The organism is Psychrobacter proteolyticus (assembly GCF_039762275.1).
GTDB lineage: Bacteria > Pseudomonadota > Gammaproteobacteria > Pseudomonadales > Moraxellaceae > Psychrobacter > Psychrobacter proteolyticus_C.
In genome coordinates, this window is sequence record NZ_JBDLOB010000003.1 from 288358 (window position 1) to 346028 (window position 57671).

Annotated in this window: 50 protein-coding genes (2 of these 50 only partly in view); 27 read left to right on the forward strand and 23 right to left on the reverse strand. The window is 42.9% G+C overall.

Annotated elements, in window-relative coordinates; all coding sequences use genetic code 11:
• The 4 genes from gspD to ABFV72_RS07075 all read left to right on the forward strand — a co-directional run.
• Positions 1–712, forward strand: partial view of a type II secretion system secretin GspD gene (gspD, locus tag ABFV72_RS07060; protein ID WP_347162957.1) — the 3' portion only. Its footprint begins 1532 nt before the window's first position; 712 of the gene's 2244 nt are visible here — the last part of the coding sequence; its start codon lies off the left edge, out of view; its stop codon occupies positions 710–712.
• A gap of 542 nt (positions 713–1254) precedes the next feature.
• Positions 1255–2187: a TatD family hydrolase gene (locus ABFV72_RS07065; RefSeq protein ID WP_347163063.1), complete on the forward strand. Its 933-nt coding sequence runs from the start codon at positions 1255–1257 to the stop codon at positions 2185–2187.
• Between the two features lie 100 nt (positions 2188–2287).
• Entirely contained in the window at positions 2288–3148 is an 861-nt protein-coding gene (locus tag ABFV72_RS07070) for a tRNA threonylcarbamoyladenosine dehydratase (RefSeq protein WP_347162958.1), read from the forward strand.
• 30 nt (positions 3149–3178) lie between these two features.
• On the forward strand, positions 3179–4981 hold the full coding sequence (locus ABFV72_RS07075) for a GAF domain-containing hybrid sensor histidine kinase/response regulator (protein ID WP_347162959.1): 1803 nt from the start codon (positions 3179–3181) through the stop codon (positions 4979–4981).
• A 158-nt stretch (positions 4982–5139) separates the two neighbouring features.
• On the opposite strand, the gene efp is transcribed toward ABFV72_RS07075, so the two are convergent.
• A complete protein-coding gene (efp, locus tag ABFV72_RS07080) occupies positions 5140–5712 on the reverse strand; it encodes an elongation factor P (RefSeq protein WP_057761310.1) in 573 nt (190 codons plus the stop codon).
• A gap of 160 nt (positions 5713–5872) precedes the next feature.
• Here efp and epmB point away from each other — a divergent pair, with 160 nt between their 5' ends.
• From epmB to ABFV72_RS07120, 8 genes are all read left to right on the forward strand, one after another.
• Positions 5873–6880, forward strand: a complete 1008-nt coding sequence (epmB, locus tag ABFV72_RS07085; RefSeq protein ID WP_347162960.1) for an EF-P beta-lysylation protein EpmB — start codon at positions 5873–5875, stop codon at positions 6878–6880.
• 375 nt (positions 6881–7255) lie between these two features.
• Positions 7256–9013: a hypothetical protein gene (locus tag ABFV72_RS07090; protein ID WP_347162961.1), complete on the forward strand. Its 1758-nt coding sequence runs from the start codon at positions 7256–7258 to the stop codon at positions 9011–9013.
• 322 nt (positions 9014–9335) lie between these two features.
• Positions 9336–11423 carry an EAL domain-containing protein gene (locus tag ABFV72_RS07095; protein WP_347162962.1) on the forward strand — a complete coding sequence of 696 codons (2088 nt, stop codon included), beginning with the start codon at positions 9336–9338 and terminating at the stop codon, positions 11421–11423.
• A gap of 99 nt (positions 11424–11522) precedes the next feature.
• Positions 11523–11945, forward strand: a complete 423-nt coding sequence (locus tag ABFV72_RS07100) for a c-type cytochrome (RefSeq protein WP_347162963.1) — start codon at positions 11523–11525, stop codon at positions 11943–11945.
• A gap of 42 nt (positions 11946–11987) precedes the next feature.
• Positions 11988–13013 (forward strand): AAA family ATPase, encoded by a 1026-nt coding sequence (locus tag ABFV72_RS07105; protein WP_347162964.1) that lies wholly within the window; start codon positions 11988–11990, stop codon positions 13011–13013.
• Positions 13014–13266: 253 nt separating this feature from the next.
• On the forward strand, positions 13267–14283 hold the full coding sequence (locus ABFV72_RS07110; RefSeq protein WP_347162965.1) for a DUF58 domain-containing protein: 1017 nt from the start codon (positions 13267–13269) through the stop codon (positions 14281–14283).
• Positions 14280–16544, forward strand: a complete 2265-nt coding sequence (locus tag ABFV72_RS07115) for a DUF3488 and transglutaminase-like domain-containing protein (RefSeq protein WP_347162966.1) — start codon at positions 14280–14282, stop codon at positions 16542–16544. Before ABFV72_RS07110 ends, ABFV72_RS07115 begins: the two co-directional genes overlap by 4 nt.
• A 95-nt stretch (positions 16545–16639) precedes the next feature.
• Entirely contained in the window at positions 16640–16927 is a 288-nt protein-coding gene (locus tag ABFV72_RS07120) for a DUF4031 domain-containing protein (RefSeq protein WP_347162967.1), read from the forward strand.
• 74 nt (positions 16928–17001) lie between these two features.
• Here ABFV72_RS07120 and ABFV72_RS07125 read toward each other — a convergent pair whose 3' ends face one another.
• Together ABFV72_RS07125 and ABFV72_RS07130 are read right to left on the reverse strand one after the other, a co-directional pair.
• Positions 17002–17520, reverse strand: a complete 519-nt coding sequence (locus ABFV72_RS07125) for a DUF302 domain-containing protein (protein WP_347162968.1) — start codon at positions 17518–17520, stop codon at positions 17002–17004.
• Between the two features lie 111 nt (positions 17521–17631).
• Entirely contained in the window at positions 17632–18552 is a 921-nt protein-coding gene (locus ABFV72_RS07130; RefSeq protein WP_347162969.1) for a LysR family transcriptional regulator, read from the reverse strand.
• 292 nt (positions 18553–18844) lie between these two features.
• On the opposite strand from ABFV72_RS07130, the gene ABFV72_RS07135 reads away from it, so the two are divergent.
• Positions 18845–19975: an S-(hydroxymethyl)glutathione dehydrogenase/class III alcohol dehydrogenase gene (locus ABFV72_RS07135; RefSeq protein ID WP_347162970.1), complete on the forward strand. Its 1131-nt coding sequence runs from the start codon at positions 18845–18847 to the stop codon at positions 19973–19975.
• Between the two features lie 123 nt (positions 19976–20098).
• Here the strand turns inward: ABFV72_RS07135 and ABFV72_RS07140 are convergent, their stop codons facing one another.
• A complete protein-coding gene (locus ABFV72_RS07140; RefSeq protein WP_160022018.1) occupies positions 20099–20794 on the reverse strand; it encodes a haloacid dehalogenase type II in 696 nt (231 codons plus the stop codon).
• Positions 20795–22281: 1487 nt separating this feature from the next.
• Between ABFV72_RS07140 and ABFV72_RS07145 the strand changes: the two genes are divergently transcribed.
• A complete protein-coding gene (locus tag ABFV72_RS07145; protein ID WP_347162971.1) occupies positions 22282–23208 on the forward strand; it encodes a hypothetical protein in 927 nt (308 codons plus the stop codon).
• A gap of 225 nt (positions 23209–23433) precedes the next feature.
• On the opposite strand, the gene ABFV72_RS07150 is transcribed toward ABFV72_RS07145, so the two are convergent.
• The gene (locus tag ABFV72_RS07150; RefSeq protein ID WP_347162972.1) at positions 23434–24087 is read right to left on the reverse strand and encodes a DsbA family oxidoreductase; all 654 of its coding nucleotides are present in this window, start codon (positions 24085–24087) and stop codon (positions 23434–23436) included.
• A gap of 392 nt (positions 24088–24479) precedes the next feature.
• Between ABFV72_RS07150 and nfsB the strand changes: the two genes are divergently transcribed.
• The 7 genes from nfsB to ABFV72_RS07185 all read left to right on the forward strand — a co-directional run bounded on the left by nfsB (position 24480) and on the right by ABFV72_RS07185 (position 32377).
• A complete protein-coding gene (gene nfsB, locus ABFV72_RS07155; protein ID WP_347162973.1) occupies positions 24480–25136 on the forward strand; it encodes an oxygen-insensitive NAD(P)H nitroreductase in 657 nt (218 codons plus the stop codon).
• Positions 25137–25471: 335 nt separating this feature from the next.
• Positions 25472–26143, forward strand: coding sequence for a 2Fe-2S iron-sulfur cluster-binding protein (locus ABFV72_RS07160; RefSeq protein WP_347162974.1), 672 nt, complete (start codon positions 25472–25474; stop codon positions 26141–26143).
• Positions 26140–27132, forward strand: a complete 993-nt coding sequence (locus tag ABFV72_RS07165) for an FAD binding domain-containing protein (RefSeq protein ID WP_347162975.1) — start codon at positions 26140–26142, stop codon at positions 27130–27132. The genes ABFV72_RS07160 and ABFV72_RS07165 overlap by 4 nt, the downstream gene beginning before the upstream one ends.
• Positions 27133–27134: 2 nt before the next feature.
• On the forward strand, positions 27135–29573 hold the full coding sequence (locus ABFV72_RS07170; RefSeq protein ID WP_347162976.1) for a xanthine dehydrogenase family protein molybdopterin-binding subunit: 2439 nt from the start codon (positions 27135–27137) through the stop codon (positions 29571–29573).
• Positions 29574–29684: 111 nt separating this feature from the next.
• Complete coding sequence (locus ABFV72_RS07175; protein ID WP_347162977.1) at positions 29685–31034, forward strand: XdhC family protein; 1350 nt, start codon at positions 29685–29687, stop codon at positions 31032–31034.
• Positions 31031–31753: a nucleotidyltransferase family protein gene (locus tag ABFV72_RS07180; protein WP_347162978.1), complete on the forward strand. Its 723-nt coding sequence runs from the start codon at positions 31031–31033 to the stop codon at positions 31751–31753. Before ABFV72_RS07175 ends, ABFV72_RS07180 begins: the two co-directional genes overlap by 4 nt.
• A 48-nt stretch (positions 31754–31801) precedes the next feature.
• The gene (locus ABFV72_RS07185) at positions 31802–32377 is read left to right on the forward strand and encodes a GNAT family N-acetyltransferase (RefSeq protein ID WP_347162979.1); all 576 of its coding nucleotides are present in this window, start codon (positions 31802–31804) and stop codon (positions 32375–32377) included.
• 19 nt (positions 32378–32396) lie between these two features.
• Here ABFV72_RS07185 and ABFV72_RS07190 read toward each other — a convergent pair whose 3' ends face one another.
• From ABFV72_RS07190 to hutU, 10 genes are all read right to left on the reverse strand, one after another.
• Entirely contained in the window at positions 32397–33077 is a 681-nt protein-coding gene (locus tag ABFV72_RS07190) for a class I SAM-dependent methyltransferase (RefSeq protein ID WP_347162980.1), read from the reverse strand.
• Positions 33078–33476: 399 nt separating this feature from the next.
• On the reverse strand, positions 33477–34091 hold the full coding sequence (locus ABFV72_RS07195) for a hypothetical protein (RefSeq protein WP_347162981.1): 615 nt from the start codon (positions 34089–34091) through the stop codon (positions 33477–33479).
• A gap of 140 nt (positions 34092–34231) precedes the next feature.
• A complete protein-coding gene (locus tag ABFV72_RS07200; RefSeq protein ID WP_347162982.1) occupies positions 34232–34855 on the reverse strand; it encodes a hypothetical protein in 624 nt (207 codons plus the stop codon).
• A 124-nt stretch (positions 34856–34979) separates the two neighbouring features.
• The gene (locus ABFV72_RS07205) at positions 34980–35729 is read right to left on the reverse strand and encodes a PhnD/SsuA/transferrin family substrate-binding protein (RefSeq protein WP_347162983.1); all 750 of its coding nucleotides are present in this window, start codon (positions 35727–35729) and stop codon (positions 34980–34982) included.
• Positions 35730–35732: 3 nt separating this feature from the next.
• Positions 35733–36227: a PAS domain-containing protein gene (locus ABFV72_RS07210; RefSeq protein ID WP_347162984.1), complete on the reverse strand. Its 495-nt coding sequence runs from the start codon at positions 36225–36227 to the stop codon at positions 35733–35735.
• A gap of 176 nt (positions 36228–36403) precedes the next feature.
• Complete coding sequence (locus ABFV72_RS07215; RefSeq protein ID WP_010201036.1) at positions 36404–36766, reverse strand: roadblock/LC7 domain-containing protein; 363 nt, start codon at positions 36764–36766, stop codon at positions 36404–36406.
• 244 nt (positions 36767–37010) lie between these two features.
• Entirely contained in the window at positions 37011–38306 is a 1296-nt protein-coding gene (gene hutI / locus ABFV72_RS07220) for an imidazolonepropionase (protein WP_347163064.1), read from the reverse strand.
• Positions 38307–38385: 79 nt separating this feature from the next.
• Positions 38386–39444, reverse strand: a complete 1059-nt coding sequence (gene hutG / locus ABFV72_RS07225; protein ID WP_347162985.1) for a formimidoylglutamase — start codon at positions 39442–39444, stop codon at positions 38386–38388.
• Between the two features lie 27 nt (positions 39445–39471).
• A complete protein-coding gene (gene hutH, locus ABFV72_RS07230) occupies positions 39472–41034 on the reverse strand; it encodes a histidine ammonia-lyase (protein WP_347162986.1) in 1563 nt (520 codons plus the stop codon).
• A gap of 62 nt (positions 41035–41096) precedes the next feature.
• A complete protein-coding gene (gene hutU / locus ABFV72_RS07235) occupies positions 41097–42806 on the reverse strand; it encodes a urocanate hydratase (protein ID WP_347162987.1) in 1710 nt (569 codons plus the stop codon).
• Positions 42807–43173: 367 nt separating this feature from the next.
• Here hutU and ABFV72_RS07240 point away from each other — a divergent pair, with 367 nt between their 5' ends.
• The 4 genes from ABFV72_RS07240 to ABFV72_RS07255 all read left to right on the forward strand — a co-directional run bounded on the left by ABFV72_RS07240 (position 43174) and on the right by ABFV72_RS07255 (position 46774).
• On the forward strand, positions 43174–43947 hold the full coding sequence (locus ABFV72_RS07240; protein WP_057762592.1) for a UTRA domain-containing protein: 774 nt from the start codon (positions 43174–43176) through the stop codon (positions 43945–43947).
• Between the two features lie 429 nt (positions 43948–44376).
• Entirely contained in the window at positions 44377–45213 is an 837-nt protein-coding gene (locus ABFV72_RS07245) for an amino acid ABC transporter substrate-binding protein (RefSeq protein WP_057761253.1), read from the forward strand.
• Positions 45214–45227: 14 nt separating this feature from the next.
• Positions 45228–45971, forward strand: coding sequence for an amino acid ABC transporter permease (locus ABFV72_RS07250; protein WP_057762590.1), 744 nt, complete (start codon positions 45228–45230; stop codon positions 45969–45971).
• 59 nt (positions 45972–46030) lie between these two features.
• The gene (locus ABFV72_RS07255) at positions 46031–46774 is read left to right on the forward strand and encodes an amino acid ABC transporter ATP-binding protein (protein ID WP_057761251.1); all 744 of its coding nucleotides are present in this window, start codon (positions 46031–46033) and stop codon (positions 46772–46774) included.
• A gap of 112 nt (positions 46775–46886) precedes the next feature.
• On the opposite strand, the gene ABFV72_RS07260 is transcribed toward ABFV72_RS07255, so the two are convergent.
• The 5 genes from ABFV72_RS07260 to ABFV72_RS07280 form a co-directional block, all read right to left on the reverse strand.
• Positions 46887–47840, reverse strand: a complete 954-nt coding sequence (locus tag ABFV72_RS07260) for a DMT family transporter (RefSeq protein WP_102090494.1) — start codon at positions 47838–47840, stop codon at positions 46887–46889.
• Positions 47841–48139: 299 nt separating this feature from the next.
• Positions 48140–48886, reverse strand: coding sequence for a lysozyme inhibitor LprI family protein (locus tag ABFV72_RS07265; RefSeq protein ID WP_347162988.1), 747 nt, complete (start codon positions 48884–48886; stop codon positions 48140–48142).
• A 6-nt stretch (positions 48887–48892) separates the two neighbouring features.
• Positions 48893–49540, reverse strand: coding sequence for an anthranilate synthase component II (locus ABFV72_RS07270; RefSeq protein ID WP_347162989.1), 648 nt, complete (start codon positions 49538–49540; stop codon positions 48893–48895).
• A gap of 72 nt (positions 49541–49612) precedes the next feature.
• Positions 49613–51031 carry an anthranilate synthase component I family protein gene (locus ABFV72_RS07275; protein WP_347162990.1) on the reverse strand — a complete coding sequence of 473 codons (1419 nt, stop codon included), beginning with the start codon at positions 51029–51031 and terminating at the stop codon, positions 49613–49615.
• Positions 51032–51117: 86 nt separating this feature from the next.
• Complete coding sequence (locus ABFV72_RS07280; RefSeq protein WP_057761242.1) at positions 51118–51393, reverse strand: Trp family transcriptional regulator; 276 nt, start codon at positions 51391–51393, stop codon at positions 51118–51120.
• 502 nt (positions 51394–51895) lie between these two features.
• Between ABFV72_RS07280 and ABFV72_RS07285 the strand changes: the two genes are divergently transcribed.
• Together ABFV72_RS07285 and ABFV72_RS07290 are read left to right on the forward strand one after the other, a co-directional pair.
• Positions 51896–53983 (forward strand): TonB-dependent receptor domain-containing protein, encoded by a 2088-nt coding sequence (locus tag ABFV72_RS07285; protein ID WP_347162991.1) that lies wholly within the window; start codon positions 51896–51898, stop codon positions 53981–53983.
• Positions 53984–54145: 162 nt separating this feature from the next.
• Entirely contained in the window at positions 54146–55480 is a 1335-nt protein-coding gene (locus tag ABFV72_RS07290) for a PepSY-associated TM helix domain-containing protein (RefSeq protein ID WP_347162992.1), read from the forward strand.
• Positions 55481–55589: 109 nt separating this feature from the next.
• Here ABFV72_RS07290 and ABFV72_RS07295 read toward each other — a convergent pair whose 3' ends face one another.
• The 3 genes from ABFV72_RS07295 to ABFV72_RS07305 form a co-directional block, all read right to left on the reverse strand.
• Positions 55590–56360 (reverse strand): iron ABC transporter ATP-binding protein, encoded by a 771-nt coding sequence (locus ABFV72_RS07295; RefSeq protein ID WP_347162993.1) that lies wholly within the window; start codon positions 56358–56360, stop codon positions 55590–55592.
• A gap of 76 nt (positions 56361–56436) precedes the next feature.
• Entirely contained in the window at positions 56437–57522 is a 1086-nt protein-coding gene (locus ABFV72_RS07300; protein WP_347162994.1) for an iron chelate uptake ABC transporter family permease subunit, read from the reverse strand.
• 96 nt (positions 57523–57618) lie between these two features.
• Positions 57619–57671, reverse strand: the end of a protein-coding gene (locus ABFV72_RS07305; protein WP_431192084.1) for an ABC transporter permease. The gene runs 1033 nt beyond the window's last position; the window shows 53 of its 1086 coding nt (coding positions 1034–1086); its start codon lies beyond the right edge, outside the window; it ends in the stop codon at positions 57619–57621.

Genomic DNA, 57671 nt, shown 5'->3' on the forward strand with positions numbered 1-57671 from the left:
GGATAATGAAAAAGCTAGTATCTTGGTTGGTCAAAACGTACCTTTCGTCACAGGCTCTTTTACCACCAGTGGCAATAATTCAAACAACCCATTTCAGACAATTGATCGTCAAGACATTGGTATTAATCTGAATGTCATTCCTCACATTGGCGACAATGGCACAGTACGTTTAGAGGTATCGCAAGAAGTCTCGTCAGTCGTACCAGGCAGTACAGGTAATGCCAGTGGACTAATTACCAATAAAAGCCTTATTAATACGACCATTCTAGCGGATGATCAGCAGACGATTGCCTTGGGTGGACTGATGCGTGATAACACCACTACACGTCAACAGAAAGTTCCTGGGCTGGGTAATGTTCCTGTTATCGGTAGACTCTTTCGTTCTGATAACGATAGCACCCAAAAGAGCAATTTGATTATTTTTTTACAGCCGACTATCTTACGTGATGGCGGCGCGGTAGCGAGTGTGACTGAACGAAAATTTAATCAAATGCGAGTGTTGCAGCTGGTCATTGATAAAAATGGTACGATCAAGCAATTACCACTGAGCGGCACTGAAGGTTGGAATGGTAACGTCAGTGCAGATTACGAGCTCATGCCGCTAAATCCCCTTATCCCTAAACGTGATCAAGCGCCAAAATCTACTTCGCAAGGTTTTACGAGAGTAGATAGTCCTAATAGCGGTATCACGACCTATCCTCTTAATCGTTAAAATATTAGCTCTATATATAACGGTTAATATGATTTAACTAACATAAATTAATTTACGATGTGATAGATAATAGTTGCATCGTACATTAGCTTGCGTATTCATAACACAGATAAACATAGCCGCTTTTATATTTGGGTATATTGGTTACTAATAAAATAATGAGTTACGTATCATGTTTTTCACTATAGTAAATCAGAAACTAAGATGACAGATTATAAGAATACAAAAAAATGGCTTTTACTAAGTGTGGCTGCAACTGCGCTATTGCTCATCCCTAGACGCAGTAGTCGAAAGGACAATACGAAGACAGTAAATAACCATGATACCGTATCTGAGTGTAGTGATCTTGACGATGCTCATGAAAATGTAGCTAGTAAATAGAAGCTAGTAATTAAAAAATAGAAGCTCAATAATGCGTCTATATAAGTATTTTTATATAAAATTGCTTATATAGTAAAAATTGCTTAGTGTTTATTACTCAATTCTATGTTCTGAAAAGTCAGTTTTGGAGTTTATTGATGTGTGGCAACAAATCAGCGACCATGGCTGAGAGAACAAACGCTAGAGAAGTTTTAAAAAATGTCTATCCTCTTATAGATACGCATACACATTTTGATGCTCCAGTGTTCGACAATGATCGCAGACAACAGGTAGAGCAGGCTTATAGTCAAGGTATTCGTCACTTAGTGCTAGTAGGTTATCTATATCAGTATTTTGATCGAATGTATGATACTCAAGATTTCATTAATAAAATGTCGCAGTCGTCTGTGACAAAGGCAAACAACCAAGATAAATGCAATGTTACAGCCCATATCGCACTTGGCTTACACCCATTTTATATTAAGCAGCATACTGACGATCATGTAATACAACTTGAACAAATGGTGATAGAGCAACGTCCATTAGCCATTGGTGAGATTGGATTAGATACCTTTACCGATGCAATGAAGCAGCCTGATGTATTTGCTAAACAAAAAAGGTTCTTTGCGGCGCAGTTGGATATAGCAGTGGCTCACAATCTGCCAGTGATGCTACATATTCGTAAAGCGCATGCTGAAGCACTCGCAATATTAAAAGCGCATAAATACGATGCGCATAAATTAGGCGGTATTGCCCACAGCTTTAGCGGTGGCGAACAAGAGGCGAAGGCTTTTGTAAAATTGGGGTTTAAGCTTGGTGTTACGGGTCAGATAACCAATCCGAATGCCAAAAAACTGCGCCGTGCTATTCAAGTAGCAGTTGAGAGTCATGGTATCAAATGCTTGGTCATTGAAACGGATTGTCCAGATATGACACCTACTATGTGTCAGACATCGGATGACACCCATTCACATGATAGAAATATACCAGCCAATCTGCCATGGGTATTAGCAAGCTTGAGTGAGCTATTAGAAATACCACATGATAAACTTGCTAAGCAGTTATGGCAAAATAGCTGTGATGCTCTGAAAGTAGACTGGGCTTATCCAACTTAACTGTGCTACTTATAAAAAAAGCATAGCGGTAATTAGAAGCTAAAAAGTACTAGCCAAATAAATGACAACCAAAATATTTGAAAAGAGAATTTGATCTGTTATGAGTAACACGCGACAATTTGAACAACCAGAATCCGTCGAAGACAGTCTTGCACAAGACGAATCGCGCCAACAAGATGAGCAGTACGATCGTCGTTTTCAAGGTACACGGACACTATATGGTACCTCTGCGGTTGATACTTTTTCGGCAGCTCATGTCTACATTATTGGTGTAGGAGGGGTGGGCTCTTGGGCAGCCGAGGCACTGGCTCGGACAGCGGTGGGAACGATTACGCTGATTGATTTGGATGTATTGGTTGCGTCTAATGTCAATCGCCAACTGCCTGCACTAGACAGTACGTTTGGACAAAGTAAAATTGAAGCAATGGCAACTCGTATTAGAGAAATTAATCCTACAGTAACGTTAAATTTAGTCGATGACTTTTTGACGGTAGATAATGTCGCCACACTTCTACCAAGTCGTGAAGCAGTCAAGTCCGCTACTGCTCAGGGTAGACCGATTGTTATTTTAGATTGTGTAGACGATATGAATGCGAAACTAGCAATCGCTTTACACTGTCGTTTTAATAAACTAAAGTTGGTCTGTGCGGGCGGTGCAGGTGGTAAGATAGATCCAAGTCAGATTAGAGTAAGTGATTTGCGTGACTGTTATCAAGACCCACTACTAGCAAAGCTACGCAACAAGTTACGCCACGAGAAAGGCATTAACAGTGCTTTAAAAGAGAAATTTGGTATCAAATGTGTCTATTCGACAGAGCCGCCAATTGTAGATAAAAGCTGTCAAATAGGCGGCCTACAGTGCGGTGGTTATGGCTCAGCAGTGGTCGTTACGTCAGTGGTGGCGATGATTATGGTGAGTGAAGCATTACAATTATTAATAAGACAGACGAGTCGTAACTAATGTGTCTGATATTATTTAACGGAGTTTACCTTGTCTATATCTAACTCACCTCAGCAGAGCTACCCTGTCGCGGTAGATGAAATAGAGCGTATCAATAAGCTAAGAAAGTATCAGGTACTCAATGAAGATGAGGAGCCTGCGTTTGATCGGCTCGTTGAACTCGTAAAGCTGTTTTTTGATGTGCCTGTGGTTACCATTACTTTCATGGATGAGGAAACCCAATATTTAAAGCCAGCCTGTCAATTCGATAGTGAAGATGAGGCTGTAAGCAAAGGGCCACGTAACACGGCTTTTTGTAATTATACAATATTGTCTGATGATGTATTAATCGTGTTAGACACCTTTAAGGATAGTCGTTTTAGCCAAAGTCCAATGGTCACAGGTTCTCCATATTTACGATTTTATGTTGGTGCACCTATTATCCTGAATGAAGACAACAAAAGGTATCGTCTAGGCACCTTATGTCTCATGGATACTGAGCCACATCAGAGTTTTAGTAGTCAACAAGAAAAGATATTGGCGCAGTTTGCAATGATGGCTGCAGATGCGTTGAAACTACAAGATAAACAACGTGATGCTAAGCGTGCTAATGAGATGAAATCAAGCTTTTTGGCTAATATGAGTCATGAGATTCGTACACCGATGAATGGCATTATCGGTATGGTAGAGATGTTAGGCGATACCGAACTCAGTAGCGAACAACGTGACTATGTTGATAATATCAAAGTCTCTAATGAGCATTTGATGGTTATCATTAATGGTATTTTGGACTTATCGAAGGTTGAGTCTGGAAAAATGACGATTGATTCTATTCCATTGAATTTATCTAGCTTATGTAATGAGGTCGTCAGTTTGTTTGCGATTAAGGCACGTCAAAGAGGCGTAACCTTAGATTATCATTATACTGAAACGCTATCACCTTATGTAAACGGCGACCCTGTGCGTCTAAAGCAGATTATTGCAAACTTGGTCAATAACGCGATCAAGTTTACACGTGAAGGTGGTCAAGTAAGTATCGATGTTAAACATATGGACAATTGCTACTGTCCAAATAACATTGACGAAAAATTCGTGAGTACGAGTCAAGAAAAAGAAGCAAACAAAATAGAATGCGATAAAACTGGTCAAAATATGACTTTGTGTATAGAAGTGAAAGATACGGGTGTTGGTATTAAAGAAGAGTCGTTAGAGGCGATATTTGATGCTTATGACCAAGCAAATAAGTTTACTCATCGTATTTACGGTGGTACTGGACTTGGACTGTCTGTTTGTAAGTCCTTAGTCGATTTGATGGGTGGTCATATACATGTAAATAGTGAAGTAGGGGTTGGTACGACATTTAGTGTTTTATTACCGCTGACTACTATTGATGAAAACAAGTATGAAACATGGCAAGACTCTCACGATACGACTATGATTGAACCTACGCATGAGCGGTCTGGCCATATCTTGTTAGTCGAGGATGATGCTGTCAATGCGATTATAGCCAAGAAATCACTAACCAGCAGTGGTCATACCGTCACCCATGTTACGGATGGCCAGCAAGCAATTGAGGCTTTTGCTTTATTCCCTGATCGTTATGATGTGATATTGATGGATCATCATATGCCGATTATGGATGGAGTACAGGCAACTATTAAATTGCATGAACTATATGATCCTCAAGCGTTGCCGCCTATTATTGCCCTGACTGCCAATGCAATGGACGGCGAGCGGGAGAAATATCTAAAAGTTGGCATGCAGGATTATTGCACCAAACCTTTTAAGCAAGAGCAGTTGAATGCCTTAGTGCAGTATTGGCTGATACAAAAGCAATCATTGGAAGAAGAGTGATTTGCTAAATATTAGTATTAGTGCCTTTGATTAGCATCTTAATGTAACTATGATCGATAAATATAAAAAAAGCTTAACCGCCTATATGGTGGTTAAGCTTTTTTATTGATGATAGAGATATCAGTAGATATCAACTACCAATCATGTTCGGAGCGATATTAGTTCACGCGAGTTTGGTAGTCGCCAGTACGCGTATCAACACGTACCACTTCACCTTGTTGCACAAATAATGGTACACGTACAACGGCACCTGTCTCTAATTTAGCAGGTTTGCCACCACCGCCTGAAGTATCGCCGCGTACGCCAGGATCTGTTTCTGTGATTTCTAACTCAACGAAGTTAGGCGGCGTGACTGACAGAGGAGCGCCATTAAATAACGTAATGGTACATAGAGCATTGCTGTTTTCTTTTAACCACTTGATTGAGTCACTCATTGCGTTTTTGTCCGCTTGAATCTGCTCAAAGCTCTCAGGATGCATAAAGTGCCAAAACTCGCCATCGTTGTATAGATAGTTCATTTCAGTATCCATCACATCAGCAGCTTCTAAGCTGTCACCTGATTTGAAAGTTTGTTCCAGTACTTTACCACTACGAAGATTGCGCAACTTAACACGGTTAAAGGCTTGACCTTTACCAGGTTTGACAAACTCGTTTTCAAGAATGGCACAAGGGTTGCCATCAAGCATCACTTTTAGACCAGCTTTAAATTCATTAGTAGAAAAACTTGCCACAAGAAACTCCTAGGGGTTGTAAATATAATAGTAAGACATAGGGCTGACTGTACCAAAATTTTCTGTTATGCCAAGTATTTACGGATTAACGAGGATACTTTGATAGGCTAGACACTAAGGGCGTATAATATCGGATTTTGGGCACAGGTAATAGGCTGTCATGATAAACCATTTAATCACACAAAAAAACTGGCAAACGCAATTATCGGAAGCTATTACATCTGTTGATGATCTATTGAGTATCCTAAAGCTTGAATCAATGCGTGCAGAAGTTTACGTACCTAAGCATTTTGAACTGCGTGTGCCGCGTGGCTTTGTGGCAAAAATGGCTATTGGCGACCGTAATGATCCCCTGCTTAAACAAGTGTTGCCAGATCAGCAAGAGCAGATTAACGTCACAGGCTACGTAGCAGATCCGCTGAGCGAAAACACTCAAAACCCTGTAAAAGGTTTGCTCCATAAGTATCAATCAAGAGTGTTATTAACGATTACAGGCGCGTGTGCTATTCACTGCCGTTACTGCTTTCGCCAGCATTTTGACTATAGTGCCAATATGCCGACTGCTGATGCAAAAGAAAATATTATCAACTATATTAATGCAAATTCTGAGGTAAATGAGGTAATTCTGAGTGGTGGTGACCCACTAAATGTGACCAATAGACGTTTGTTTTTATGGTTAGATACTTTGGAGTCTCTTCCGCAGATTACTACCATTCGGCTGCATACGCGTTTGCCATTGGTGATACCCGCACGCTTGGACGCTGCATTGCTAGAAAGGCTATCTCAAAGTCGCTGTCATATTGTCATGGTCATTCACTGTAATCATGCCAATGAGCTAGATGCACCAACTACTGAATACTTGCAACGTGCGAGAGCAGCTGGGATTACTCTATTAAACCAAGCCGTGTTGTTAAAAGGTGTCAACGATACTCTTGACGCGCAAGTGCAGCTTAGTCAGCGTTTGTTTACTTGTGGCGTGCTACCATACTATTTACATGTGTTGGACAAAGTGGCTGGCGCGGCACATTTTGATAGTAGTGAGCAAGCAGCGATTGAGCTTTATTGGTCATTGTTAGCATCATTGCCAGGTTATCTTGTCCCTAAGTTGGTCAGAGAGTTACCGAATAAACCCTTTAAAGTGCCGATTGATATTTACAGCAATAGCTAATGTAGGGCACTATGTCAATTTAAGATAATTAGTAAACAAAGAGCGGCTTTTAAAAAAGATGCGGATAGTATCTTTCAAAACTAAAAACTAAAATATAGGATTTATACTTTTGTATAAGTATAAATAGATATATGATTGGAACAGAATATAGGCTGTCTGTATGTAAGCTAACTTAAAAGTATACAATTTTAGATGTAAGATTTTGACAGTATGTAGGTATTGTCAGAGCGTACTGCTAGTTTCAGGCTCACAATAAATAGATATCATCACTTTTCTATAGTCGAGCTTAACAAACATTTTTTATGCCATACATGTATTTGTACTGCTGCATATTACTGATTGCTTCAGAGTGACTAATAGAGAGTAAAGATACTGATGATAACTTTATCAATGTTTCAAGAGCATTTAGATTCTACAGATCCACTACCTCCGCTATCTAATCGCTCAGTAAATGGTCAAGAGCGTTACTTGTTAAAGATGTTGGCAACACTACCTACGCTCACCCAAGAGCAGCAAACAGAACATTTAGAGAGTCTACTGACAGTATTACGTGAATCCAATATGGATGAACAACAGCGTCTTAAATTAATGGTAACAGTCATTGATGCCTCAGACCGACTGATTGCAGCTTTTAGGCAGCACTATATCTATGAGACAGGCGCGCTTAGTCAGGATCAGATGTCTTATATCGCTCAAATGCAATCGCTACATTATTTAATTATCATGGTTTACGACAAAGTCATACGTCGTGAGACGCAGTTGTCTGAAGCCTCCTTAAACCAATCTTCTGGTAAAGGTTGGCAGCGTTTTTTTGGTGCTGAGACTAAACCTGATAGCACGCTTGCTATTGCGATTTATCAATCACTATTAAGATACCAAAAACTATTAGCAGAAGAAACACTTTGCTATCGAAAGCCATCAGATTACCTGTGGTCTAAAGTCAATCAGTTATATTATCTGGCTCATCAGAGAAAAGTGACTGATATTGATTTGAACCTACATACCGTCACGAATCAAACACACAGTATCCATCAGCTATATTGCCAAATCTGTTTGCATCACTTGTTAAATTTGCGTGCTATGAGGCGCCCGAATATCTTACTCGTACAGCGTCTATTGCCTGATTGGGCTAAACACATGGTCGCGACAATGGAGCCTGCCACCGAGACAAAAGTTTTCGTTGATCTTCATAGTAGTAATCCGCCAAGCTATCTAACAGTCAACTCTCATATCAACCCCTATGAAGATCGTCATGACTGTCTATTTATAGAACTGACACCGATAGTTGAGTATTTTGAGTCACGTAAAAAAGACTTTATCGAGGAAGGTGGTACAGTAGAATATAGTCTGCTTAATGCTATTTCGATGACCATCAGCTACCGCTATTTGCAGCCACCACTTACCTTACCAACCAAATATACTAGCAAGCAGCAGGCAAAGTTAATCACCAATTTTAATGATATACACTACCATGTAGGTCATTCAAAAACTTTTGCCAATTTGATCGCTATCAAACATTTACGAGAAGAAGATAGGCCTTTATACGATACATTTGACAGCGAGCGTGGCCGCAGTAATGTCATAAATATTGAAAAATTTGACGACCATGACAGTTCTTCAGCATATCGTACACTGCATTTATTGCCAAAAGCTGCTGATCTCAGTAAGAATGTTGCCAACAAAAACATTCTCAATAAAGAAGGGTTTAACGTAGAACAAACTGACTCTGACGTTTCTCTAACAGCACCGCAGCCTTTACACATCATGAGTTTGATTTTAGTCTATGGCTCTGAAAGTACAGAACAACCTAATTGGTCAATAGGGGTAGTACGCTGGTTCAATGTCGACACTAAAAATCCAGAAGTGGAATGGCAAATACTCGGGCATAAAATTGTGGCATGTGGATTACGTTTGGAAGGCAGTAAAACGCGAAGTCATAATTTTATACCAGCATTTATTCTCGGTAAGGATGAACAGCTACAGACGACTGGCACACTAATCGTACCACCTTCGTACTTTCAAGCTGATGATAGAGTCGTCATGCGTATTGGTAATAAACAAACTTCTTTACGATTAGGACGTAGGCTGATGATGACTGATAAGTTTAGTCAATACGAGGTGGTGCAGTTATAGCGCTTAGAGGTACTTAGGTGTGACAAGTATTTCAGGCCATAACGAAGAATTTATACAGACTTCTGTCAGTAATATAGTAGTCGACAAAGGGCATAAGTTAATCTGCAGTTGGTCTAATTATTGTCTATAATGATAAATATTGTTACTCTGACTTTTATGATATCTATAACAATAAGATAATTATCATGGTGAAAACTCAATCTATACTGATGGGATTTATAGAATATTAACGCTAGCGTCTTTTGTGTGCTAGGTTAGTTTTAGACAAAGATGTAAAGTAACAAAATAATAGATAACAATACGTACGACTAAAAGGCTCCTTATGCGCTCTCAATCTCTTTTAAATTTATTGGTGATCAATGACGATCAGCTCTATGCTGAACGTCTTGTTCAGTTATTGAGTCCTTATTATGATAGTGTGAATTTGGGGTTTTTGGACGATAAAGAAGAGCTATTAAAACTTCTGCGCCAACCGTGGGATGTACTGGTATTTGGCAAAGCTTATAATATGAGCTTTACAGATGTGGTGAGCCTCGTACAAGAGCAAAATATCGATCTGCCAATGATCTGTTTAACGAATGAAGAGATAGCGTCGACGGCCTACAATGAGTATGAGCTACCGACTGTGATTAGTGGCACGATGGTCAAAGCGCTTGAAATGGATCAGGAAATGCCAGTCGTAATGGCCATTTGTTTGCAACATAATAGTTTGCGCAGTCGCCGTGAGCTAAAAACCTTACGTCAAGTGCTTTCTGAAGCAGAACAACGTGCCAATGTGTTGATTAAGAACTCTAAGAGCGCGGTCGCTTATATAGACGAGGGTATTCATATATTTGCTAATGAGCCCTATCTTCAGCTATTCGGCTTTAAATCGATGAATGAAGTGGTAGGCGTGCCTATTATTGACCTGATTTCAGGTAGAGATAATGTTCAAGGGTTTAAACAGTTTTTACGTCAGTTTGACAAAGGCAGTCGCCAAGACGTTGAGTTTAATTTTGAAAGTGTACGGACAGATGGCAGTACTTTTGAAGCAAAGCTACAACTAGCATCAGCCACGTTAGAGGGCGAGCCAGTCATTCAGATTATTATTCAGCAGAATAGTAATAATAGTGCAGAGGTTGCTAAGCGTTTAGCTGAAGCTGAACGTAAAGATAATTTAACTGGCCTAGATAATCGTCGCGGTTTTGAAGATCAGATGATAGCAATACATCAGCAGGCGACGCAAGGACTAATAACCGCAGCCCTGCTGTATGTGCAGGTTGATAATGTAGGTAAGATCAGAAGTAGCTTAGGTCTACAAGGAATAGATGCAACGGTCAAGCAAGTTGCCCATACGTTGACTGAGCTAGTACCTGATGGGCATGTAAGCCGTTTCAGCGATACCGCATTCACGATTTTAGTAAAAAACAAGACGACGAATGATCTTGAAGAACTTGCTGCGCATATCGGTTCGTCAATCAAGGGTATGTTTATTGAAGTTGATAAACGTACAACCAATACAACAGTTAGTATGGCTGTTGTCAAGATTGAAAAAAATCCTGTAGAGCCTGTCATCATATTAGAACGTGCCATGGATGCTATTAGCCAAATCATGGTAGAGACTTCTAACAGTGGTGGGTCTTACCGTATATATGACCCAAGCGAACATGCCAATAGCGATGATCATGCGCTTGCTGAGTCATTAGTGGATGCCATTACTAATAACCGTTTTGATCTATCATTTCAGCCGATATACGACATCAACAACGATCGTAGCGACTTCTTTGAAGTTTATCTACGGTTACCTTTGTCAGATGCTGACAATACGGTATTAACCCCCGATCAATTTATGGCGGTGGCTAAAAAACATCAACTGTTAGAAAAGATTGATCGATGGGTGCTTATCAATGCCTGTAAGAAAATTAATGACGTCCGTAAAGTTCATCCTGAGGCTAAGTTATTAGTACAATTAACTAATGCTTCACTGGTTGATAAAAAACTGCCGATTGTCGCCAGTCAATTGATAAAAGCGGTAGGCGGCGCAGCTGGTGTATTGACACTACAGTTCAATGAAATAGATATCTCTGATCACTTAACCGTCGCCAAATCTCAATTTTCCGCACTCAGCGATGTTAGCTGTCAAATAGGCATCAATAATTTTGGCTCTTCTGTCAAATCTATTGAAATTGCCAATTTTGTCCAGCCTGATATGGTACGCTTAGCGCGCAGTTATATCCAAGATATTGGTTCAGCAGAAAATCTAGAAACGGTTAAATCTCTTATTGCGCGTACTAATGATATCAAGGTTGATGTGCTCATGCCTTATATCGAAGATGCAGCAACGATGTCGGTCGCTTGGAGTGTGGGCGCGCGCTATTTGCAAGGGTATTATTTAGAAGAGCCTAGTAGCACAATAAAGGTAGCGAGTTAAAAGGCTATACGTCATATCGTTTATGTCATGGCGATAATATTCCTCAACCAAAGATTGCTAAAAATGTTCCTTATCAGTAGATATCAAATGAGCAGCCTTTTGGCTGCTGTTTTGTTGCTCGCAGCTTGTGAGAAAACGCCACCTGACCACCGTGCTCCTGTGACCCTGCCCTTATATACCGAGGGAGATGCGGACAACGGCTCAATAATCTATAAAGATGCTTGCGGTCAATGTCATCAACGTAATGCAGGTCTGAATAAAAAAGGCCCACAATTAATGAATATATATGGTGCGCCAGCTGCCGAGTTAAAAGACTATACCTACAGCAAAGGGCTAGAAGATTCAGGTTGGGTATGGGATGCAGAGACACTCGATCCATATATTGCAGATGCCCAAAAAGCCATGCCAGATTCTAAAATGCTGTCTGACCCGATGCCAGATGCGAAAGAGCGTGCCGATATCATTGCTTATTTATCTACGCTCCGTGCCGCTGCACCAACCGTTACAGATGATGTGAACTGACTTATCATCGTTATGACCTAAAAAATGAGCCAATAACCTACTATGACCCATGCAGCTAACGATAGATCATTATCCACCTCTCACAAAATAGCGAAACCGTTTAGCCAGTCCATACCTAGTACGGCTGATTTTCAACGCAATCAGCAGCAAATCGCACAGCTGTTAGCGCAATTAAATCAGATTGTGTTGGACAAGCCGCAAGCAGTCAGGCTAGCACTCAGTTGTATCTTGGCAGGCGGTCATTTGTTATTGCAGGACTTGCCTGGTATGGGTAAGACGACTTTGGCACAGGGCTTGGCACAGTTGTTAGGTTTGAGCTTCAGCCGAGTGCAATTTACCAACGATATGTTGCCTGCTGATATTTTAGGTATGAGCATCTACGACCAAAGTAAACAGCAATTTGAGTTTCGTCCGGGACCTATCTTTACTCAGTTATTACTTGCTGATGAAATCAACCGTTCCAGTCCCAAAACACAGAGTGCGTTACTTGAAGCGATGGAAGAGCGACAAGTCACGCAAGATGGCCAGACTTATCCTTTGCCGCAGCCGTTCTTTGTGATTGCCACTCAAAATCCATTGCAGCAAGCAGGTGTCTATCCGCTCCCAGAGTCGCAGTTAGACAGATTCTTGTTATGTTTGTCATTGGGTTATCCATCGCCTGCCGCAGAGCGTGAGCTGCTAAAAGGTAAAGACCGTCGCGAGCTACTCAAAGATTTGAATACAGTGCTTGATACTGAGGCTGTGCTGCTGGCTCAGCATGGTGTCAGACAAGTTTATGTAGCAGATACTGTATTGGATTATTTGCAGAGACTGGTTGCAAAAACTCGTGCGAGTCAGGATTATCATGGTTTATCACCTCGCGGTGTATTGTCACTACAACGTGCTGCCCAAGCGCATGCCTATGTATCAGGATATATGGAAGTGACCCCTGAAGATATCCAAGCGGTGTTTGCTGCGGTCACTGATCATCGCCTCGGTCAGCGTTTCGTACCCGCGCATGTGACTGGTGGGCAAGCAACAAAAACCATCGCCCAACGCATCCTAGCAGAAGTGTCAGTCGTCGCTTAGCGGCTGATATGCTGTTTGACCGTATTGATTAATTGCATCGCTGAAATATAGTACTACACATAGTTAAATCTATATAACTTAGAGAAAATATTAAAGTCACTCAGTTCACTATTTACGGTATTTTCACTCGTTCTTCTTGTATTCGAATTGTCCTGAATCAACTATATCGTTCTATTCGTGAGTTTGCTTGTCAGTCAGATATAAATACAAATGATGGCAACATTGTCAATCAGATGGTAATAATAGGGTAGTCATGAGCTTGTTACCAGAGGCCTTAACCGCACCAATAAAATCAGCTCTGAGCCGCTGGTTTGCCGCGCGCGCACCTAAGAGTGATAGTGCTACGCTTAATTTGCGTAATGTCTATATTTTCTTTAGTCGTGAAGGAATGCTATTCGCCATATTGTTAGTAATTACCTTTATCGCGGGTATCAACTATGGCAACAACTTAGTGCTTGGTTTGTGCTTTTATCTGGTTAGTGTTTGGCTAATTAGTTTTCATGTTACTTTTGCTCATATATCTGGTCTACAAGTGCGTCTGCTAGAAGTCACTATGACAGAAGCAGGCTCGCCTGTTTGGGTTGCACTACAGTTGAATAGTGATAGTCGCCAACCAAGGCGCCAGTTGCTATTTGAATTTGAGCAGATAACCAATAAAAAAAACAAAAACGGCACAAACACGCAAAGCTCAGTGCTTATCACACGATTACAAGGCGAGCAAGTCGTTCGACTTCCTGTCCAGACTTACAACCGTGGTCAACTTGAACTACCGCGGTTAAAAATAAAAACAGTTTATCCCTTAGGTATCATGCGTGCATGGTCTTATGTCTACTTTGCGCGTACAGCGTGGGTATATCCAAAACCTGAAGTATTTGATTGGCAAGCAAAATATGCAATCGCAAGCTTAGAGGGTTTACCAACAGGTGGGCAATATAGGCAGGGTCAGGACGACTTTGAGCGACTAGACAACTATGTCGAGGGTGAGTCATTGGCCCGAGTATCTTGGGGGCATGTGGCGCGGGGACAAGGTATGCTAACCAAGCACTTCGCTGATCCGGTCGGTCATGAGCAAACGCTTGATTATGCAGATATGCCAGCTGCACATCACGAGCACAAACTTGCACAATTGGCTTATGGCGCATTGACGCTAGGTCAGCTAGGCGTGCCGTTTCAAATGCGTTTACCTAGTGATACTCCTGCTACTACGGAGATGGGGAACGGAGAATCCTTTGCGCAAGCATGCTTGCTAAGGCTTGCGAAAGCACCATGACCAATTCTAAACGCTTATCTTCTGCTAATGTTAATACACTGTCCATAGAGTATTCTGCGCTCGATGCTACAAAAAGGGCTAGCTTTGAGCAGTTGGCTTTAGGTCAAAAAGTCTCGTTTCAACCTGAGCGAAATGACGCTAAATGGTATCGTAAGTTATTTGCACTGCCAGCTTATTATTGGGTATTAATTGCTCAAGTCGTCGTTGTGTTACCGCATGCCGCACATTTACCATTATGGCTGATAGGATTTGCCGCCGTCAGTATCGTCGCTCAATTGCCTCATATCAAAGCTAAATTCAAAAAACTATCGCACCTAAAGCGTATTTATCAAAGTGTACAAATGCTAGGCTTTCTGCTGGGGCTATTAGGTCTATGGCTAACCTACAATACAGCATTTGGGCTTGATATGGGTGTGGCATTTTTGGTGCTATGCCTAGTTAGTAAGCTATGGGAGCTATATAAGCGCCGCGATGCCTATGTGGTGCTGAATTTATCACTGTTCGTGCTTGCGGCATTATTTTTGATGGACCAAGGTTTACTAACTACTTTAGAAGTGATCGTTGGCGCAGTCATTGTATTGCTAGCATTTATTGCGCTTAATGATGATAGCAATGCTAACGGTGATGGACGCTTGCGTACATTGGGCGTGTTAGGGGTTGGTGCATTGCCATTATTGGTGGTGCTATTTTTGTTTTTTCCGAGACTGCCCCCACTGTGGTCAGTACAGCTCTCAGGTCAGCAAGCTACTACAGGTGTCTCTGATAGTATGTCTCCTGGTGATTTTGCTAATTTAGGGCAGTCAACTGCGCTAGCTTTTCGGGTAGAGTTTGCTGATGAGCGCCCACCGCAACAGCAGTTGTATTGGCGCGGTTTGGTATTTAGTGATTTCGATGGTGTCACATGGCGTCCGGCTTCTCAAAAGGATCAATGGTCGTCGAGATTGCAAGCACCTGCATGGATTCAGAATGCCTTTGCTACTGTCCCTGACGAATCAAGGGCGGCACCTGTCAATTACAAGGTTATCTTAGAACCCACTCAGCAAAACTGGCTATTTGGTCTTGATTATCCGTTCTCTGAGCAGCCAGATATCAATACTACCTCTGAATTTACCTTATCAAAGGATCAACCTGTTACGCAGCAGCTTCGCTATGATGTGTTGCAGTTTGCACAGATGCGTATTGATCCAGTTCTAACAGAGGTATCAAGACGTGAGAACCTTGCTTTGCCTAACGAAGGTAATCCACAAGCACGCGCGCTTGCTAAGCAGTTATTTGAGCAGTCAGGTTCAGACCCTGTGCGCTACATAGCGGCTATCGAGCAATGGATCAATCGGACAGAGTTTCGCTATACGTTGTCGCCACCACGGCTCAATACCAATCGGATTGACGAGTTTTTATTTGAAACCAAAGCAGGGTTCTGCGAGCATTATTCGTCAAGCTTTACCTTTATGCTACGCGCTGCTGGTATCCCTGCACGAGTAGTAGCGGGCTATCAAGGTGGTGAGCCGAGTCGCAATGGTAACGTATGGGAAGTGCGGCAAATGGATGCGCATGCGTGGACTGAGGTTTGGCTTGAGGGCCAAGGCTGGGTGCGTGTGGATCCGACAGCATTTGTGGCGCCTGAGCGAGTAGAGCAAGGCATGAACACGATGACCCAGCAGCAAGGGGCGGCTATGTTTGGCAATGGTGCCAGTGCACAAATCAGCTATCAGCAGTATCAAATGCTACAAACGCTACGCCGATTATCAGACCAAGCGAGCTACTACTGGCAAAAAGACGTAGTCGGCTATGACCAAGACAAACAGGCAGACTCATTACTCAAATGGTTCAATATTAGCTCAATCATGCAGCAAATTATCTGGTTAGCCACCAGTGCGGTTTCCGTTATGGCTATCTTAGTATTTGTCATTTGGTATCGCCGCCGCAAACGTTGGCACCCAGCAGACTTACCTCTTGCTCAGCTCTCAAAACGTGTTGCCAAGCATGATAAATTATTAGCCCGCAATGATAATGAAGGGCAGCTAGCTTGGCTGGAACGTTTGGCATCGGCTATTGATAGCCGTCAGGGTAACAATGTTCACTCTGCTACGAGTCAGCTAACAGATAGTAGCGACCCAATCGTTATTCAGACAAAGCTTATTGAAATCAGACAAAACTACCGTCAGTTACGCTATGGACGACTGAGTACATTTGATAGCAGTCATAGTGAATATCAAGAACGACTCAAACAACTTAAAAAAGATGTACGCGCATTGTTATAAAGGTTTTTGATGACAGTGTTATTAAGTTGCTAAAGTATTTTTAGCTGACGACAAGTCAGATAAGCGAATCAGTGAATAAGTAGAGAGGCGGTTATATGGCGATATATGTAGATTTTGTGCAGATAAAATTCAAAGGCCATAAGTGGTGCCATATGCTGGCGGATAGCTTGCAAGAGCTGCATGATTTTGCGGCATTTATTGATGTGGATGCACGCCTATTTCATCGTAACGCTAGCTATCCTCATTATGATATCACGGTTCAAATGCGTGAAATCGCTATTGCACAAGGTGCTATTCCTGCCAATAGAAAAAAGATTATCGAGTGTGCAAAGAAATTAAAAATAGAGTTGAATGACCAGATAGAGCAATCTAGTCATTCTTAATATGAGGGATTTTCAAGTAAATAAGTAATGTTTCAATTGCCTGTTCACTTATTTATTCAACTATACCAAACACATTATTTTGCTATTGCTACAGTACTGATAGCGTTAAGTGCTTTTGAGATATTAGCAATCTCAGTATCGCAACCTTTTATATTGTGGCGTGTCTTGAGGTAGTCAGGGTTGTTATATGACAGCCATACTCTTTTATCAGCATCTTCGCTAATTAAGATTTTTTGCGGCAAATCAATGGCAACGGTTTGCTCACAGTTCATTAATGGCGTACCCGCTTTAGGGTTGCCAAACATAACGACTTGCGTTGGTCTCAATGATAAGTCGGCACTCTGTGCATTTTTCTGATGATCGACTCGTGCAAATACTTTCATACCCTTGCTTTCGATAACTGAAACCAGTTTGTCTGCGGTATCTTGGACGGAGTGATTGCTCTGTAAAGTTACCAAGCCTTTTTCGGCATTGATAGAGGTTGTGGTGTCTGTCATAGCACCAGTGCTATTGGTTTTATCCAACAGCGTATCGATACTGGCACAAGAGGAAACGGCCACTGCTAGCGCAGTGATAGAGACGATTTTAATCATAATTACACCTTTAAGTTATCTGTAGTATGGTCAGTCCTAACTATAATGAGCAACATCGAATATTCATTGTGCGTAATCAGGTTTGTGATTGCAATACGTCTTAACAGAACGTTAAACCAAATGTTCTACCAGATAATCTACGAGTAGCCTAATCTTTGGTGATAAATGACGGTTATGCGGATAAATGGCCCAAATGCTTTCTTCGGGCTCTCTATAGTCATCAAGTAAACTGACCAACTTGCCGGACGCTAAGTACTTTTGCACATAGTAATCAGGTAGCTGTACGATACCTAACCCTTTTAGCGCAGCATCGACCAGACTATAGCCGCTATTATATTGCACCGTACCAGAGACACGCAGGTTCCTTTCTACGCTCGTTTGTTGGTTGTCCGTCTTATCATTAGTATCGCTATTCTCTTTTGCTTTAGCAGTATCTATAAAGTGCCAATAATCACGAGTACCCAATAGGCAGTTATGTTGACTTAAATCACTCAGTTGGTGTGGTACGCCGTGTTTTTTTAGATAAGAGGGCGCAGCGCAGACAAAGTTAGTACGCAGGCTAAGTTTCTTTGCCATCATCGTCGAGTCATGCAATTTGCCAATACGAATGGCCAAATCATAACCCCCTTCAATCAAGTCTATTTTCTGATTACTCAAAAAGGCAGTCACTTCGATATCGTGATATTGCATCATAAAATCATTGATGAGTGGTAATAACTGCTGCTCACCATAAGTAACGGGCGCTGTTAGTTTTATCCTGCCTTGGGGCTTTGATTGTAAGTTGCTTACGGCTTGCTCAGCAGCATCCAAGCCATCGAGCACACTGCGGCAGTGCTGATAGAATACACGTCCTTCTTCGGTTAATGAGACCTTGCGTGTGGTTCGATATAGCAGCTTTATATTTAAACGTTTCTCTAACGCGCTAATTTGGCGGCTGACTTGTGCCGTCGAGATACCCAGCTCTTTTGCACCACGTGTAAAGCTCTCATATTCTGCGACATACACAAACTCACTAATCCCTTCCCAACGCATGATTATTACCAATATGTAAAAGATATTTGCAAATATAGCATATTGTTATCCGCTCAGAAATAAATATAATGGTTAGTATCAATGTAAACAGATGGTGTTTTACTGTCATCGATGCTTGCCTATAGAGGGCAGGCGAGATAAGCTCAGTCTATCTTCATTTGTTTTAACTGTGGATATAGTGACTGCTAAAATCCATAAGATGCGCTAGCAAACTTTCAAAAATGCTTGTACTTATAACAAAACTGTTATGTCGTCACCCATAAATAACAATCAATTAAAAAGAGAGATTTTTATGTCAGATAAATTTATTAAATCAAAAGCCGCCATCGCGTGGGGTCCAAAGCAGCCACTATCTATCGAAGAAGTGGACATCATGCTACCGCGCAAAGGCGAGGTATTGGTAAAAATCGTTGCCAGTGGTGTTTGTCACACAGATGCTTTTACCTTATCTGGTGAAGACCCAGAAGGCGTATTCCCTGCGATTTTGGGTCATGAAGGCGGCGGTATCGTTGAGCAAGTTGGCGAAGGCGTGACCAGTGTTCAGGTCGGCGATCATGTCATTCCGTTGTACACGGCAGAATGCGGCGTTTGTAAAATGTGCCGCTCAGGTAAAACCAATCTTTGCTCGGCAGTACGCGAGACTCAAGGCAAAGGCTTGATGCCAGATGGTACTACACGTTTTTATAAAGACGGCGAACCGATCTACCATTATATGGGTTGCTCAACTTTCTCTGAATACACAGTTTTACCAGAGATTTCTTTGGCTAAAGTCAATAAAGAAGCGCCATTAGAGGAAGTCTGCTTGCTTGGTTGCGGCGTAACTACCGGCATGGGCGCAGTCATGAATACTGCAAAAGTTGAAGAGGGCGCTACAGTGGCTATCTTTGGTCTGGGCGGTATTGGTCTGTCAGCGGTCATCGGTGCTGCCATGGCAAAAGCCAGCCGTATCATCGCGATTGATATCAATGAAAGCAAGTTTGAGTTGGCCAAAAAGCTAGGGGCAACTGACTGTATCAACCCGAAAGATTACGACAAGCCGATTCAAGAAGTGATCGTTGAGCTAACCGATGGCGGTGTTGATTATTCGTTTGAATGTATCGGTAATGTCGATGTTATGCGTTCAGCGCTAGAGTGCTGCCACAAAGGTTGGGGCGAGTCGGTCATTATCGGTGTGGCTGGCGCTGGACAAGAAATCTCAACCCGTCCATTCCAGTTAGTGACTGGTCGAGTCTGGAAAGGCTCAGCATTTGGCGGTGTAAAAGGTCGTACAGAACTACCAGGTTATGTCGAGCGTTATCTAGCGGGTGAGATTCCTTTACAGGACTTCATCACTCATACGATGCCAATAGAAGACGTCAACGAAGCGTTTGACTTGATGCACAAAGGCGAAAGTATCCGTACAGTTGTACACTTCTCAGAGTAATCAATGATGGCAGCAACGACATTATTGTCTTAGAAATGCTTTGTTAAAAATAAAAAGGCTGCTTCGATATTGAGGCAGCCTTTTTTAATATTATTTCCACACATAGCTTAGTGATTGAAAGTCTCAAGCACTCTTTTTGCTAATGATTTGATCCGCTAGTGTCGATAAATCCGATGCGGTCAAATCAGGAACTGGTACATTTGGCGCGTTTAGCATTGCATTATAGGGACGGGTCAAAAATGCACCGCGACAACCTGCCGCTTGTGCACCTATAGTATCCCAGAGGTGACAGGCAACAAGACATAAGTCTGACGTATCAACAGCTAGCGTATCAGCCACCAATTGATAAGTATCAGGTGCTGGCTTGAACTTGCCAACAGTCTCAATACTGAAGTGCTGCTCAAAGTACTGACTGAGACCTGCTTTTTCTAATGGCGTTGGGGATGCACTGCTTGCTGAATTGGTCAGCGTAACCAGTCGAAACCCTGCATCACGCAAACGAGTCAGTGCTGGTGCAGCATCAGGATGAGCCGGCAACGCGCTCATTCTTTCTTTGAACTCATTGATGTCGGCGTCTGTCAAAGTCACTTGTCTGATATCAGCAACCATTTGCAGAGCACCAACGCCAAGTTCACCAAAAGGCGTATAGAGGCCAGACAATGTCATAGTTTGCGAGTACAGTACTAGCTGAGCGAACCATTCTCTCAGCACTCTTTGCTTACCAAAGACGCGCATGAATAAAGGCGTTAGCGTGTCGATATCGAGCAATGTTTCATTGACGTCGAACACAATAATCGAGGGAAAGCGTTCAGAAGACATAAAGTATCCTTTTATTATATTACTAAAAACACTACAGTATTGGCTTAAAAATTTTAGTATCAAACTGACTCGTAATAAACCACTGACAAAAATACTTGATGGTCCAGTACTGAAAAGTATCAAACAGTACCTTGAGCATTATGTGTATGAACCTAGTGAGTGTTTTAACTATAGGAAGTTAGGCGCTGATTCGAACTTAAAGCTTGTTAGTTGACATCAGTCAAAAAAGACCTTGGAACATTCAGAATGATGTCTAGTAAAAAGAGGTAAACATCTAAAAAACTTAACGACAACATCGCTCAAGGATTTCCTATTGTATGTAGATTTGAAAGTGGCTTCGAGCGTGAGAATATTTGTTGTTGCGGATACAACCAATCGATAGCCGTTGCACTAAGTGCGATAACTAACAGGCAAAAAAAAAGTGCCAAGGCTATTAGTATTCTTTATGGAAAAAAGCTGCTTGCATGAATTGCTTCGAGAAGAATACCAATGACAATATAATTTAAGGCTGGTGGAAGTGAACGCTAGTTCAGATACCTTGACCAAGTGTGTGATTATAATGAATAACGCTAGTTTTTATAACCGTGTACAAAAACCACTCTATAGGCACGGTAAAATGCTTTTATTTTCACTATTTTATAACCCTGATTTCAACTCTATAAATAGAAAATAAACGTCAGCAAAGTTTCTGTGCCAAGGTTAGATTGAGAATAGCTTAGCTAAATTTTTTATGATACAGATTGTATCGGTTTTATAAAGACTGAATTATAACATACTCAAAAAATCATTACAGTAATTAAGCAACATATTCAGTTGGCTTCTGATACCTCGTACAAGATAAGATTGCATTAGGGAAAATAGGATGCTGCGTTACTAAAGATTTTGGTGTTAGCACTAAAATAGTCTAAGGCTGGAAAGAATATTCCAAAGAAAAATTATTACTGTAATGCTAGCAAGATTGGTAATAAAGCATTAGAAAAAATGTCGTTAGTTATCCCGATGCTTATAAATATGAGAGATAACAATGGTTTAACTGCATCTAAGAAAGCACAGGAAAAACCTTCAAGCGTCTTGTTGTCGCTCAAAAAAAGCTACACGAAAGCTGATAAGACTAGGTTGCTAGTGTTAATAAATATCAATCAGCTCTTTGCTGTGGGATTATACGATAACAATATCTTTTACAGCTGGGTAGTACAACTTTCACTGCCACAGCTGCATAACGGTAGATTTATCGTTATGGATAATGCAATTTTCCATAACGGATGAGATATTTAGCAAGTTATTGAACAAGAAGGTCATGATATTCTATAGTTGTCATCTTATAGCTGTGATTTAAACCCTATCAAATGGACATGGGCTTGGTTCACACAAGAACGTAAGAAGTGACGTATAGGTTGTATTGAAACGCTGTTTTCATATGGAGATTTATCTGTGATAGTTGTTAAGTTCGTTAGCTATATATTAATTTTGATAAAAAAGGAACTGAAATGAATTCAATAAAGAAATTGCCGAAGCTTATTTTTCTAACAGATAGTCATGGAATGTATTTTTTAAATTCAATTAAAAAAAATTTATTAAAGCCATTCGTAGGTGATGTTTGCATTGCTCATGGTGCTACAATTTCAGGATTGAAAAACCCCAATTCATTTACAGCTGCATCAAAAACATATAAAGATTTTTTAGTAAATAAACCTAAAAATAGTTATATATTTATGCATTTAGGCGAGGTCGACTGCGGTATTTTGATGTGGCTAAAAGCTAAAAAAAACGGAAGTGATATAAAGTCAGAATGTACAAAAACAATAGATATATATATGAATTTTATTAGTGAGCTAAAACTAGAAGGATTTAACAATATTATTGTTACATCAGCAACTTTACCAACTATAAGTGATGATGATCATGTAGGTGAGATAATATCTTTAAGAAGACGTCAGGTTGATGCTAACTTTAAAGAGCGCACAGAGCTCACATTGTATTTTAATAAAGAGCTTGAAAAATACTGCATGTTGAAAAATATTGATTTTATCGATCCTACAATAGATTTTATAAACAGTAATACTAAATTTACCCATGTCAAATATAGAAATAAAAAGCGTGGAGATCACCATATGGATAAAAATATGGCAGCTGTCATCTGGGCAAAATATTTGAGAAGTTATTTATTTACAAGGTTTGATGTGAATGTTCAGTCTATAATCAAAATAGCGCAACAAAATACATTTGTGAAAAAATTGAATATTATCGCAAAAGAATTACCTGATGAGATGTTTTTAGAGATTGACAAAGGTGCAATTGTTGAAATTGAGGTTCTAGAAGAAATAGGAAATGCATTGCTTTTAAATCGGATGTTAGTTAACAATATTGTTTTAGATTCTGATTTTAAATTTATACACGCTCCACACTTTATCTGATAAATTTCATATAAGACGTGTTATTTACCTAAATGTAAATAACCAAGCGACCTGATTTTTATGAACCTCTGTGCAATAAGGACACGGCCTAAATCTATAAAAAATGCTACTCCTATCATTGGAATAGCATTTTCTATGAAGTAAGAACTTATTAACATTAAAGACGAGTATCAGAAGACATAAAGCATCCTTTTATAGAGTGACATTTTTATAACGTCAGGTGGTTTACTCAGTCATATTGGCCAATTGCTCTAAGATACTGATGTAGTTCTCGACCCCTTGCGCACCGCTGACCAGATGACGCTCATTAAAGATAATCGCTGGTACACTTTGGATGCCTTGCTGTTGCCAATGCTGCTCTTCTGCTCGTACTTCTTTTGCAAAAAATTGACCTTCTAACACTGCCAATGATTCACTACGATCAAGCCCAGTCTCTGCTGCAATATCGGCAAGCACATTGATATCTGAGATATCTCTGTTGTTGGTGAAATGCGCGGCAAACAAGGCTTGCTTTAGCTCATGCATGCGGCCTTGTTGATCAGCGAAATGTAGTAGCTGATGCAAGTTAAAGGTGTTGTGCATACGTGTGTCATCATTGAAATTAAATTCAAAGCCAACTTCCTGTCCAGCTTCAGTCATTCTGACTCGACTAGCATCTGATTCTTGTTTAGTAGAGCCGTACTTCTCGATAATATGCTCACGTAGGTTTTGACCTTCGCTTGGCATATTTGGGTTTAGCTCAAACGGATGCCAGTGGATAGTATAAGAAGTATTGGTTTGCTCAAGTGCTGCTGCTAATTGGCGATAGCCGATGACGCACCAAGGGCAGACGACGTCTGAGACGATATCTATTCGGAGTGGTTTTTCTGATGTGCTCATATTTCCTCGCGGGTATTATTATGTATGTTTTATTTGAGATGTATAGATAGAGGCATATCAGTTGGAATCAAGCAGATATACCTAGTTATCAGACAATTATAACTAGTTACCATATATCAAGTCAGTTCATACTAAGAGAATGACTAAGTGATTACAATGTAGTCTGCGCAGTCGGTGTCGCCAATTCGGTAGCGTAATTGTAACCATTACTAATAAGAAAGTAGGCGTTTTTGCAATACGCTGACTCAGTCATAACAAAACCTACGAATACTTAACCAAGCAAGCATGGTCATAAAATAGCTTTTTATTTAAAGTGGTTTCGTTGAAATGATAATCGAAGAAGAAAAATTCTAAGAAAGAATAAAAAACTAATATCAATAACGGAGTCACAGATGAAAAATATCACTGAAGCAATGAACTGGCGCTATAGCACAAAAGAATTTGATATCAATAAGAAAATCTCAGCAGAAGACTTCCAAAGTCTAAAGGATATTCTACGCCTCAGTCCTTCGAGTACCAACATTCAGCCTTGGCATTTTGTCATTGCTGATGATGAAGCTGGTAAAGCCCGAATCGCAAAAGGCACGGAGGGCATGTACGAGTTCAACGATGCCAAAGTAAAAGGTGCCTCGCACGTTATTGTATTCTGTAGCCGTGTCTATGCTGATGATGAGTTTTTGGATGACATCTTAGAGAAAGAAGATGCAGATGGTCGTTTCGCAGAGCCAAAATTTAAAGAGCAAATGCATCAGACGCGTAAAATGTTTTTGGACATTCGTCGTTATGAGCAAAAGGACGAGCCACATTGGTTGATAGAGCAATTGTATCTCAATATGGGCGCTTTGCTACTAGGGGCTGCAACCTTAGGTATTGATGCGGTGCCGATGGAAGGGGCGGATTTGAAAGCACTTGATGAAGAGTTTGATTTACGTAGTAAAGGCTACACCGCTGTGGCAGTCATATCACTTGGTTATCGTAGTAAAGATGACTTTAACGCTGAGCTGCCAAAATCACGTTTTGATGAAGAAACAATTATCACGAAAGCCTAGCCAGTTATTATCTAAGCAAAGAACATTTTTAATAGACATATCTACTAAATACTATACGTAAAAAGTCTATCTAAGAGCCTCATAAACTAACTGTTTATGGGGCTTTTTTTAGCCAGATTTTCTTTGAAATAACGTTAAAAACTGAGGATAAAAAACATACCACCTATTAGCAGCGCTAACATTTCGACACTATCGCAGATTAGAAACTACACTGCAATCCCTACAAAGTAAAAACAAAACAACTTTTTTCATACGTCATAATAAATTTATTGACGCTGTCATTTTGAAGCGTATTTCACCATTTTATTATATTCATCTGCCAGCGAGAAGCCAGCATGTCTACTTTGACCTTAACAATAAATAAGCAAGATTATCAGCTTGAAAATCTTGACGCTCGTACGACACTGCTCGACGTCTGTCGTCAGCACCTACAAATTACTGGACCCAAAAAAGGCTGCGACCATGGTCAATGCGGGGCTTGTACCATGCTCATCAATGGACGACGGGTCAATTCCTGTCTGACACTCGCTGTTATGCATGATGGTGATGACATCACAACAATTGAAGGCATTGGAATGCCAAAGTCATTATCGGCATTGCAGCAAGCATTTAAGGATAATGACGCTTTTCAGTGCGGGTATTGCACGCCTGGTCAGATTTGCTCAGCGACCGCATTGATAGAAGAAGTAAAGCAAAACTGGCCAAGCCATGTGAGCACCGACTTGAAAAATCCTGATGGTCGCCTTGTACAAGAAATTGCTGAGCGCATGAGCGGTAATATCTGCCGCTGCTCAGCTTATCCAAATATCATTAAAGCCATTTCACAAGTGCTTGAGAGTCAGGTATCGGAGAGTCAAGTACCAGAGCCTAGTAGTCAAATAGCGGACAACGCAGTGCAAAACTCAAGCGTGACAGGTATCTGGTCACCGCCACCGAGCGAGGCGCAACTTGGTAAGACCTCAGCGAATAACAAGACAGCAACTGCTATAACAGGAGGCCGCTCATGAAACGCTTTGAATATAGTCGTGCTGATGCACCAGAGCAAGCGGCAATATCTGCCAGTACCAAAGATGCGTCATTTATCGCAGGCGGTACCAACTTACTAGACTTGATGAAATTGGAGATTGAGACGCCAATCAAATTGGTCGATATTACCCGTTTAGAATTAGAGCAAGTTGAAACCACTGCCGAGGGTGGTTTGCGCATCGGTACGCTTGTGACCAATAGTGATTTGGCGGCGCATCCTGAAGTTATTGCAAATTATCCCGTATTATCCCGAGCGATTTTGGCAGGAGCGACTGGACAGCTGCGCAATAAAGCAACGACTGGCGGTAACTTCTTACAGCGCACACGTTGTTATTATTTTTACCAGACAGATAGCGCATGCAACAAGCGTGAACCGGGCACAGGTTGTCCTGCTATCAATGGTGAGAACCGTACGCTAGCTATTTTAGGTACGAGCGATGCCTGTATTGCTCAGCATCCATCTGACATGGCAGTGGCGATGCGCTTGCTGGATGCCACTATCGAGACAGTTAAAGCTGACGGATCGACTCGTTCTATCAATGTAAAGGACTTTTATTGCTTACCAAAAGATATGCCGCATATCGAAAACGTATTAGAGGCAGGCGAGTTAATTACTCATGTTGTATTACCTGCGCCTATCAAAGGTATGCACACCTATGACAAAGTTCGCGATCGCGCCTCTTATGCATTTGCGCTTGTGTCCTGTGCTGCAGTGATAGACGCTAATGATAGCGGCAATCTGAAAACGGTACGATTGGCATTTGGTGGTATCGGTACTGAGCCATGGCGTAACGAGGAAGTTGAATCACTGTTAACGGGTACCGATGGCAACAATGACGTTATCGCGCAAGCTGCCGATCTGTTATTGAATGATGCCAAAGGTAATGGTCAAAATGACTTTAAGATACCGTTGACGCGTCGCCTACTAAAACAAGTCATTCAGCGCGCACTAGCGGGCGAGGGAGCATAATCATGTCATTATTTGAATCAATCACTCAGTCAGAACCGACCAAAAAAATGACCATGGATGAACCTGTTGAGTCTTTATTTAGCACAACAGCGAGTAAACTGGTTGGTAAGCCAATTAATCGTGTTGACGGCTCGTTGAAAGTTAGTGGTCAAGCGCATTATAGTACCGAAATCCATTTAGACAATAAAGCGTACGGTGTCTTGGTCGGTGCGACCATTGCCAAAGGACAAGTCGAAAATATCGATAGCAGTTCTTTAGATGGCATTCCTAATATTATCAAGGTCGTGACAGACTCTAAGCACTTTTTGCGTAATTCTCAGCAAGGCGGATTAAAAAAAGCGCCGAAGCAGGGAGCGACTGAGATTTTTTATCATGGTCAGCCTATTGCAGTGGTCATCGCTGAAACCTTTGAGGCAGCAACGGAAGGAGCGAATGCGCTTAAAGTCACTTATAAAGATGAGACTGATCAGGCGGCATTGAATTTTACCAAAGAGTTGTCCAACGCCCATGCTGTCGATGAAAAAAAAGGCTCTGACAAAAATTATGTCCAAGGCGATCCTGAGCAAGGATTGGCTGATGCTGAGGTAACACTTGATCGCTTTTATCATACGCCAAGTCAAAATAGCTCTGCGATGGAGCCACATGCAACATTGGCGCATTGGGAAGGTGAGAAACTCGTTCTTTACACGGCCAATCAAATGCTTGCGTCTTGTAAGCAGCAAGTGATGGATGCGCTAAATTTAAACAAAGATCAAGTTCAGTTGATCGCGCACTATGTCGGTGGTGGGTTTGGTAGCAAGCTCGGTATTGCACCTGAATCTATTGCCGCTGCTATTGCGTCAAAAGAGCTTGGTCGTCCAATATTGATTACCATGACCCGTCCACAGGTGATGGAAGCGACAGTCAGACGATCAAACACTCGTCAGCGCATTGCAATCGGCTGTGACAAAGATGGCGTTATTGATACGTTGATTCACGATACCATTTCTAGTAATTTGCCAGACGAAGCGTTCTTTGAGCCAACTGCCTTGTCTACGCACTATCTATACAATGGTAAAAATCGCCGTGTAAATTACGAAATGGTTGATATGAACCAAGTGCTATCAGGCTCTATGCGTGCGCCTGGTGAAGCGGTCGGTATGATTGCTGTTGAATGTGCAATGGATGAATTGGCTGCGCAGTTAGGCCTTGATCCTATAGAGCTGCGCCGCCGTAATGAACCCGAAAAAGACCCTAGTAAAGACATTCCATTTTCGACGCGCCAGCTGATTGCGTGTATGGAGCAAGGTGCTGAGCAGTTCGGTTGGAGTCAGCGTAACGCAAAGCCTGCCAGTCAGTTAGAAGGCGACTGGTGGATAGGGACGGGCATGGCTGCTGCGGCACGTGGCAACCAACTGCAATCTTCTGAGGCACGCGCCACCTTGCAAGTAGACACATCAAAAGAACTCGGTGTCAAAGCCATTATAGAGACAGACATGACGGATATCGGTACAGGGTCTTATACTGTGTTCTCTCAAATAGCTGCAGATTTATTGGGTCTGCCCATTGACCATATAGAGATGAAACTGGGTGATAGTGCCCTTCCGCCTGCATCAGGTTCTGGTGGTAGCTGGGGCGCTGCAAGTGCAGGGAGTGGTGTTTATCTTGCCTGTGAACAGTTGCGTGAAATGCTAGCAGAAAAAGTGGGTCTATACCCTGATACGATTCAGCTAGATAATGGTCACATTAAGCAAGTAGGTAAGCACGATCTGACAGCGATAGAGGCAACCAAAGAAAACGGTCAAGCGTTCGCGGATAGCACTATTGATAAAATATCTGAAACGACAGGAATTTCACTATCAGAGAATGTATTAAAAAAACAGTCATCGTCAGAAAAATATGATTTTGACAATATAGAATCATACACGCTTGCTGACGTGATCGCAGGCTATGAGGAGCAAAAAGTCAGCGCCAAAGGCCAGATAAAGCCAGGTAAGAATGGTAAGAAGTATCGTCAGTCTTCTTTTGGTGCAAACTTCGCTGAAGTAGCCGTGCATAAAGTCACTGGTGAGATTCGTGTAAAACGCATGACAGGCGCATTTGCCGCAGGTCGTATTCTTAACCATAAGACAGCGACTTCACAATGCTATGGCGGCATGGTATTTGGTATTGGCTCAGCGTTGATGGAAGAGGTCATTCATGATAAACGTGACGGTCGCCTATGTAACCATGACCTTGCTGAATATCATGTGCCAGTCAATGCTGATGTACCGCAGTTAGATGTGATATTGGTCGAAGAGGATGACCCTTATACCAACCCGATGCATATCAAAGGTATTGGTGAGACGGCCATTGCCGGTGCTGCCGCCGCGATTGCTAACGCTGTCTACAATGCCGTCGGCGTACGTGTTTATGATTTTCCGATTACGCTTGATAAATTGCTTTACGAGATGCCAGAGTAATTTTTTAAGCCATATGTACGACAGGAACCCGCTTAATGAGCGGGTTTTTATAACTCAATCAGCAGTATATCTCGTCATTATCAAGAAAATAACTACCAAATAAGAGGCGTTATGAATCAGGTCGCTGACATTCTTAAGCTGGCAATCAAAGCTAAGCAACAAGGTATTGATGCTGTATTGGCAACGGTCGTACGTACTGAAGGCTCAGCATATCGCCGTGCTGGCGCGATGATGCTCATCTGTGAGGATGGTCGCTCAGTTGGGATGATTAGTGGTGGCTGCTTGGAGCCGCACATCATCAAACGTGCCTTTTGGCTTACTCGTAACGGTGCCAATGTGCAAGTTTATCAGACGGGTGATGATATTAAATATGCTGACGATGGCCAAGCGCAAGCAGGCGTGAAGCAAACTAAGTCTGATATATATAATGGGTCGGATAACGGTTTAGATGACAGTTTAAATAGCGATTTAGATGGCGGTTTAGATGAAGCGGACTTTGATGAGCTAAATTTTGGATTGGGCTGTAATGGGCGAGTGCATGTATTATTTGAGCGACTAACGACAGCAACGCCATTGCTAGAGATAATCCGTAATGTTCGACGTACTCAGCAGCCGATTACTGTAGCGACTTTAATTCGTGCTAACGACTATCAGCATCGAGGTTCTATATCGCAAGACAGGGATAACTTGCAAATAGGGATGCGGATTAATTTAGATGAACATCGCAGTTTGGGAAGTGTTTCTGCACTAGGGAAAACAGCTCTTTCAAGCATAATTGCCAATACTGTAGAAGAATTAGCAGAATATAAGCTGTCTGATAAAAATACCGAATATGTGACGGTGGAAAACGGTAAGGTAACAACAGAGTGGCTTGTGCAGCGCCTGCAACCACAATTGCGTCTATTGATTTGCGGCGCAGGTAACGATGTGATGCCACTAGTGACCATGGCTAAACTACAAGATTGGCATGTGACAGTTATAGATAGCCGCGCACAATATGCAACTCGTATGCGGTTTCCTCAAGCGGATGCTGTGATGTCGCTACCATTAGATGACAGTGAGACTTTGCTGGAGCTTAGTAACAGCGCAGCCGTTGCTCTGATGTCACACAGCTTGAGTCAAGATCGCGCTCGCTTAGCGACATTACTAAAGCATTCAAATAATTATAAATACTTAGGACAATTAGGGCCGCGCTATCGTACCGAACGTTTAATTAATGAGATTAGCATAAACCTTAGCAATCCTACTATGTTAGAAGCTGGCATTCATAAATTGCATTATCCGATTGGTTATAAGTTGGGTGGAGATGGCCCTGAGGCACTTGCGCTTGGCATCATGGCAGAGATTAATGCGGTCATGCACAATCAAGACGCTCCAGTAAATGGTTCATATGACAATGTTTCAAATATCCCAGTGGTGAGTAACCATACGGATGCCAATATTGTCCAGAGTGGCGTATGAGCAAGCGTGCATTTACAGAAGGTGCTGAACATACAGAAAGTACTGAACGACAGAGCCAAAACCATGCGGTCATTATCTTGGCAAGTGGCCTCAGTCAGCGTCTCGGTCAACCCAAGCAGCTGCTTATTAAGAATGGCGAGCCATTGATTATTTATATGACTCGACTGGCAATAACTACCAATCCGAAAGCTATTGTCATTGTCATTCCTGATAACCATCATTTGATTGCTAGTGCGATTACAGCGTTGGCCAATCAATATCCAACGGTTCAGATAGTGGTGAACTCACAAGCTGATACCGGTATGGCGCATAGTTTAAGTCTGGGTATTGAGACAATTGCTGCTCTTGAATCGACTTTAATCGAACGAGTGCTCATCATGGGAGTCGATCAAGTATTATTAGATGAGCCACATTTAACTGCTTTGCTAGCGGGTAAGCAGACGGTAGTGGCCAGTCGCTATCACAATTGGCAACGTTTAGAAACACATCAAAATCAAGCTGAAAAGGTATCTGATATCATAGGTCTACCTTTAGCAATCAATTATAAACTGCTTATACAATGGCAGTCAGACTTGACAGGAGATAAAGGGCTTCGTCACCTAATTAGAGAATTGCCCGCTGATCAAATAGGTGAGGTCAATAATGACCAACTTAGCTACGATATTGACACACCGGAGCAGCTAGCTTATGCGAAACAACAAGGCTGGCTTGATAGCTAACCTGATTAATTTAATTGATTTTGAACAGTATTCCTTCTGAACAACGAAATGCGAGAGAATAAAATTATACATACGATAGAAACTGAACGACTGTACCTACGACAATGGCAAGCGAGCGACTTTGCGCCATTCGCTGAGATGAATGCTAACTCTAAAGTAATGGAATACTTTCCTAAGCTATTAACTACTTCCATGAGTAATACTATCGCCAAAAAATGCCAGTCGCTGATTGATGATAATGGGTGGGGGTTTTGGGCGGTGAGTCTAAAAGAGACAGATACCTTTATCGGTATGGTTGGGTTAAATAACGCGCATGCCGATATGCCATTCTCTCCTGCTGTCGAGATTGCTTGGCGCTTACATAATGACTATTGGGGATTAGGGTATGCGACAGAGGCGGCAAGGGCTTCATTAAATTTTGCGTTTGATATTTTAGCACTTAGCGAAGTGGTTGCCTTTACGGCCGTTATCAATAAGCGCTCACAATTAGTTATGGAGCGCCTTGGTATGACCAATACACAGGAGGATTTTTTTCACCCTATGCTTGACCGCGATCATCGACTTGCTGAGCATGTGCTGTACAAAATAACTCGGCAGCAATGGCAGGATACTGTGCTCACTTAATTGCATTGACGGTCGTCTTTTACTCTGTTTGGATACTATTATCTCGCGAAAACGTCAGAATATGCCCTTTAAATGGTAAGTCTAGATAGGTAGTATTTTCAGGTTTTACATGCTTACTACTAAAGCCAAACTCAATCATCTTATTGGTTAGTTTGTTTTTGCGACCGCGACCAGGATCGACCACAATGACCTCGCAAGTCGGCATAGCATGGCGGTCAATGAACTCGGCTAATATATCAATGTGTTGGTCTTCATAGAGCAAGTCACTGCCAATAATCATATCAAACTTGCCAAGATGGCTATTATCCTCTGCCCAATCTAAACGCTCAAAATTAATCTCTTTGTTATTATTCAGCGTGGTATTCCTATCAAGGAAATACTCAACCGTTGGATGATAGTCAGTCGCTGTGATGTCCGCATGTCGATGATTCAGTAGCAAACTAGAGAGCGCCATACCGCAGCCAACTTCCAAAATACGTTTACCTGCAATATCGTAATCAAGCATATGATTGGCCAGCACCAAGCTTGACGGCCATATCACCCCAAACATCGGCCAAGAAGCGGAGCAGATACCCAGGTTTAACGCTTCATCGTCAGGGTCACTAAATTGTTGATTGTCACGCAAAGTGCAAATATGAATGTCGGTGTTGCCAATTTCAATCGTTTGATAACGCACGCGCACAGTGGTCAGCGAAGTCATAAACTGTCCTAAAAAATAAGCAAGAATGCAAGGTTTGGCAGGGGTTGCCGATTTCGGTAGGGTACAACATTGGAAAAGATGATGAAAATATTGGAAGCTGTGTAGATGTTTGAATGGTTATGGGTTTATGGCAACTTAAGTCGTGGCAAGAAAATACTTAAGTATGAGGAGAGTATGACCTAAATTCTCACAAGTTATTGTTAATTCTAAGAGTAATGTTATTGCTGCATAAAGTTGGCTGATATCAAAGAGTGATATAGATAAGAATGGTACGAACATTTTCGTATAAGCATAAGCGTTGCGCTTAACTTTAGCTAAGCGCACTGCTTATGCTCGAGTAAAAGATAGAGCTTGATCATCAAATCAGTCGATACAGCGGAATCAACTAAGTGAGTTAAATCAGTTAAGAAATCTCAATCCAGAGGTTTTAAGTGCCCATACTAGCTCGACAAAGGCACGACTATTGGTCAAAGGCTCACCATCGATGATGAGAACGTAGCCTGCATTATCTATCCATAAAAACACAAAGCTGGTCTCAGGAATGAGTAGGTCGACCTGTTGAAAAAACGAGATTGCCTGACTCTCTACCGCCCATCCACGTTGCTTTTGGCGAAGCATAAAGCCTGAAAAATCAGCGGCGGCGACACTGAGCATGTCTGCTTCTTCTTGACTATAGCCAACTCGCGCTAAACAAAACCCTTCATCAGAGCCGATCGCGGCACGGCGTTTACCAGACAAGCTCGCCACGACATAAGGCAAAAACTGGTCCAATGGCAAGTTAGGCGCTGGTAAAAACAGTGACAGCTTTTCAATCCAGCCTTGTTCTATAAAGCTCTGTAGCCATTTTTCAGAATATCGCTGAAGCCAGTCAGCGGCGAGCAGTGTCTGATCATAAGACAGCAAATCTTGTAATGCCAACTGCTCATCAGTCGGTTCGTTCTGTGAAAACGCTTCAAAAATACCCGCTGGCGTCAGAGTAAGATAGGTTTTATCAGCATTTAAGTAAGAAGACATAGTAACTACCATTATGATAAAAGTGATTAATAAGTGACAAATTAGGCTTTTATATCGTTGAGTTCAAATAATTTCGATACAAGGAAACCGAGCGTAAGTTATACATTAATATGCTTAGTGAAGATGACGATGTAGCAGCTTTATATGGATTTGACTATAGTTTGATCGAGATGATGTTGGCAGTTGTCCCAACGCGCATCGAACTGCCAATCACTTCTACCCAAGCGAAACCATACCAACGAAAATGCGAGACGATCATTGCGCGCAGTACAATGGGCAAAAAACTCATTTTCGATTTGCTCAATCGTACCCCAATCTTCGTCATCACGCGCTTGCATCAGCTCAGTGGTGATGTCTTTAGCGATTTCTCGGGCATCGTCGCTGCTGATACGCAGCCGTTGCTTTTGCTCATTGAGAGAAGGAGATATCAGCACACTCCAACGAGTGGCCAACATACTATTGCGCTGGATGTATCTTTTTTTATCAATGCAATCGCGAAATCCTTGCTGGACATGAGGATACAAACGATCTTTGATACGAGTAAATAGATTGTTTACATCATATGGAATATCAAACCAGCAACCATAAAAAAAGTCAGCCACTGCACCCTGTAGCGGTTCTTTCTCCGTCAACAGTAACGCTGCATTGATGCGCTGCTCATGAAAGTGACGGTTATTGGGTGTCAAAAATACTTTACGAGAGTAAAACCGAAATACTCGGTGCGCGACTCTTTCATTTTCTTTGATCAGGTCTGAATCAGACATAATAATATCCTCCTGTCATCGCTATTATGACGACGGTGCTTGCTTCAGTGATAATGATGTCATACGACAAACGATGACTTCATCTCGCAAAATAGCGCTTGATATCAATACAATGATTGAGCGATTAGTCCAATAACGTTTGCATCAAATCAATCATAAATTCGGCATCTTCTTCGTTCATTGGCTCAAATCCTTGAGGCATGCCAAGCTCAGACAATGCTTCTTTACCATCGTCATCGTTATGCAAATTGAGGATGGCTTCTAGGAAGATTTGCGCATCGGGAAAGTCTTCTTTAACAAGGAGTACATGACTAATATCAGCCAAGTCACTTTCGATAAGTACTGACAGCTGAGTCTTGGTCAAGCGTGAAAAGCTATGAAATATCTCTGCCAAGAAAAACGCGACTTGGGCTTCACCTTTAATGACTTTGCGAGCAGCCGCTTGATAGGTCTCGGTCACATCCCAGTTGAGATCAGACGCTTCTATATCGACGGCTTCTAGCAAGCGCAAGCCAATCAGTTTGACATCTCGGTTGTCAGCCATCGCGACAGTAGCCCCTGCTTGAATGTCTTCCAAACGGCTAATAGCGCTATTAGCTGCGGCTGCAATGACCATCTCATCAGACTTGCCGATAGGTCGGGCAATGGCTCGATAGCCTTGCTCGCGGATGAGAGTAGCTGCATCAAAAGGGTTGGCATAAATGATTTGAATGTCACCAGCATCAATGACCTGCTCTTGCTCAGCGTGAGAGGCAGGGATATTGAGATGCATGTTTAAGTTGGCACGTTTTTGAATCAAAGTATTGAACATGTGCCAGCCTGCAAAGCGATCAGGCGAAAAATCAGGGGCGATTAACATATGGTGTGTCGTCATGACTTAGCCTTCCTCATCTTGTTTCATTTGGACATATTGAGTCATCGCTGCTTCAATTTTGCTGCGTGATGGTTTGCGTCGTACCGAGGTGTAGCCGACGGTTTCGCCGTGACGAACGTTAGGCACCACAGTGGCATAGACCCAATAATGACTGCCGTCTTTGCATAAGTTTTTGACATAGCCATGCCATTTTTGTCCAGACTCAGCAGTACTCCATAAGTCTTTATAGGCGGCTTTTGGCATATCAGGATGACGCAAAATATAGTGCTGTTGGCCAATCAATTCATCTACATGATAGCCACTGATTTCGACAAAGGCGTCGTTGACGTGAGTGATGATACCGTCGAGATTGGTACGTGAGACAATCAGCTTACCGTCTGGGTAGGGGCGCTCTATACCAGTATCATAGACAGTTCGTGACGTGCCATCATGATAAGTCATCGTGATTTGCTCAGCAGGCATATCGGGTTTGTGTGCATCAGGGATTGGAGAACCCATGGTCATCTCCTTCGTTGATCGTTATATCGTCAATCCTCTATAAATTGGATACGGTGTCAGCCTTGCTTAGCCTACTACTTGTAGTACTTTTACTCGGTTTTCTTATATTCAAATTATATTGAACCAACTATGTTTATAGTAATTAAAAGCTAATAAATTCGATAAGCAGTCGCCAATCAAATGAGCTTTGCCAACGCTTCTGAAGCGCGCTTAATATCTAGGAATATCAAGCCAAGCTTGGCATTGGGTTTTGCCATGATGGTAAGTACCGCTTCATCGCCTGATGAGGTCATGATGACGTAGCCTTTCTCGCCTTGAATCATAATGCGATCGATACTACCGCGTGCCAACTCTCGTCCTGCACGGTCACCTAACGATAATAATGCTGCTGACATAGCACCCACGCGATCTTCATCCACGCCAGTTGGTAGAGCTGAAGCAATCATAAGACCATCGTTAGAGATTAGCGCAGATGCTTCAACATCTGCTGATGAACTGTTTAAGTCTTCCAATATCTGTTGAAATGAATCTGTACGCATATCGCTTTCTCTATACTGTTTGTTAATTTTTATTTATGAACTATAGTTAGCCAAAAATAACCCTGTTTAAAAAAGGGTATTATAAATCCTTACTAATAATATTGATATAGTAAATCCCTATTTAAAGTGAGGTTATGAAGTTTTTTTTCTTCAATTCCATAAAATTTGCAACATTGTTATTAAAAAAGCCCCAATCACTCAATGATTGGGGCTTTTCTAATGACGATAAATAAAGGTAGGTTGATTACAGTGTCTCGCGCCATTGTCCTTGAACCATAATGCCTTGGGTAGGATTTAGTCCCATCTGATAGGCCAAGTCAGCAGGACGAGCGATATCCCATAGCGCTAAATCAGCATCGTAGCCCACTTCCACTTTTCCTTTGTTGGACAGCCCTAACGCTTGTGCTGCATAAACGGTCGAGCCTGCCAGTACTTCTTCAGGTGTCAGGTAAAATAACGTACAACCCATATTCATCGTCAATAACAGCGACGTCAACGGTGAGGTGCCGGGGTTACAATCAGTTGAAATTGCCATAGGAACTTGATGCTTGCGTAATGCCTCAATTGGTGGCAACTTAGTGTCACGTAATGTATAAAACGCCCCTGGCAATATCACGGCAACGGTATTGCTAGCGGCCATTTTTTTGATATCTTCTTCTGACAAATGCTCTAGATGATCGCTCGATAGGCCTTTATATTCAGCAACTAAAGCACTACCACCTATATCAGACAGCTGCTCAGAGTGCAGTTTGACTGGCAGGTCTAATGAGCGAGCCACTTCAAAGACGCATCTGATTTGATCGCTACTAAACGCAATGTTTTCACAAAAGCCATCGACTGCATCGACCAAGCCCTCTGAATGCAGAATTGGCAGCCACTCGCAGACTTGCTCAATATAATCGTCTGCACGATTTTTGTACTCAGGTGGCAAGGCATGAGCCGCCAAATACGTGGTACTTACATGAATGTCGTGCTTTTCACCCAGTTGGCGAGCGACCGTGAGCATTTTACGTTCAGTGTCTAAGTCCAAGCCATAACCAGATTTAATTTCGATACTGGTGACGCCTTCTTTCATGAGCGCGAGTAGACGTTTCTCACTTTGGGCAAATAGTGTCTCAATACTAGCCTCGCGGGTCGCGCTAACGGTCGCGACAATACCGCCGCCTTGTGCAGCGATGTCTTGGTAACTAGCACCTTGCAAACGCGCTTCGAACTCATTGCTGCGGTTGCCACCATAAACGATATGCGTATGGCAATCGATGAGTCCGGGAGTTATCCATTTATCATTTACATCCGTGATTTGGCTAGCTTGATATTTAGGCAAATGAGCAGTGATTTGATTCTGTGTTCCAATCCAAGCAATTTTGCCGTTTTTAATACCGATAGCCGCGTTCTCTAACTGACCGTATGGGACGCTATCAGTATCCTCGTTTTCATCATCACTTGTCTCAATACCAAAACCATGCTGCGCTGAAAAAGTCGCAAGATTGGCATTGATAATGACATGGTCAAATGATGTTATAGTAGACTCGTCTAGCATCTGTTCTGTAGGATTTTTCGATACGGAGTTCTTTGATTTATTCATAATATGCTCCTAAATTATTGGGAGGCTAATGTGTTTAAGTGATAATTAAATGCTGCTCTACAATAGTCGCTAGTAAGCGCGCAGCAACTTTGCAGCTACGACTGTCAATATCAATAGTAGGATTAATCTCAGCAATGTCTGCCATTTTTACTTTGCCTGATGCCATGATTGTTTTGACCATACGCTCAACAAAACCCAGCTCAATACCAAAGGCAGCAGGTGCGCTTACACCCGGGACAACGCTAGAAGGGAAGCAGTCCATATCGATGGTTAAATATATGATATCGACCTGATCTACAAAGCTTTTGACCTGCTCAGCAAGTGTATCCCAAGACTGATAATGACAGTCTTCATCACTAATGACCTGTACGCCCAATTGCTCGGCACGATCAAAGAGCGCCGCCGTATTAGAAAATCGGCTGACACCGATACAGCAATAGTGAAAAGGCTGATCGTGTGCGTCAAGGTGCTCGGCAATTTGGCGAAACGGTGTACCAGAGGTCGCTACATCAGACTGACGAATATCAAGATGAGCATCGAAATTAATAATCCCAATAGTAGGCGCTGTGCTTGTGCTGATAGTTGCTTCGCTGGTATTTTCTAAGGCCTGCCATAATCCTAAAAAGCTACCATAAGCAATAGCATGACCACCACCAAGTCCGATGGGTAGACCACCTTGCTTGACGATTGTACTCACTGCATTGGCATATTTGAGCTGAGCTTGCTCAAGGGTGCTCTCGGCAAAGCCATCATTATCATCACAATGAATGTCACCAGCATCACCCAATAATGTTGATAATTGACCATCAAAACGTTGTTGCAATTCAGCGATGACTGGCAGCGTAGCAAACGCTCGACGAATCAATGGCGGAGCAGCTCTAGCACCTACGCGGCCTTGATTGCGTCTGACGCCTTGATCACAGGCAAAACCAATTAGCCCAATATTTTGATCTTCGTAAGGCAGAGAAAGCTGGTACCAATAGCGGGCACGCGTAGTCTCAAATGGCTCTGCACGCCCTGTCCACTGGGTCATATCAGCAGGTGTATGGCTAATGCGTGTGGTAGTCGTTTCTGCTGTTCTCGCTATGGTCATCGCTGCTCTCCGTTCACTCATTGATCTTTATTTAGACTCGTACCAATCGCTGCGTAGTGACTGCCAATGTTCGGCAAGCGTACCGTCTAATACCAACTGCTTGGCCGCTTCGATATCAGGGGCGAGGTAGCGATCTTTATCATAGAAAGTCACTTTCTCACGTAATTTCTGATGCGCGACTGTCAACGGCTCTGAGGTATCTAGGCCACGATGGAAGTCGATACCTTGACCAGCAGCCAATAGCTCAATGCCGATAATAGTGGCGGTGTTTTGCGCCATCTCGTATAGGCGGCGTGCGCAATAGGTGGCCATAGACACATGGTCTTCTTGGTTGGCAGAAGTCGGGATACTATCGACGCTACCAGGATGGGCGATAGATTTGTTTTCTGACGCCAGTGCTGCGGCGGTCACATGAGCAATCATAAACCCTGAGTTTACCCCAGCATTATCAACCAAGAATGGCGGTAGACCGCCTGATAGCGTCGCATCGATTAGCAAAGCGACACGGCGCTCAGACATAGAGCCAATTTCAGCGATAGCCAACGCTAAAATATCCGCGGCAAAGGCAACAGGCTCGGCATGGAAGTTACCACCTGATATAGCAACTGGCCCATCTTCGTTATTAAAGATAAGTGGGTTGTCAGTTACTGCATTGGATTCGATTAATAAGGTTTTACCGGCTTGGTTGATGATATCAAGGCAGGCACCCATGACTTGCGGCTGGCAGCGTAGGCAGTAAGGGTCTTGAACTCTATCGTCTTGCTCACCGTCATGTGAGGCACGAATAGCACTGCCTTTGATTAGCTGACGGTGTGCTTTGGCGATTTCGATTTGACCATGATGGCCACGCACTTCATGAATACGGGCATCAAATGGTGAGTCTGATCCTTTGGCCGCATCAATTGATAGTGAGCCTACAATGGTCGCAGTCTCAAGCAAATCACGCGCTAAAAAATAACCACGTAATGCCAGTGCAGTTGATACTTGCGTACCGTTGATTAGTGCAAGGCCTTCTTTGGCTGCCAATGTGATTGTCTTAAGTCCATGCTGCGCTAGAGCATCAGCCGCAGGTACTTTTTTGCCAGCGACAAACACATCACCTTCGCCCATCATTGCAAGCGTCATGTGTGATAATGGTGCTAGGTCACCAGATGCACCAACTGAACCTTTGGCTGGAATATTGGGTGTGATTTGATTGTTGATTAATCCAAGTAAACTATCAACTACCTCGCGGCGTACGCCGGAAACGCCTTGCGCCAGACTGGCAACTTTCATTACCATAATCAGTCGTACGATGCCGGCAGGAAGTGCTTCACCCGTGCCCACTGAGTGAGAAACGATTAGGTTACGCTGAAGTAGCTCAAGCTGATCATCACTGATACGTGTCTTAGCAAGTAGGCCAAAACCAGTATTGATACCATAAGCGCTTTTGTCTCGTGCAATGATGGTACGTACATCTTCGTGCGAGGCATCTATCGCCTCATAAGCACTCTCAGGTAGTGTCAATATGACAGGCTGATCGTAGATATCACGTAGCATCTTAAAGCTAAGCTGGCGAGGATGTAGGGTTAGTTGTTTGATATTGTTCATAGGGGTAATCCTAGTTGCATAGTTATCTGGCTATTTATTTTTATAAAGTAAAATGATTCGAACTATTTAATCATTGGCAGATTTAGACCATAGTCTTTCGCTGTTTTAATCGCCAGCTCATAACCTGCATCTGCATGGCGCATAACGCCTGAGCCGCAGTCATTGACCAGTACTCGCGATAAGCGTTTGGCTGCAGCGTCCGTACCGTCTGCGACGATGACCATACCTGAGTGCTGCGAGTAACCCATGCCAACACCGCCGCCATGATGTAGTGATACCCACGTCGCGCCGCCTGCCACGTTCAGCATGCCGTTCAATAGTGCCCAATCAGATACCGCATCTGAACCATCTTTCATGCTCTCTGTTTCGCGGTTTGGACTGGCAACAGAGCCAGTATCCAAATGATCACGACCAATAACGATTGGGCCTTTTAGCTCGCCGTTTTTGACCATTTCATTGAATGCCAAACCTGCTTTGTCACGCTCACCAAGCCCTAACCAACAGATACGAGCAGGCAGGCCTTGGAATTGAATGCGCTCTTTTGCCATATCTAACCAGCGATGAATATGCTGGTTTTCAGGGAACAGCTCTTTAATTTTTTGATCAGTCTTATAGATATCTTCTGGATCACCTGATAACGCTACCCAGCGGAATGGGCCTTTACCTTGGCAAAATAGCGGACGAATATACGCAGGGACAAAGCCTGGGAAGTTAAAGGCATCTTTGACCCCTTCATCAAAAGCGACCTGACGGATGTTATTACCGTAATCAGTCGCTGGAATGTCCATCGCTTGCAAGTCTAAAATCGCTTGTACGTGTACGGCACAAGATTGAGCGGCTGCTTTGGTCAGTGCTGCGTGTTGCTCTGGATCCTCTTGGGCGGCTTTCCATTGCTCTACCGTCCAGCCACTTGGTAGATAGCCATTGATCAAGTCATGTGCTGAGGTTTGATCGGTGACCAAGTCAGGCTTCATACCGCCCGCATTAGCACGCTTGACCATTTCAGGCAAAATATCTGCGGCATTACCAAGTAGAGCGATAGAGACGGCTTCACCCGCATCGGTATGTTGTTTAATCAATTCATAAGCATGGTCGAGATTATCTGCTTGCTTGTCGACATAACCCGTGCGCAAACGGAAATCGATGCTAGACTGCTGACACTCGATGTTTAACGAAGTCGCACCTGCAAAGGTAGCAGCTAGTGGCTGCGCGCCGCCCATACCGCCCAGACCGGCGGTCAAAATCCAACGACCCGCCCAGCTACCGTCATAATGCTGACGACCCGCTTCCACAAAAGTCTCATACGTACCTTGGACGATGCCTTGCGTACCGATATAAATCCAGCTACCTGCAGTCATCTGACCGTACATAAACAGGTCTTTGCGATCTAACTCGTTGAAGTGCTCCCACGTTGCCCAGCGCGGTACAAGGTTGGAGTTGGCAATCAATACACGTGGTGCGTTTTCATGTGTTTGAAACACGCCGACTGGTTTGCCAGACTGTACTAGCAACGTCTCGTCATCTTCTAACTCTTTTAACGATTCTAAGATTTGATCATAGCTTTCCCAGTTACGGGCTGCGCGCCCAATACCACCGTAGACGATCAGGCTTTTTGGGTTTTCTGCCACATCAGGATGCAGATTGTTTTGCAACATGCGGTAAGGGGCTTCGGTTAGCCAGCTTTTGCAATGTAGCGTAGAGCCAGTAGGCGCAGCGATATTACGGCTCTCATCGCGTCGAGTAGGTTTGTTGCTATTGTTATCAGTAGTCATGATCATATCCTTGTGATAGCGAATAGGGCGATAAAGTCATTAAAGTAAGTGTCTTACAGTCAGTCTAAGTATTTATCTACTAAGCATTCATCTAAATTCATAGAAATATCGAATCGATAAAACAAATTTTCTAGCACCGCTGTAAAGTTGTATATACAAATTATCAAAGATACTTTTTTCATGCAAGGTTTTTTTTCGTGAGCTGATTATTTTTGTGATTAACTCAGCCGGTTTAGATAACATCGAGTGAGTTGAAAAGCGCCCTAGTTAATACTGAACGCTCAGACATTTTGACTAAGGCTTGCACGGTGGTCTCGTGATATTATGTGGTCATTCCTATTAGCAAAACTGACGGTCAAAGGCGGATATGACAAAGACGATTCCGGCGTATCAACGCATAAAAAACGCCATACTAGACAATATTCATTCTGGTAAGTGGCAAGCGGGCAACGCGATTTCGACAGAAATGGCATTGGCTGAAGAGTTTGGTGTGTCAAGAATGACGGTCAATCGCGCGCTAAAAGAGCTGAGCGAGGAGCGGGTATTAGAGCGTCGACAAGGGTCGGGCACGTTTGTCGCGCAGCAGCAGTTTAATCATACCTTTGTTGAGGTACGCAACATCGCTGAGGATTTAAAGTCGGCCAATCGCGACTATGAGGCACAGGTCGTGAGTAAGCGTGCTATTACGGCTGATATGCTCGATAATGAGCTGCGTCGTAAGTTTGGTATTGATGAAGGGGCTATAATTGATGAAGGGGCTACGTCTGTAAACGCGATTGCTCAGACAGATGCTAGTGATGAAGCTGTCCTGTATGAAGTAAAAATCATTCACTTTGCCGATGGTCAGCCCATACAGTTTGAAGAACGCTGGGTCGATGCCAAAAAAGTACCGAAGTTTATCGATCAGGATTTTAGTGTAGTCAATACCAGTGATTACTTGATTGCCAAAAGTCCTCTAGAGAGTGGAAGCTATACCATCCGAGCATTGGCAGCCCCTGATGAGATTGCTGAGTTTTTGCAAATTGCGCCGCAGTCACCAACGCTTGTGTTGCGTCGGCAGACCTATTCGGCTGGCCAAGTCGTTACCTTTGTAAAAATGTGGCATGCGGGTGATCGCTATCAGTTCTCAGGCGAGTTATAGCAGATATAGTCAAGCCTATATAAATCCGCTACATCTTCATCCTCGCTAAGCATACTAATGTATAACTTGCATTCGGTTTGCTTGTATCGAAATTATATTGAACTGTCTATAGCTTACGTATGCTCACTGATTTTGTACGTTTTTCTGTCTAAAGTGAGATACTATATCCATAAGTTGCTATTTAATAAGATAGCAATTGGCGCTAATTAAACTCGTCAGAATATTTGAACAATCGTTAAAAATTAAAATATAATATAGAAACAGTATTGAAAAATAGCCCGAATAACCTCAAATCGGGCAACCAAAGCCGAATATCATAGAAGAGCTTATATTGTTCTTCTGTGTCGGCTTGTCCTATTTATTAGCACCGTATATTTTATTAGCATTATGCGTTTTTACTTTATTCATTCACTCTTATAAGGACGTCTTATGAAACGTCGTACTCTTTTAGCCCTTGCCGCTAGTACTATGTTCCTTGCTGCTTGTGGTCAATCTACTACCAACGAAGCCGATACCAGTGCAACTGACAGCGCTGCAACAGGCGGTTCTGATTTACTACAACGTATCAACAACGGCGGCACTATCAACGTCGGTACAGAGGGTACTTATCCTCCGTTCACGTATCATGATGAGAGCGGCAAACTAACGGGTTATGATGTCGAAGTAACGCGTGCAGTAGCGGATAAACTAGGTGTAGACGTTGAGTTTAAAGAAACCCAATGGGATGCGATGCTGGCAGGTTTGGATTCAAAACGTTTTGATATGGTGGCTAACCAAGTTAGTTTGACCACGCCTGAGCGTAAAGCAAAGTATGACAAAGCAATGGCTTATAGTTGGTCAGGTGCGGTTGTATTGGCACCTACTGATGACAACCGTTATAGCTCGTGGGAAGGTCTAAAAGGCCTACGTACGGCGCAATCACTTAGCAGTAACTACGGTGAGCTTGCAGAGCGTTATGGCGCAGAGATCGTTCCTGTCGATGGTATGGCGCAAGCGATTCAATTAGTAAAGCAAGATCGCGCTGACTTTACGATGAATGACAATCTAGCGGTATTGGATTATCTCAAAAAGTTCCCAGATTCTGATCTTGAGATTAAGCTAACTGCACCTGCTAGCGAGTTACGTGGTTCAGGCCTAGTGCTTATCAAAGGTGATGATGAAGTTGTAGCTAAATTAGATGAAGCAATGGCTGAATTGGCGGCTGAAGGTACGCTAACTAAGCTTAGCGAACAGTTCTTTGGTGCTGATATAAGTCAACAAAAATAATGTCAGTTTCTATCATGTCAGCTTCTGTAATGTCTACATCATGGTTCGCGGACTTATTGGCCGTATTGCCATTTATGAGTCCTGATCGAGCGCAGATTGTCATCTCGTCGTTTTGGCCAATGCTCAAAGGCGGTATCTATTATTCGATACCGCTGGCATTGATCTCATTTGCGATCGGTATGGCCATTGCACTGACAGTGGCATTGATTCGTATCATTCCGCGTGCCACTTGGTTCCATGAAATCATCTATCGGCTCGCTCGCGTCTATGTGTCCGCGATTCGCGGTACACCGATGCTGGTTCAGCTGTTTATTATTTTCTATGGTCTGCCAAGTGTCGGGGTGAAGCTTGATCCCTTTCCCTCAGCGATTATCGCGTTCTCACTGAACATCGGTGCTTATGCATCGGAGACAGTACGTGCTTCTATTTTGTCGATACCAAAAGGGCAGTGGGAAGCAGGCTCGACGGTTGGTTTGACGTATCTACAGACTTTTCGTCATGTGATTTTACCGCAGGCGCTTAGAGTATCGGTGCCGCCGTTATCTAATACCTTTATCAGTTTGGTAAAAGATACCTCACTTGCTTCATTGGTGCTGGTCACTGAGCTATTCAAACAAGCGCAGATTATCACAGCTCGTAACTATGAGTTTATGCTGGTCTATACAGAAGCGGCGATTATCTACTGGGGTATCTGTCTGTTCTTGACCTTCATCCAAGGCAAGCTTGAAACGCGCCTTGATCGATATGTGGCAAAATAAGCTACGTAGTAAAATAAATTATGGCTCAATAGACACGCCCTAGCACAACAGGAATTTTTATGATCAAAGTCACTAATATTCATAAAGCCTTTGGTGGCAATCAGGTGCTAAAAGGCATCGACTTGACCATTAACAAAGGCAAAGTGGTCGTAATATTAGGACCTTCAGGATCGGGTAAAACCACTTTTTTGCGTTGCTTAAATGCGCTAGAGATTCCTGATCAAGGTGTGATTGCTTTTGATGACGATAGCTTGAGTGTCGACTTTGCGACTAAGCCAAGCAAAAAAACGCTACTAGCCTTACAGCGTAAGTCAGGTATGGTGTTTCAATCTTATAACTTGTTTCCACATAAGACAGCCATTGAAAACTTGATGCTTGGGCCTACAGTGGTGCAAGGGCAGAGCAAAGCGCAAGCCCGTGAGCAGGCATTGGTACTGCTAGAAAAAGTCGGACTGTCGGACAAAGCGGATCTCTATCCTTTCCAGCTATCTGGTGGTCAGCAGCAGCGTATTGGTATTGCTCGTGCGCTTGCTATTGAGCCGTCATTGTTACTGTTTGATGAGCCAACGTCGGCGCTGGATCCAGAGTTGGTACAAGATGTCCTTGAAACCATGAAGCAGCTCGCCTCTGAAGGTTGGACAATGGTCGTGGTGACACATGAAATCAACTTTGCTCGTGACGTTGCTGATCATGTTGTACTGATTGAAGACGGTCATGTGGTTGAAGAAGGCAGTGCTAAGCAGCTGTTTGAAGATTCAAAGCATCCTCGTACGCAGGCATTTTTGCAACGTATTGAGCAGTAAATACGCTTGTTTTTACGTAAGTGATGAAACAAAAAAGCCCCAATCATGATGCCATGGTTGGGGCTTTTTTGTTGAAATAAATTGGACGTATTTTAAATGAATAGACAGTAAACTATGCCCTTTGTCGTTGTTTTAACCAGCGAGGTACACGAGTAGCAGTACCGTTCAACACAGCATTTAATAAAGCCGCTAGCAAAATAAGCGCTACGCCTAGATATTGAATCCAAGACAAAGATTGATGTAGTAATAGCATCGCGAGCGCAATCGCAGTTAACGGTTCGAAAATCGTAAATACCGATGCACGAGTGGCGGGCAGCTTTTCCAATGCTTTCATATATAGCCCAAATGGCACGACGGTTCCCAGCAGTGATAATCCTAAAACGTAGCCCCAAGTCATCAAGGGCAGACTCAATAGCTGCTCATAAGTGTTATAGGTCTCAGGTAAGAGCAGTAGTACGCCAGCACTAATGATAATGGAAGTGAAAAACACCAAAGGGGCAGGGTGAGCGTAATGCATTGCGCGCTTGCCCAATACGCCATATAACGAATAACACATCCCTGCTGATAGACCGAGTAAAATTCCCCAGTTAACTTTTGCTTGCTCACCTAACATCGTCAAGCCAACACCAAATACTGCCATGAGTGCTAGCAACACTGATTTACGAGTGATGGACTCACTCAGTAAGAACTTCGAGAACAATAAACTAAATACAGGCGCGGTATAGAGTAAGGCAACGGCAGGGCCAGCACCGACATAACTGACCGCAAAGAAATAGCAGACCGACATGCCAAGGACACCTATCAACGACTGCATCGCCAGTCCAAGCCACTGTTTTGGCTGTAATTTGATAAGGTGGGGCCACAGTGTTGGTAGCATGGCTAAAATAATAAAGGCTGCCGTGACGATGCGTAATATGGTTACTTGCCAACCACTAAATCCAATTTGGTTTAGGTAAGTCGAGAATATACCCAACGTACCCCAGCAGATAGCAGCCGTGATGATTTGAATGGTGCCTAGCCATGATTGATGCGAATGGGTCGTCATTCCGTTGTCGATGTTTGCCATACTATTTTCTTCTTACGATCTAAGTGACACAAGATGTTATAAGATTGCTATTGATACAATCTCTCCAAGCAATACTGAAATAAGAAAAGACAACCTGATTAAAGGCTGTCTTTTGTTTGTTCTTTTGAGTCTATCACTAAAAGATAATAAATGACTACTAGGGCGTGTCCTAAATTCAATCAATAGTTATTCCAATGGCTAAAACATGGCTAGCGTTTGCTAAATAACCTAAACAATATCGAATCATTAACTCATATCATATTTGTGTTCGCATAACTTTTTTATTTCTATGGTCTCTGTTAATCAATCCATAAAAAGAATGTTTGCTCTCGGAGAGCATTTTGCTGAATAAAGCACACTTTTTCCACTTGGGTTCTTGGTAAATGATCCGTATCAGCTCCGCAATTTTTTGAGCGCTGTCTTATCCACTGAGTCTGCTCTTTTTTGAGGTCAGCTGCCATATCTTCACCGTACAGGCGTCTGACTTCATTTCGCGTTACTCTATAGCTTTCATTCAATGCTTGATCAGACGTGTTATATATCTGATCAATCAGAGCAGCTTGCGATGCTAATGGCAGATAAGTCGCGTTTTCTTTGTAGGTGGCACTATAGGTATCGACTGTCCATTTACTTCTTATAGATATCTCATGGTTCGATGTATCTATAAACCCGTCAAAATCTTCGCCCTCAAAGATATAACCCTGAAATCTACAAGGGGTCACGCCATCTTTACATAAGCTATGCTTGGTTTCCGCAGAGTAGTATTTGACAGCATAGGGCGACTTACTAGGTTCTGGTGTTAGCTGTAATAGCCGTCCTAAATCGGGAGCGACTAGCAGCATATTGTTGCAAGTAACGCTTCCTTCTGCACAGCTCTCATAAAGGTTAAGACGTTGACCTTGGATATCCATGCCCATTGAAAAGTTTGCCTGTACAGGAGCTACAGCCGAACTGATAGACGTCATTAGTATTAAGCTCAAGAGCAACGCAGTACGTCTGAGTAAGCTAGATGTATTTAGGCTTGAGCTAAATATGGAGACAGACATATAGTTTTATACCTGCAGCAAAAAGTTACTCAGCAATCGCTTAGCGCCCTCAGTGGCAAACGATTCAGGGTGAAACTGTACTCCTTGTATTGGATACTCTTTGTGCGCCAGTCCCATAACTTCATCACCAGTCAATGCTGACTCAGCAAAGCTTAATTCAGCACAGCTGTCATTGGCGACTACTGAGGTAATCGTCAGACAACTTGGGATGGTGTCGGCTTTTACCACCAGTGAGTGATAGCGCATGATCTCAAGCTCTTGTGGTAAACCTTGATAGATACCTGAGTTATCATGGCGAATTGATGAAACTTTGCCATGCATCGGTACACTGGCGCGTACCACATCACCGCCGAACACATGCGCAATGCCTTGCATACCCAAGCAAACGCCTAATAGCGGCACAGTCTTACCTAGTGTCTTGATCACTTCTGCACAGATACCAAAGTATGCGGGATCATCAGGAGAGCCCGGGCCAGGTGAGATAATGATTCTATCTAGATTCATTGCTTGCACCTCTGCTAAGGTAATTTCGTTATTGCGTTTAACGATGACGCTGGATTCTTTATCACTGTTTAAGGTTTGCAAAATCTCACCCACGTACTGGTAGAGATTAAAGGTAAACGAGTCGTAGTTATCGATAATTAAAACATTCATGGGTCATAAACTCTTTTATAAAAATAGTGCTAGGTAAAATATGGTCAATTTATGCAGTACTTCTAGTAGCAATTATGATTGCATAAAGCTGTCTAACACGACTTTCATCGCCGACAGTTTACGCTGAATCTCTAAGTATTCATCGGCTGGGTTTGAGTCGTAAACGTTACCGCCGCAAGTTTGAGCGTAGGCAGACTCGCCATTGATAAATAGACTGCGAATAGGAATGGCAAAGATACAATCACCATTAAAATTGAACGAGCCTAATGCACCGCCATAAGCACCGCGACCATCTGGCTCTAGCTCATTAATCACCTTGATGGCTTCTACTTTGGGCGCGCCTGACAACGTACCAGCGGGGAAATTGCTGGCAAGGGCACTAAACATGTCTTCGTTAGGATGGAGGATACCAACGATTTCAGAAGAAATATGCTGTACGTGAGAGAAGCGTTTGATATCCATCAAGCTACGTACTTTTACCGTACCAAAACGTGCCACACGGCCAATATCATTACGATGCAAATCAACCAACATATTGTGCTCGGCAATCTCTTTATCATCGTTGAGCAAGGCGCGGGCAAGCTTACGATCCTCGATTACATCTGCACCGCGTTTAGCCGTTCCTGCGAGCGGATAGGTTTCCATTTCACCCTGACGCAAGCGGAATAGTAGCTCAGGAGAAGCGCCAATGATGCACTGCTGCGCAAATTTCATAAAATACATGTGCGGCGATGGATTGACGGCACGCAGCTTTTCATAAATCGGCATCTTGTCACCGGCAATGCGGTACTTAGATTTAAACCCAACCTCACACTGAAAAATACGCCCAGCGATAATGTCTTCTTTGACTTGCATGACGACATTGGCATGCTCCTCTTGGCTCATACCATCACCTAAAAATTCAACACTAGGCGCTTCATAGCTGGGCGTTGGCTCATCGAGTAGGGCTTTGATTTGCTCGATACGGTTTTCTTGTTGAGCAGTGGGGTAATAAAAGTAGAAGATTTCCCCAGTCATCTTATCTAGGGTCAATCCATCTAGATACACGCCAAACTTAAATGGTTCAAAGTCTTCGCTGGCTTTTGCATTGAGGCTAGGCTCAAAGAAGTTCACGCAGTCATAACCCAAATACCCGACCAGACCACCGCTTTGATCGCGAGCGATGACATGCTGCGGCGTTATGTTGCGCAGTAGCTGATAAGGATTGTCGGTTTGATAATGGCTTGTCTCAGCAGTTTTATTGTCGGTAATCGCAAGCGTGTTGCGGTCTAATGCGGCGATAGTCGTCACAGGGTCAAAGCCAATCGCATGATGGCGCGAGATATGGCTGTCTTCACCTAATGATTCGAGCAAATAGCAGGTATCAAACGCACTTTCGATACGTTTGAATAATGCAAAAAAATCGATATCTTGCGTCAGTTTGATACGTTGTGGTTTGCTCGGAATATCGATAGGAGCAGGTTTGGTCTGTGTGCGAGTACTAGAGGTCATAACAAAGTCCGAAATGGTTCAAATATGTGTTGATTAATAAGTATAAGTTTCGTCAGTAAAAAGCTAGATAGTATCGTCGTCAGAGGCTAAGAGCGGTCTCTATGAGTGGCCAGTAACGCGCTGACATCATGGCTTTGCTTGGCCTTGGCACCGCGAGAGACAGTGGCGATACCAACCCCTAGCTGCTCAGAGATATCACGTTGGGTGATGCCACGATCTAGCAAGTCAAAAATGCGAATACGATTGGCGATGTCATGCTGTTCTTTATCGGTCAGCAAGGCACTGAGCAGCTTTTCGATATCTGCGCTATCAGTACAGTTGGTCAAATGTTTCACTAAGCTCTGATAAGGATCGGTAGTCATAATAGGTCATCTTAGCCAAAGAAAATAGATAGGTCGCTTGTTGAGCGATTTTTCGCTGAGAACCATCTTGTTTCAGTATTCTAGTACAATAGTACAAAAAAAACAAGTGATGAGCTAAGTTAATAACAGACTGCTATAAACGTGATGAGTTCCTACGCCTGACTGCACATAGCCTTAATACATAGCTAAAATTATATTGAATGATAATTTTATAACTAGTATCGAAGCATTTTTGTGCTCTATCAGTATATTCAGAGCTAAAATTGAGAATTTATAATATTAATTATTGCCAAAGTGTTAATACTTCGTTATGATGCCTATCATTATTTAAACGCTAATCATTATCATTAACATTAATCATGTTATTCGCACGATGAGTTTAAGCGTTTTCAAGATATTCCATCTTCTGGTAGGCACTATTTTAAGAGTTTTCGATGATAGCCCTTAAAAATAATTCTAAAAATTCTAATTTCTGACAGTAAACAAAGTGAGTAAATGTGTTATGCGCGAAGTAAAGTTATCTAGTCAATTGACAGTATTGTCTATCGGTGTCGCCGCTGTATTGTGGACGCAAGCTGCCAGTGCCGCAATGGCAGCAGATATGCCAAACACGACATTGCAGACGATCACTGTAACAGCGAATAGCTCAGTACGTGACGCTGTACAAGAAGACTCTGTCTACATAGATGACTACACCCCAGCTGCACAAGCCAGCCATTTGAGCGATTTTCTGGACGTTGTACCAGGGGTAAGCGTGGGCGGTACCTCATCGGTCAACCAACGTATTCGTGTACGTGGTCTTGATGATACCAATCTAAAAGTAACGATTGATGGCGCACGTCAAGAAGGCGCGTTGTTCTACCATATGGGTGACGTCACTATTGATCCAGATCTGCTAAAACAAGCAGAGGTATCAGTGGGCAATAACTCAGTGACGCTAGGCAATGATGCTATCGGCGGTGCGGTTGCTTTTGAGACAGTCGACGCGGCAGATTTACTTAAGCCAGGTCAAAAGGTAGGTGCTAAGCTGCATACAGGTTATGCTAGCAACAATGATGAACTGCTAACTTCAGCTACTGTGTATGGTGCGCCAACAGAAAATATTGATTTACTGGCTTATTATGGCAAACGCAATGCAGACGCTGGTGAAGACGGTAAAGGCCGTAAAATCCAAACGGAAGACAGCGAAGGCGAAAACATCCTATTAAAAGCTGGTGCTTATGTCGGTAGTGATCATCATGTAGGCGCTAGCTTTAGCCGTACCGAAAACAAAGGCAAGTTCCCATTACGTCCAGATTTTCCTGCTGGTGGCTGGAACCCAATTATCCCGCAGGAAGTCAAACGCGATACCTATGCGCTTGACTACGCTTACAGTCCTGCCAACCAGTTGGTCGATGTAGATGCCAATGTATATCAGACCAGCACGCAGATTTTGCGTAACTCTGATGGCGTACCTGGGTTTGAGTTTGATGCAGAAGTCCAAACCACAGGCGCAAAAGTACAAAACACCAGTATCATCGATAGCAGTATCATCAATGGTGTGCCAGGGGTTCATAAGTTAATCGCTGGAGTTGAGCATTACAAAAAAGAGTCTGAGATGACACGCGACTTTGGTAATGCGAGCACCGATGAAGCAACCAATACCTCAGTCTATCTAGAAGACCAATGGCAAATGGGTAAGCTTAGCTTAACGCCAGGCGTCCGTTATGACCGTTATGAGTCTCCAGAGTATGTATCTGCTGGCAAGACTTATGACAATGTTGTTGGCGCATTGGCTGCTAGCTATGAGATTGCACCGCGCACCCAGCTATTTGCAAGCTATACTCAGTTATTTAATGGTCCAGATCTTAGCCAAACGATTTTTAACACTGATGGCGCTGATACGTATGTGAACAATGACCTAAAAGCAGAAGAAGGTGACAATGCAGAAGTCGGTATTGCTACAACGCTGCGTGGTCTGACAGTGGCTGATGACTCTTTAAAACTAAGTGCTAAGTACTTTGAAACCAATATCGAAAACTATATTGAGTTTGTACGTGCAGGTGGTAGTAGAACTGGCATGAATTGCACAACTGGGCAACTAGGTACAAGTGCTGCCCCTGAAGCCTGCCAAGGTGTCATTAATAATGACGAAGATTTTAAAATCAAAGGTGTAGAGCTATCGGCCGACTATCGCGCAGATAACTTCAACATGGGTCTAAGCTATGCTCGTGCGCGTAGCAAAGGCGAAGATACAGGTTACAATATCTCTTCTGTCAGTGGTAGTGGCTCTGAGTCTGGCGATAAGTATATGGTCAACTTGGGTTACGCTCCAACCAACACTACCGAGCTTGGCTGGCGCAGTACTTATGTCGCCGATGTGACACCGAATACTGCTGATGATGACAACGAAAAACCAGGCTATGACGTGCACGATATCTTTATGACTTACACGCCAACTCAAATCGAAGGTTTAAAGGCCACACTAGGTGTGTACAACATCTTTGATGAGACTTATGCAAGCCATGCGTCACGTAACTCTATTGATGATGACTATACTGACTTTGAGATGGGACGTAATATCAAAACGTCTTTAACCTATCAGTTCTAATCTAGCTTATCGCATTTAAGTCTAATCGTACTTATAAAGTCAGCTGTCTTACACGGGAGCTGGCTTTTTATTGCCTACTAGCTTTTACATTGGCTATAACAGCAATGATGTATTAACTGATAAGCATCTACTAAAACAACATATGACAAAGAACTAACACTAATGATTTCATTCAATCTTCGTCAAGCTTGCCTATGGATTCACCGTTATACTGGTCTTGCCATGGCAGCTTTTTTAATTATCACTGGTATTACTGGCACATTATTGGCATTTCATGACGAGCTAGACGATATCTTCAACCATAAACTGGCTCAGGTTGAAAAACAAAATGCATCACATCTGTCTATTGCAGAGCTTCATAATAAGGTCATCAGTGCGTACCCTCAATATGCTTTTTCTAGTATGCCAACCTCGATAGCAGCAGAGAGGTCAGCCGTATTTTCTGTAGACAGAGCACGAGGAAAAGCCGCCCAAAACCAACCAAAAGCACCGTTTCACCAGGTTTATGTCCACCCTTATACTGGCGATATCATTGGTACTCGTGATAGAGATGAGTGGGCATGGCACAACACCATGTGGAAAGTGTTTTGGTTACATCGCGATCTATTACTGGGTGACATTGGAAAATTGCTACTAGGGATTGTCGCGCTCGTGTGGACGATTAATTGCTTTATTGGCTTTTACTTAACGTTTCCTAGAGCGATCAAGAAAAAAGCACAGAACCAAACCTCGCCTAAAAAACGTGCCTCATTTTTGAAACGCTGGTTACCAGCGTGGAAAATTCGTACCAAAAGTAATATGTTTAAATTAAATTATGATCTACACCATGCCTTTGGGCTATGGTTATGGATCATGCTGTTTGTCATTGCGTGGTCGAGTGTTGGTTTTAATTTAAGAGAGGTCTATCAACCTGTGATGCACGCTGTCGTAGGGCTTGAGGGAAGAGATGAAAGACAGGAGAACTCAAGAAAACCATCAGAAAAAACGGAGCAGGCGTCTGGTGCAGAAACAGCGACTAGAGTTAAAGCTGTAAGCAATGAGGCTGTCGATGTCGAGGTTATTGATGTGGTCAACAAAGCCAATAGTATTGCTTATTTAAGTGAGCAGGCAAACATCGCTGCCCAACGCAAGGGTATGCTAGTACGGGAGTTTTTAGGCATACGTTGGATTGAGGATGAGGATCAATGGCAGCTGCGCTTTAAGACAGATAAAGACATTGGTAAAAAAGGCGGTGCATCATCCATCACGATCAATGCAAAAATGGGTAGCGTTGAACAGGTGAACTTTGGCTACCAGAACTCATCATTTGGTAGCAAAACCAACAATTGGTTGATGACTTTACATATGGGTCATATTAGCCATGGCATCGGCCATTTACTATATCAAATATTTTTAGCACTGGTAGGTTTGGCTGTGACAGTGTTGTCCATTACCGGCGTCTATTTATGGTGGAAAGGTCGACAGCAACGACTTAAAGCGTCGCAAAAACTTAAATAGATATTAAGACATAAAACTAATGTGCTCAGTATAGTGCCAATATATTGCTAGTACCAATGTGCTGGCACTATATTGAGTTTTTTATTGCGTACTTGAGTCTAACCAGTCATTAAACCGTATCAACAATCACTGGACGACCCTGATGACTTAGGACAGTGACATCGACGTTGTACAAATCTTTCATCGTTTCTTTAGTAATAACATCAGCAGGACGACCAACAGCCGTCACTTCTCCTGCTTTCATCGTAACTACTGTATCGGCAAACTGTGCCGCTTGGTTGATATCATGCAGGACAATCACCACGGTTTTTTGCTGATTGTGGCTTAGCTGACGCAGCTCACGCATGAGTCGACCAGCATGATACATGTCTAGGTTATTTAGTGGCTCATCGAGCAATAGATAGGGTGTATCTTGGCAGACAATCATAGCGATCAGCACGCGCTGTCGCTGTCCACCTGATAGCGTTGACAAGAAACGCTCGGCAAGTGGCTCAAGCTCAAAGCGCTCGAGGATTTCCCGTACTTTTTGCTGATCGTCTGCGGTTGGTTGCCCTTGATGATAAGGATAACGACCAAACATCAGTAGCTCATGTACGCGCAGTCGTCCTTGTACATGATTGTCTTGCCCAAGCATCGCGACAGTCTTGGCCAGCGTCCGCGCCTGACAGCTGACAATATCACGCTCTTCATTATCTACAGCGAAGCTCACCTGCCCAGATTGCAGCGGCTGCAAGCGAGCCATGACAGAAAACAACGTAGACTTCCCAGCGCCGTTAGGCCCAATTAAAGCAATCACCTGCGCCGTTGGTAGGGACAATGTAATGTCATGCAAGATTTGTTGTTTGCCAATATGGTGAGAGATATTATTCAGTTTAATCATAGTCAGTCTTATCTAAAAAGTCTTAGGTTTTTCTTGATGAACAGCATCAGCTAAATAAACAACGTCGGCTAAGTAATCATAAAGAACGACGCTGAGACATAAATATCAATGCTAAGAACATCAATCCACCTGCTAGCTCTATCACCACGGACAATACGCCTGCCATATCTAGCACTTGCTCAAAGATAGTCTGACCCAGCACCAAGCAAATCATAGCGACTAAGCTGACCAATATCAGCCGCTCGGTGTGATACATATGTCGCGCGATACGATTGGTCAATGCGCAAACCAATAGACCAAAGAAAGTCACTGGACCGACCAGTGCAGTGGCCGTGGCAACCAGTACAGCGATGACAGTTAATAGACCAAATGCCAGACGTTGATAGTTGATACCAAGGTTAACGGCCTGTGCTTGTCCGAGCATCAATACATCGCACTGATAACGCCAGCGCCATACAAATATCGCGGTGATGGCACAGATAAATAAGCTGATGCCCAGCAGCTGAGGGTTGACCGTATTGAACTGCGCGTAACTGGCAGACTGTACGACCACAAAATCATCAGGGTTTATCAGCCGTGCAATGAGTGCTGATAAACTGCGAAACAATACGCCAAAGATAACGCCTACTAATATTAGCCGCGTCAGATCCTGACTGCTTTTAGAAAATAATAACTTAAACAATAATAGAGATGCCCCAAACATCAGGACAATCTCTAACGTGAACTTGGCAATAGGATCGAGACTGGTAAAGCTAATCGCACCTAAAAAGAAAACCAGTAAGCTCTGCAACAGAACATAGAGTGAATCAAACCCGAGTAGGGAGGGCGTTAGAATTGGATTGTGAGTCAACGTCTGAAAAAGTAACGTCGACACGCCAATCGCATAGCCAATCACCATCAGTGCCAGCAGTTTCTTGCCGCGTAATGGTAGCGCAAAATCCCAATAGCCATTGACATTGAGCGTCATAAACAAGGTCATCGAGATAAGTAAAATAATAGCTGCTATGGATTTTGGATGCGCAGTTATCCATGCCCAAAGCTTTGCCAACTGACCTTGGGCAGCGGCTGAATACTGACCGTCTGCTGAAGATGAGTTATCTATCGCTGTGCTGGTTTTGGTAGCATCAGTCTTGGTGGAAGTAAGCTTAGTTGATGAGAACATACAAAAATCCTATGGTGCCAAGCTTATCTGATAAGGCAAAAAATGAACGACGGTAAGTGAGTGCTGCAAATTAATACACAGTTAGTGAACATAGTGCTACTGCTCAGCTGGTGCACGTAATAACAGCCATAAAAACAGCACTGTACCAA

Bases quoted from the DNA above. Each gene is read 5' to 3' on its own strand.
- hutG (WP_347162985.1), bottom strand. From the start codon at position 39,444: ATGACCATAGCGAGAACAGCAGAAACGACTACCACACGCATTAGCCAT.
- ABFV72_RS07175 (WP_347162977.1), top strand. From the start codon at position 29,685: ATGAATCAGGTCGCTGACATTCTTAAGCTGGCAATCAAAGCTAAGCAA.
- ABFV72_RS07160 (WP_347162974.1), top strand. From the start codon at position 25,472: ATGTCTACTTTGACCTTAACAATAAATAAGCAAGATTATCAGCTTGAA.
- ABFV72_RS07110 (WP_347162965.1), top strand. From the start codon at position 13,267: ATGAGCTTGTTACCAGAGGCCTTAACCGCACCAATAAAATCAGCTCTG.
- ABFV72_RS07135 (WP_347162970.1), top strand. From the start codon at position 18,845: ATGTCAGATAAATTTATTAAATCAAAAGCCGCCATCGCGTGGGGTCCA.
- ABFV72_RS07295 (WP_347162993.1), bottom strand. From the start codon at position 56,360: ATGATTAAACTGAATAATATCTCTCACCATATTGGCAAACAACAAATC.
- ABFV72_RS07240 (WP_057762592.1), top strand. From the start codon at position 43,174: ATGACAAAGACGATTCCGGCGTATCAACGCATAAAAAACGCCATACTA.
- ABFV72_RS07120 (WP_347162967.1), top strand. From the start codon at position 16,640: ATGGCGATATATGTAGATTTTGTGCAGATAAAATTCAAAGGCCATAAG.
- hutI (WP_347163064.1), bottom strand. From the start codon at position 38,306: ATGCTAGACGAGTCTACTATAACATCATTTGACCATGTCATTATCAAT.
- ABFV72_RS07140 (WP_160022018.1), bottom strand. From the start codon at position 20,794: ATGTCTTCTGAACGCTTTCCCTCGATTATTGTGTTCGACGTCAATGAA.
- ABFV72_RS07245 (WP_057761253.1), top strand. From the start codon at position 44,377: ATGAAACGTCGTACTCTTTTAGCCCTTGCCGCTAGTACTATGTTCCTT.
- ABFV72_RS07095 (WP_347162962.1), top strand. From the start codon at position 9,336: ATGCGCTCTCAATCTCTTTTAAATTTATTGGTGATCAATGACGATCAG.
- hutU (WP_347162987.1), bottom strand. From the start codon at position 42,806: ATGACTACTGATAACAATAGCAACAAACCTACTCGACGCGATGAGAGC.
- ABFV72_RS07165 (WP_347162975.1), top strand. From the start codon at position 26,140: ATGAAACGCTTTGAATATAGTCGTGCTGATGCACCAGAGCAAGCGGCA.
- ABFV72_RS07255 (WP_057761251.1), top strand. From the start codon at position 46,031: ATGATCAAAGTCACTAATATTCATAAAGCCTTTGGTGGCAATCAGGTG.
- ABFV72_RS07265 (WP_347162988.1), bottom strand. From the start codon at position 48,886: ATGTCTGTCTCCATATTTAGCTCAAGCCTAAATACATCTAGCTTACTC.
- ABFV72_RS07270 (WP_347162989.1), bottom strand. From the start codon at position 49,540: ATGAATGTTTTAATTATCGATAACTACGACTCGTTTACCTTTAATCTC.
- ABFV72_RS07130 (WP_347162969.1), bottom strand. From the start codon at position 18,552: ATGCGTTGGGAAGGGATTAGTGAGTTTGTGTATGTCGCAGAATATGAG.
- ABFV72_RS07185 (WP_347162979.1), top strand. From the start codon at position 31,802: ATGCGAGAGAATAAAATTATACATACGATAGAAACTGAACGACTGTAC.
- ABFV72_RS07280 (WP_057761242.1), bottom strand. From the start codon at position 51,393: ATGACTACCGATCCTTATCAGAGCTTAGTGAAACATTTGACCAACTGT.
- hutH (WP_347162986.1), bottom strand. From the start codon at position 41,034: ATGAACAATATCAAACAACTAACCCTACATCCTCGCCAGCTTAGCTTT.
- ABFV72_RS07070 (WP_347162958.1), top strand. From the start codon at position 2,288: ATGAGTAACACGCGACAATTTGAACAACCAGAATCCGTCGAAGACAGT.
- nfsB (WP_347162973.1), top strand. From the start codon at position 24,480: ATGAAAAATATCACTGAAGCAATGAACTGGCGCTATAGCACAAAAGAA.
- ABFV72_RS07090 (WP_347162961.1), top strand. From the start codon at position 7,256: ATGATAACTTTATCAATGTTTCAAGAGCATTTAGATTCTACAGATCCA.
- ABFV72_RS07105 (WP_347162964.1), top strand. From the start codon at position 11,988: ATGACCCATGCAGCTAACGATAGATCATTATCCACCTCTCACAAAATA.
- ABFV72_RS07150 (WP_347162972.1), bottom strand. From the start codon at position 24,087: ATGAGCACATCAGAAAAACCACTCCGAATAGATATCGTCTCAGACGTC.
- ABFV72_RS07065 (WP_347163063.1), top strand. From the start codon at position 1,255: ATGGCTGAGAGAACAAACGCTAGAGAAGTTTTAAAAAATGTCTATCCT.
- ABFV72_RS07125 (WP_347162968.1), bottom strand. From the start codon at position 17,520: ATGATTAAAATCGTCTCTATCACTGCGCTAGCAGTGGCCGTTTCCTCT.
- ABFV72_RS07180 (WP_347162978.1), top strand. From the start codon at position 31,031: ATGAGCAAGCGTGCATTTACAGAAGGTGCTGAACATACAGAAAGTACT.
- ABFV72_RS07300 (WP_347162994.1), bottom strand. From the start codon at position 57,522: ATGTTCTCATCAACTAAGCTTACTTCCACCAAGACTGATGCTACCAAA.
- ABFV72_RS07190 (WP_347162980.1), bottom strand. From the start codon at position 33,077: ATGACTTCGCTGACCACTGTGCGCGTGCGTTATCAAACGATTGAAATT.
- ABFV72_RS07260 (WP_102090494.1), bottom strand. From the start codon at position 47,840: ATGGCAAACATCGACAACGGAATGACGACCCATTCGCATCAATCATGG.
- ABFV72_RS07250 (WP_057762590.1), top strand. From the start codon at position 45,228: ATGTCAGCTTCTGTAATGTCTACATCATGGTTCGCGGACTTATTGGCC.
- ABFV72_RS07170 (WP_347162976.1), top strand. From the start codon at position 27,135: ATGTCATTATTTGAATCAATCACTCAGTCAGAACCGACCAAAAAAATG.
- ABFV72_RS07285 (WP_347162991.1), top strand. From the start codon at position 51,896: ATGCGCGAAGTAAAGTTATCTAGTCAATTGACAGTATTGTCTATCGGT.
- ABFV72_RS07275 (WP_347162990.1), bottom strand. From the start codon at position 51,031: ATGACCTCTAGTACTCGCACACAGACCAAACCTGCTCCTATCGATATT.
- ABFV72_RS07200 (WP_347162982.1), bottom strand. From the start codon at position 34,855: ATGTCTGATTCAGACCTGATCAAAGAAAATGAAAGAGTCGCGCACCGA.
- epmB (WP_347162960.1), top strand. From the start codon at position 5,873: ATGATAAACCATTTAATCACACAAAAAAACTGGCAAACGCAATTATCG.
- ABFV72_RS07115 (WP_347162966.1), top strand. From the start codon at position 14,280: ATGACCAATTCTAAACGCTTATCTTCTGCTAATGTTAATACACTGTCC.
- ABFV72_RS07290 (WP_347162992.1), top strand. From the start codon at position 54,146: ATGATTTCATTCAATCTTCGTCAAGCTTGCCTATGGATTCACCGTTAT.
- ABFV72_RS07210 (WP_347162984.1), bottom strand. From the start codon at position 36,227: ATGGGTTCTCCAATCCCTGATGCACACAAACCCGATATGCCTGCTGAG.
- ABFV72_RS07145 (WP_347162971.1), top strand. From the start codon at position 22,282: ATGAATTCAATAAAGAAATTGCCGAAGCTTATTTTTCTAACAGATAGT.
- ABFV72_RS07195 (WP_347162981.1), bottom strand. From the start codon at position 34,091: ATGTCTTCTTACTTAAATGCTGATAAAACCTATCTTACTCTGACGCCA.
- ABFV72_RS07205 (WP_347162983.1), bottom strand. From the start codon at position 35,729: ATGACGACACACCATATGTTAATCGCCCCTGATTTTTCGCCTGATCGC.
- ABFV72_RS07215 (WP_010201036.1), bottom strand. From the start codon at position 36,766: ATGCGTACAGATTCATTTCAACAGATATTGGAAGACTTAAACAGTTCA.